The sequence below is a fragment of the Dinoroseobacter sp. S375 genome (assembly GCF_049800775.1).
Classification (GTDB): Bacteria; Pseudomonadota; Alphaproteobacteria; order Rhodobacterales; family Rhodobacteraceae; genus Dinoroseobacter.
The window spans coordinates 56,385-112,256 of record NZ_JBNAFR010000002.1 but is presented as its reverse complement, the minus strand read 5'-3'; the positions used below and the strand labels follow the sequence as shown (position 1 = coordinate 112,256).

55 protein-coding genes (2 of these 55 running past the window's edge) are annotated in these 55,872 nt (G+C 67.0%); 15 read left to right on the top strand and 40 right to left on the bottom strand.

The window, feature by feature from the left end; all coding sequences use genetic code 11:
- From dctP (ACP150_RS05410) to ACP150_RS05385, 6 genes are all read right to left on the bottom strand, one after another.
- Positions 1 to 457: the start of a TRAP transporter substrate-binding protein DctP gene (gene dctP / locus ACP150_RS05410; protein WP_424965534.1), read on the bottom strand. It extends 602 nt beyond the left edge of the window; 457 of the gene's 1,059 nt are visible here — the first part of the coding sequence; it begins with the start codon at positions 455 to 457; the stop codon falls past the left edge of the window.
- 63 nt (positions 458 to 520) lie between these two features.
- The gene (locus tag ACP150_RS05405) at positions 521 to 1,810 is read right to left on the bottom strand and encodes a TRAP transporter large permease (protein WP_424965533.1); all 1,290 of its coding nucleotides are present in this window, start codon (positions 1,808 to 1,810) and stop codon (positions 521 to 523) included.
- A gap of 1 nt (position 1,811) precedes the next feature.
- Positions 1,812 to 2,402 carry a TRAP transporter small permease gene (locus ACP150_RS05400; RefSeq protein WP_424965531.1) on the bottom strand — a complete coding sequence of 197 codons (591 nt, stop codon included), beginning with the start codon at positions 2,400 to 2,402 and terminating at the stop codon, positions 1,812 to 1,814.
- Positions 2,403 to 2,477: 75 nt separating this feature from the next.
- The gene (locus ACP150_RS05395) at positions 2,478 to 3,011 is read right to left on the bottom strand and encodes a flavin reductase family protein (RefSeq protein WP_424965530.1); all 534 of its coding nucleotides are present in this window, start codon (positions 3,009 to 3,011) and stop codon (positions 2,478 to 2,480) included.
- A 1-nt stretch (position 3,012) separates the two neighbouring features.
- Positions 3,013 to 3,903: an aldo/keto reductase gene (locus ACP150_RS05390; RefSeq protein WP_424965528.1), complete on the bottom strand. Its 891-nt coding sequence runs from the start codon at positions 3,901 to 3,903 to the stop codon at positions 3,013 to 3,015.
- On the bottom strand, positions 3,903 to 5,057 hold the full coding sequence (locus tag ACP150_RS05385; RefSeq protein WP_424965527.1) for an LLM class flavin-dependent oxidoreductase: 1,155 nt from the start codon (positions 5,055 to 5,057) through the stop codon (positions 3,903 to 3,905). Before ACP150_RS05385 ends, ACP150_RS05390 begins: the two co-directional genes overlap by 1 nt.
- A 90-nt stretch (positions 5,058 to 5,147) precedes the next feature.
- Here ACP150_RS05385 and ACP150_RS05380 point away from each other — a divergent pair, with 90 nt between their 5' ends.
- Together ACP150_RS05380 and ACP150_RS05375 are read left to right on the top strand one after the other, a co-directional pair.
- Positions 5,148 to 5,888, top strand: coding sequence for a GntR family transcriptional regulator (locus tag ACP150_RS05380; protein WP_424965526.1), 741 nt, complete (start codon positions 5,148 to 5,150; stop codon positions 5,886 to 5,888).
- On the top strand, positions 5,881 to 7,002 hold the full coding sequence (locus tag ACP150_RS05375; RefSeq protein ID WP_424965525.1) for a Gfo/Idh/MocA family protein: 1,122 nt from the start codon (positions 5,881 to 5,883) through the stop codon (positions 7,000 to 7,002). Before ACP150_RS05380 ends, ACP150_RS05375 begins: the two co-directional genes overlap by 8 nt.
- Before the next feature lie 51 nt (positions 7,003 to 7,053).
- On the opposite strand, the gene gph is transcribed toward ACP150_RS05375, so the two are convergent.
- Together gph and ACP150_RS05365 are read right to left on the bottom strand one after the other, a co-directional pair.
- A complete protein-coding gene (gph, locus tag ACP150_RS05370; RefSeq protein ID WP_424965523.1) occupies positions 7,054 to 7,707 on the bottom strand; it encodes a phosphoglycolate phosphatase in 654 nt (217 codons plus the stop codon).
- A 79-nt stretch (positions 7,708 to 7,786) separates the two neighbouring features.
- Positions 7,787 to 9,727 (bottom strand): acyl CoA:acetate/3-ketoacid CoA transferase, encoded by a 1,941-nt coding sequence (locus ACP150_RS05365; protein ID WP_424965522.1) that lies wholly within the window; start codon positions 9,725 to 9,727, stop codon positions 7,787 to 7,789.
- 123 nt (positions 9,728 to 9,850) lie between these two features.
- Between ACP150_RS05365 and ACP150_RS05360 the strand changes: the two genes are divergently transcribed.
- Positions 9,851 to 10,738 (top strand): lysophospholipid acyltransferase family protein, encoded by an 888-nt coding sequence (locus tag ACP150_RS05360; RefSeq protein ID WP_424965521.1) that lies wholly within the window; start codon positions 9,851 to 9,853, stop codon positions 10,736 to 10,738.
- Between the two features lie 76 nt (positions 10,739 to 10,814).
- Entirely contained in the window at positions 10,815 to 11,024 is a 210-nt protein-coding gene (locus ACP150_RS05355; RefSeq protein ID WP_424965520.1) for a hypothetical protein, read from the top strand.
- Positions 11,025 to 11,042: 18 nt separating this feature from the next.
- Here ACP150_RS05355 and ACP150_RS05350 read toward each other — a convergent pair whose 3' ends face one another.
- Genes ACP150_RS05350 through ACP150_RS05335 form a run of 4 tightly spaced genes read right to left on the bottom strand, consistent with a single transcriptional unit; the run spans position 11,043 to position 15,227 of the window.
- Positions 11,043 to 11,963, bottom strand: a complete 921-nt coding sequence (locus tag ACP150_RS05350; protein ID WP_424965519.1) for a hypothetical protein — start codon at positions 11,961 to 11,963, stop codon at positions 11,043 to 11,045.
- 44 nt (positions 11,964 to 12,007) lie between these two features.
- A complete protein-coding gene (locus ACP150_RS05345) occupies positions 12,008 to 12,679 on the bottom strand; it encodes an acetyltransferase (protein ID WP_424965518.1) in 672 nt (223 codons plus the stop codon).
- Entirely contained in the window at positions 12,676 to 14,085 is a 1,410-nt protein-coding gene (locus ACP150_RS05340; protein WP_424965517.1) for a glycosyltransferase family 61 protein, read from the bottom strand. The genes ACP150_RS05345 and ACP150_RS05340 overlap by 4 nt, the downstream gene beginning before the upstream one ends.
- A 2-nt stretch (positions 14,086 to 14,087) precedes the next feature.
- A complete protein-coding gene (locus ACP150_RS05335) occupies positions 14,088 to 15,227 on the bottom strand; it encodes a DegT/DnrJ/EryC1/StrS family aminotransferase (RefSeq protein WP_424965516.1) in 1,140 nt (379 codons plus the stop codon).
- A gap of 194 nt (positions 15,228 to 15,421) precedes the next feature.
- Here ACP150_RS05335 and ACP150_RS05330 point away from each other — a divergent pair, with 194 nt between their 5' ends.
- The 3 genes from ACP150_RS05330 to ACP150_RS05320 are packed head-to-tail and all read left to right on the top strand — an operon-like array spanning position 15,422 to position 17,642.
- The gene (locus tag ACP150_RS05330; protein WP_424965515.1) at positions 15,422 to 16,357 is read left to right on the top strand and encodes a glycosyltransferase family 2 protein; all 936 of its coding nucleotides are present in this window, start codon (positions 15,422 to 15,424) and stop codon (positions 16,355 to 16,357) included.
- Positions 16,357 to 17,004: a WbqC family protein gene (locus tag ACP150_RS05325; RefSeq protein ID WP_424965514.1), complete on the top strand. Its 648-nt coding sequence runs from the start codon at positions 16,357 to 16,359 to the stop codon at positions 17,002 to 17,004. Before ACP150_RS05330 ends, ACP150_RS05325 begins: the two co-directional genes overlap by 1 nt.
- The gene (locus ACP150_RS05320; protein ID WP_424965513.1) at positions 17,004 to 17,642 is read left to right on the top strand and encodes a class I SAM-dependent methyltransferase; all 639 of its coding nucleotides are present in this window, start codon (positions 17,004 to 17,006) and stop codon (positions 17,640 to 17,642) included. The genes ACP150_RS05325 and ACP150_RS05320 overlap by 1 nt, the downstream gene beginning before the upstream one ends.
- On the opposite strand, the gene hypE is transcribed toward ACP150_RS05320, so the two are convergent.
- The 27 genes from hypE to ACP150_RS05185 form a co-directional block, all read right to left on the bottom strand.
- On the bottom strand, positions 17,643 to 18,674 hold the full coding sequence (gene hypE, locus ACP150_RS05315; RefSeq protein ID WP_424965511.1) for a hydrogenase expression/formation protein HypE: 1,032 nt from the start codon (positions 18,672 to 18,674) through the stop codon (positions 17,643 to 17,645).
- 69 nt (positions 18,675 to 18,743) lie between these two features.
- The gene (gene hypD, locus ACP150_RS05310; protein WP_424965510.1) at positions 18,744 to 19,892 is read right to left on the bottom strand and encodes a hydrogenase formation protein HypD; all 1,149 of its coding nucleotides are present in this window, start codon (positions 19,890 to 19,892) and stop codon (positions 18,744 to 18,746) included.
- Positions 19,889 to 20,188 carry a HypC/HybG/HupF family hydrogenase formation chaperone gene (locus ACP150_RS05305; RefSeq protein WP_424965509.1) on the bottom strand — a complete coding sequence of 100 codons (300 nt, stop codon included), beginning with the start codon at positions 20,186 to 20,188 and terminating at the stop codon, positions 19,889 to 19,891. The genes hypD and ACP150_RS05305 overlap by 4 nt, the downstream gene beginning before the upstream one ends.
- Before the next feature lie 12 nt (positions 20,189 to 20,200).
- A complete protein-coding gene (locus ACP150_RS05300; RefSeq protein ID WP_424965508.1) occupies positions 20,201 to 21,685 on the bottom strand; it encodes a sigma-54-dependent transcriptional regulator in 1,485 nt (494 codons plus the stop codon).
- Entirely contained in the window at positions 21,682 to 22,518 is an 837-nt protein-coding gene (gene hypB, locus ACP150_RS05295; RefSeq protein ID WP_424965507.1) for a hydrogenase nickel incorporation protein HypB, read from the bottom strand. Before hypB ends, ACP150_RS05300 begins: the two co-directional genes overlap by 4 nt.
- A 1-nt stretch (position 22,519) precedes the next feature.
- Positions 22,520 to 22,861: a hydrogenase maturation nickel metallochaperone HypA gene (gene hypA, locus ACP150_RS05290; protein WP_424965506.1), complete on the bottom strand. Its 342-nt coding sequence runs from the start codon at positions 22,859 to 22,861 to the stop codon at positions 22,520 to 22,522.
- A complete protein-coding gene (locus ACP150_RS05285) occupies positions 22,854 to 23,771 on the bottom strand; it encodes a hypothetical protein (protein WP_424965505.1) in 918 nt (305 codons plus the stop codon). Before ACP150_RS05285 ends, hypA begins: the two co-directional genes overlap by 8 nt.
- Positions 23,772 to 23,775: 4 nt before the next feature.
- Positions 23,776 to 24,651 carry a [NiFe]-hydrogenase assembly chaperone HybE gene (locus ACP150_RS05280; RefSeq protein WP_424965504.1) on the bottom strand — a complete coding sequence of 292 codons (876 nt, stop codon included), beginning with the start codon at positions 24,649 to 24,651 and terminating at the stop codon, positions 23,776 to 23,778.
- Positions 24,648 to 25,490, bottom strand: coding sequence for a hydrogenase expression/formation C-terminal domain-containing protein (locus tag ACP150_RS05275; RefSeq protein WP_424965503.1), 843 nt, complete (start codon positions 25,488 to 25,490; stop codon positions 24,648 to 24,650). The genes ACP150_RS05280 and ACP150_RS05275 overlap by 4 nt, the downstream gene beginning before the upstream one ends.
- 10 nt (positions 25,491 to 25,500) lie before the next feature.
- Positions 25,501 to 25,875 (bottom strand): hydrogenase accessory protein, encoded by a 375-nt coding sequence (locus ACP150_RS05270; RefSeq protein ID WP_424965502.1) that lies wholly within the window; start codon positions 25,873 to 25,875, stop codon positions 25,501 to 25,503.
- Positions 25,876 to 25,880: 5 nt separating this feature from the next.
- A complete protein-coding gene (locus ACP150_RS05265; protein WP_424965501.1) occupies positions 25,881 to 26,201 on the bottom strand; it encodes a HypC/HybG/HupF family hydrogenase formation chaperone in 321 nt (106 codons plus the stop codon).
- A gap of 4 nt (positions 26,202 to 26,205) precedes the next feature.
- On the bottom strand, positions 26,206 to 26,814 hold the full coding sequence (locus ACP150_RS05260) for a HyaD/HybD family hydrogenase maturation endopeptidase (RefSeq protein ID WP_424965500.1): 609 nt from the start codon (positions 26,812 to 26,814) through the stop codon (positions 26,206 to 26,208).
- Positions 26,815 to 27,085: 271 nt separating this feature from the next.
- The gene (cybH, locus tag ACP150_RS05255; protein WP_424965499.1) at positions 27,086 to 27,868 is read right to left on the bottom strand and encodes a Ni/Fe-hydrogenase, b-type cytochrome subunit; all 783 of its coding nucleotides are present in this window, start codon (positions 27,866 to 27,868) and stop codon (positions 27,086 to 27,088) included.
- Between the two features lie 10 nt (positions 27,869 to 27,878).
- Entirely contained in the window at positions 27,879 to 28,070 is a 192-nt protein-coding gene (locus ACP150_RS05250; protein WP_424965498.1) for a HupE/UreJ family protein, read from the bottom strand.
- A 14-nt stretch (positions 28,071 to 28,084) separates the two neighbouring features.
- Positions 28,085 to 29,878, bottom strand: coding sequence for a nickel-dependent hydrogenase large subunit (locus tag ACP150_RS05245; RefSeq protein WP_424965497.1), 1,794 nt, complete (start codon positions 29,876 to 29,878; stop codon positions 28,085 to 28,087).
- Positions 29,879 to 29,881: 3 nt separating this feature from the next.
- Positions 29,882 to 30,973 carry a hydrogenase small subunit gene (locus ACP150_RS05240; RefSeq protein ID WP_424965496.1) on the bottom strand — a complete coding sequence of 364 codons (1,092 nt, stop codon included), beginning with the start codon at positions 30,971 to 30,973 and terminating at the stop codon, positions 29,882 to 29,884.
- A 231-nt stretch (positions 30,974 to 31,204) separates the two neighbouring features.
- Positions 31,205 to 33,469: a carbamoyltransferase HypF gene (gene hypF, locus ACP150_RS05235; protein ID WP_424965495.1), complete on the bottom strand. Its 2,265-nt coding sequence runs from the start codon at positions 33,467 to 33,469 to the stop codon at positions 31,205 to 31,207.
- A gap of 1 nt (position 33,470) precedes the next feature.
- The gene (locus ACP150_RS05230) at positions 33,471 to 34,904 is read right to left on the bottom strand and encodes a nickel-dependent hydrogenase large subunit (protein WP_424965494.1); all 1,434 of its coding nucleotides are present in this window, start codon (positions 34,902 to 34,904) and stop codon (positions 33,471 to 33,473) included.
- Positions 34,901 to 35,908, bottom strand: coding sequence for a HupU protein (locus ACP150_RS05225; protein ID WP_424965493.1), 1,008 nt, complete (start codon positions 35,906 to 35,908; stop codon positions 34,901 to 34,903). The genes ACP150_RS05230 and ACP150_RS05225 overlap by 4 nt, the downstream gene beginning before the upstream one ends.
- On the bottom strand, positions 35,905 to 37,233 hold the full coding sequence (locus ACP150_RS05220; protein ID WP_424966020.1) for a sensor histidine kinase: 1,329 nt from the start codon (positions 37,231 to 37,233) through the stop codon (positions 35,905 to 35,907). Before ACP150_RS05220 ends, ACP150_RS05225 begins: the two co-directional genes overlap by 4 nt.
- Positions 37,234 to 37,305: 72 nt before the next feature.
- Positions 37,306 to 38,823 (bottom strand): AMP-binding protein, encoded by a 1,518-nt coding sequence (locus ACP150_RS05215; RefSeq protein WP_424965492.1) that lies wholly within the window; start codon positions 38,821 to 38,823, stop codon positions 37,306 to 37,308.
- 62 nt (positions 38,824 to 38,885) lie between these two features.
- Entirely contained in the window at positions 38,886 to 40,199 is a 1,314-nt protein-coding gene (locus ACP150_RS05210; RefSeq protein WP_424965491.1) for a TRAP transporter large permease, read from the bottom strand.
- A gap of 12 nt (positions 40,200 to 40,211) precedes the next feature.
- Entirely contained in the window at positions 40,212 to 40,718 is a 507-nt protein-coding gene (locus ACP150_RS05205; protein ID WP_424965490.1) for a TRAP transporter small permease, read from the bottom strand.
- 53 nt (positions 40,719 to 40,771) lie between these two features.
- Positions 40,772 to 41,782 carry a TRAP transporter substrate-binding protein DctP gene (dctP, locus tag ACP150_RS05200; protein WP_424965489.1) on the bottom strand — a complete coding sequence of 337 codons (1,011 nt, stop codon included), beginning with the start codon at positions 41,780 to 41,782 and terminating at the stop codon, positions 40,772 to 40,774.
- A gap of 93 nt (positions 41,783 to 41,875) precedes the next feature.
- A complete protein-coding gene (gene leuD / locus ACP150_RS05195) occupies positions 41,876 to 42,529 on the bottom strand; it encodes a 3-isopropylmalate dehydratase small subunit (RefSeq protein ID WP_424965488.1) in 654 nt (217 codons plus the stop codon).
- Complete coding sequence (gene leuC, locus ACP150_RS05190; protein ID WP_424965487.1) at positions 42,526 to 43,923, bottom strand: 3-isopropylmalate dehydratase large subunit; 1,398 nt, start codon at positions 43,921 to 43,923, stop codon at positions 42,526 to 42,528. Before leuC ends, leuD begins: the two co-directional genes overlap by 4 nt.
- Entirely contained in the window at positions 43,920 to 44,732 is an 813-nt protein-coding gene (locus ACP150_RS05185; RefSeq protein ID WP_424965486.1) for a GntR family transcriptional regulator, read from the bottom strand. The genes leuC and ACP150_RS05185 overlap by 4 nt, the downstream gene beginning before the upstream one ends.
- A 166-nt stretch (positions 44,733 to 44,898) precedes the next feature.
- On the opposite strand from ACP150_RS05185, the gene ACP150_RS05180 reads away from it, so the two are divergent.
- The 6 genes from ACP150_RS05180 to ACP150_RS05155 are packed head-to-tail and all read left to right on the top strand — an operon-like array spanning position 44,899 to position 52,099.
- On the top strand, positions 44,899 to 45,486 hold the full coding sequence (locus ACP150_RS05180; RefSeq protein WP_424965485.1) for a nuclear transport factor 2 family protein: 588 nt from the start codon (positions 44,899 to 44,901) through the stop codon (positions 45,484 to 45,486).
- Positions 45,483 to 47,189 (top strand): hydantoinase B/oxoprolinase family protein, encoded by a 1,707-nt coding sequence (locus tag ACP150_RS05175; protein WP_424965484.1) that lies wholly within the window; start codon positions 45,483 to 45,485, stop codon positions 47,187 to 47,189. The genes ACP150_RS05180 and ACP150_RS05175 overlap by 4 nt, the downstream gene beginning before the upstream one ends.
- The gene (locus ACP150_RS05170) at positions 47,186 to 49,261 is read left to right on the top strand and encodes a hydantoinase/oxoprolinase family protein (RefSeq protein ID WP_424965483.1); all 2,076 of its coding nucleotides are present in this window, start codon (positions 47,186 to 47,188) and stop codon (positions 49,259 to 49,261) included. Before ACP150_RS05175 ends, ACP150_RS05170 begins: the two co-directional genes overlap by 4 nt.
- Positions 49,261 to 49,872 carry a cysteine hydrolase family protein gene (locus tag ACP150_RS05165; protein ID WP_424965482.1) on the top strand — a complete coding sequence of 204 codons (612 nt, stop codon included), beginning with the start codon at positions 49,261 to 49,263 and terminating at the stop codon, positions 49,870 to 49,872. Before ACP150_RS05170 ends, ACP150_RS05165 begins: the two co-directional genes overlap by 1 nt.
- On the top strand, positions 49,869 to 50,735 hold the full coding sequence (locus tag ACP150_RS05160; RefSeq protein WP_424965481.1) for an isocitrate lyase/PEP mutase family protein: 867 nt from the start codon (positions 49,869 to 49,871) through the stop codon (positions 50,733 to 50,735). Before ACP150_RS05165 ends, ACP150_RS05160 begins: the two co-directional genes overlap by 4 nt.
- Entirely contained in the window at positions 50,732 to 52,099 is a 1,368-nt protein-coding gene (locus tag ACP150_RS05155) for an FAD-dependent oxidoreductase (RefSeq protein ID WP_424965480.1), read from the top strand. The genes ACP150_RS05160 and ACP150_RS05155 overlap by 4 nt, the downstream gene beginning before the upstream one ends.
- Here ACP150_RS05155 and ACP150_RS05150 read toward each other — a convergent pair.
- On the bottom strand, positions 52,096 to 52,863 hold the full coding sequence (locus tag ACP150_RS05150; RefSeq protein ID WP_424966019.1) for an ABC transporter permease: 768 nt from the start codon (positions 52,861 to 52,863) through the stop codon (positions 52,096 to 52,098). The two genes, ACP150_RS05155 and ACP150_RS05150, sit on opposite strands and share 4 nt — an antisense overlap.
- Positions 52,864 to 52,987: 124 nt before the next feature.
- On the opposite strand from ACP150_RS05150, the gene ACP150_RS05145 reads away from it, so the two are divergent.
- Together ACP150_RS05145 and ACP150_RS05140 are read left to right on the top strand one after the other, a co-directional pair.
- Positions 52,988 to 55,078 (top strand): 4Fe-4S binding protein, encoded by a 2,091-nt coding sequence (locus tag ACP150_RS05145; RefSeq protein ID WP_424965479.1) that lies wholly within the window; start codon positions 52,988 to 52,990, stop codon positions 55,076 to 55,078.
- A protein-coding gene (locus ACP150_RS05140) for an FAD:protein FMN transferase (RefSeq protein ID WP_424965478.1) crosses the window boundary here: on the top strand, positions 55,075 to 55,872 show its 5' portion. The gene runs 114 nt beyond the window's last position; the window shows 798 of its 912 coding nt (coding positions 1-798); the start codon lies at positions 55,075 to 55,077; its stop codon lies off the right edge, out of view. Before ACP150_RS05145 ends, ACP150_RS05140 begins: the two co-directional genes overlap by 4 nt.

Genomic DNA, 55,872 nt, shown 5'->3' with positions numbered 1-55,872 from the left:
AGCCGCCGGTATTGCCCACGGTCATCAGGCGGATCGTATCGCCACTGTCTTCGAGAGCCATCTGGCGCAGCTTGCGGGTGAAATCGCCCGCCAGCACCGCCTCGGCAACCCGGTCATCGGCCATCAGGTAAGGCAGGTCGAGCACCTGCACGTAAGGGAAGATCCCGGAGGCTCCGCCCGAGGTCGAGATGTAGATATCGATCGAGCCATCGGCCACGCCCTGCAGGCATTCCGCGCCATTCGAGCAAAGCTGCGTGCCGATAAAGAGCTCGACCGCGATGGCGCCGTTCGACGCGCTCTCGACGAAGTTCTTGAAGACCACGAGGCCGTCATAATCCTCGTCGTTTTCGTTGGAATTCGCCGTGGCGCGCAGGGTGTAGTCCTGTGCGGTCGCCGCCAGCGGGGTGGCGATCAGCATCGCACCGGCCAGCAGAGCCTTCAGGGTGTTTTTGTACATTGTGTACCTCCTCAGTTGGTCGTGTTCTTTGCGGTTGTTATATCGTGTGTCTCTCCGGCGCCGTCATTCGACAAAGCCGGTCAGGCGGGGAATGGTCATGGAAATCGCGGGGACATAGGTGATTAGGAAGATCACGAAGATCTCCACCGCGAGGAAGGGCAGGATCGCCTTGGCGATCCGTTCCACCCGCTCGCCTGAGACCGAGCTTGCCACGAAGAGGACAAGCCCCATGGGCGGCGTTGCCAGCCCCACGGTCAGGTTCACGCTCATGATGATCGCGAAATGGATCGGGTCGACGCCCAGATCGACGAAGATCGGTCCAAGGATCGGCCCCAGGATGATGATCGCCGGCCCCGCATCGAGGAACATGCCCACCACGAACAGAAGCAGGTTGATCAGCAGCAGCAGGATCAACGGGTTGTTCGACAGCGAGAGCATGAAATCGGCCATGATCTGCGGCGCGTAGCTCAGGCTCACCACGGTCTTGAACGCCATCGCCGCCCCCACCAGCAGCAGAACCACCGCCGAGGTGATCCCCGCCCGGCCCAGAATATCCGGCAGCTCCGACACCTTGAGTGTACGCAGCACGAAGAACCCGATAAAGAGCGCATAGGCCACGGCCACGGCGGCGGCCTCGGTCGGGGTGAAGACGCCTACGAGGATCCCGCCCAGAATGATCACCGGCGTCATCAGCGGGAAGAAGGCCTTGAGGCTCGCTTGGCCCCGTTCGCCCCATGTGGTCTTGGCCGAGGCGATGGGGAAGTCGTACTTGTCCGCCATCACCTTGACCATGAGCATGAGGCCCACGCCCACCAGAATCCCCGGAACGATGCCCGCCAGGAACAGCGCCGCGACGCTCTCGCCCATCACATAGGCGTAGATGATCATGATGCCGGAGGGCGGAATGATCGGCCCGATCACCGAACTGGCCGCCGTGATCGCGGCGGCAAAGCGGCGGCTATAGCCCTGCTTTTCCATCGCCGGGATCAGCATGGAGCCCAGCGCCGAGGTATCGGCCACCGCCGAGCCCGACAGCCCAGCAAAGAGCATGGAGGACAGGATATTCACATGGGCCAGACCGCCCCGGAAATGGCCCATCAGCGCCTGGGCGAACTCGACCAGTCGCATGGTGATACCGCCGCGGTTCATCAGCTCGCCCGCGAGCATGAAGAACGGGATCGCCATCAGCGGGAAACTGTCCATCCCGTTATAGACGTTGCGATAGAGCAGCGTGATGTCGCGCTCCTGCCCGTTGAGCCAGAGCAGCAGACCGGGCGCGGCCAGCAGGCCGAACACCACCGGCAGGCCGATCATCAGGAAGAGCAGGAAAAGAGGCAGGAACCAGATCAGCATCTCACTCGGCCCCCGCCATCTCTGCGCCGGGGATGGCCGGCAGTTGGTCACCGCCCCCCAACAAGGATATGACAGCGCGCAGGATCAGCTCGATATTGGCGGAAATCATCATGATGATCCCCACCAGCAAAGACGCCATCATCCAGCTGCGCGGCACCCGGAACCACTCGGTGAAGCCGAGATCCAGCGGCACATAGAGGGAGGCGGTCGCGAATTTGCCACCGAACCCGGTGACCTCGGACCAGCCGATCTGCACCGAGATCACCAGCACCAGCAGCATCACGAATAGCAAGAGCAGCGAGAGCAGCGCGCCGACCTTCTGGGGCAACATCCGCACCACCATGTCGATCGCCACGAACCCGCCGCGTCGGAACGCCGTGGGTGCCATCAGCCCGGTCATCCACAGCATGGCGAAGCGCGCGGCCTCGTCCGGCCAGGGGAGCGCATTGTTCAGAACATAGCGGAAAAACACCTGGATCAGGATCGCGACCACCATGGCGGCCACGCAGATCACCCCGATCCCGCGGCCGAGCTTGAACACGGCCTCATTCACGATCCGGAACGGTGCAAGCACCGCCAGTAATGCGCTCATGGCGCGTCCTCCTCCCATTGGCGGGCGGGGATCATTTGGCGTCCCCGTCTCCGCGTCCCCTTCAGGCCCCAGGGCCTAGTGACCGACGAAGCGGCCGAACATGCCTTCGCTGAAGACAAGCGCCTCGCCATCGCGATAGCCAGCTTCCAGTACCTCTCCGACGACGATCATATGATCGCCCGCATCATGTGTCTGCACTGTTTTGCATTCGAACCGGGCCAGGCAATCGGCCAGCAGCGGCACGTCATGGGGGCACGGATCAAGCTCCAGCCCCGCAAAGGCGTCCGCCCGCTGCGCGAAGCCGCGCGCGACCTCCATCTGGCCCTGACCAAGAATGTGGATGGCAAAGCGGTCCGCCCCGGCAAAGGCGTCAAACCGGCTGGATTTCTTCGCCGGGCACCACATCAGAAGCGGCGGGTCGATCGACACGCTGGAAAAGCTGTTGGCAGTGATCCCCATGGGCCCGTTCGGCCCCTGCACGGTCACGACAGTGACCCCGGTCGGGAAACGCCCCATGGCGTTGCGAAACTCCCGGGCGGTCTCGGGACCGGGGGTGAAGGGCGCAAGGCGGGTCATGTCGGTCATATGCGGGGCTGCTCCATCGGCCATGTCAGGGAACCTCCGCCCCATTGGCCGCCTCATAGAGGGCAAACCATGTCTCGCGGTCCATCTTCACCTTCAAGGCATCGGAGAAGGTCGCGATGCGGTCAAGCTTGTTCGTCCCCATCACGGGCACAATTCCCGCCGGATGGGCCAGAAGCCAGGCCACGGCAACCGCCGCGCGATCCACGCCCTGCGCGTTCGCCACCTGATCGAGCGCGGTGCCCGCCGCGTGGTCGCCAGTCATCAGCGATCCGCCCCCCAAGGGCGACCAGGCCATGGGCGCCACGCCACGTTCCTGCAGGAAGGCGAGATCGCCATTGGTGAAAGCGTCATTCGTGCTCAGACTGATCTCGATCTGGTTGGTGACCAGCGGGGTCTCCATCGCCGATTGCAGCAACGTCCAGTCATGGAGCTTGAAGTTCGACACGCCCACGGCGCGCACCTTGCCCGAGGCCACAAGGCCGTCCAGCGCCGCGCCGGTCTCGCGGTGATCCATCATCGGGTCGGGACGGTGGACCAGCAGCAAGTCGATCTGCTCGATATTCATCAGCCGCAGGGAATGCGCGACCGAGGCTTCGATATGCGCCCGCGATGTGTCGTAATGCTTGACGCGCGCGCTGGCATAGCGGCCCACGGGCGCGACGATATCGCACTTCGTGACGATCTCGCATTTCTCGCGCAGACTTGGGGCTGCCTTTAGCGCCGCGCCCAGCAGCTCCTCAGCCTCGTAGCCGCCATAGATATCCGCCTGATCCAGCGTGGTGATGCCCTGCGCGAGGCAGGCTTCGATCTTGGCCTGAATATGGGCAGGCGAGGTGTCGCTATCCTCGTCCAGACGCCACATGCCATAGACGATGCGGCTCATGCTGAGATCTTCGGTAAGTTGGGTGCGGTCCATCAGCGGCGCTCTCCGGCGGCAAGGGGTGTGGCAGGGGGGCTGGCGGGGACGCGCCCGTAAGCCTCCGGCATGGAACAGGTTTTCAGCTCGGGCAGGACGAGGCGGCCAAAATGCTCGGCCTCCTCCAGATGGGGGTAGCCCGAGAAGATGAAGGCGCGGATGCCCATCTTCTTGTACTCTTCGATCTCCGACAGGACCTGATCGGCGGAGCCCACAAGGGCGGCCCCGCAGCCCGAGCGCGCGCGCCCGACCCCGGTCCAGAGATGGGGCTCCACATAGCCGTATTCATCGGCGATATCGCGGTTCTTGGCCTGATGGGACACGCCCAGCGAGCCCGAATCCAGCGCCCGCTCGCGGATCGCGCGGCCATACTCGTCGTCGAGCTTCGAGGTGATGTGCTCGGCATATTCCTTGGCTTCCGCCTCGGTGTCGCGCACGATCATATGGACGCGCAGCCCGTAATCGAGGGTGCGGCCCTTCTCGGCGGCGCGGGCATGAACGGCTTCCATCCGACCCTTGATGTTCTCCTTCGGCTCCGGCCACATCAGGTAGACATCGCAATGCTCGGCGCACAGATCGAGCGCATCGGGGCTGTAGCCGCCAAAGTACAGCAGCGGCCCGCCGGTTTGATAGGGGCGCGCCGGATCCGTGGTCAGGCCCGAGAAATTGTAGACCTCCCCCTCATGATTGATCTCGTCCCGGGTCCAGGCCTGCTTGAGGATCTCCACCACCTCGCGGGAGCGCTGATAGCGATAGGGGCTCGGCTCCTTCTGGCCCGGGAAATCCGAGCTGATGATGTTCACAGTCAGACGGCCCTGAAGCATGTGATCCAGCGTCGCGATGGTCCGCGCGAGCATGATCGGCTGCATCTCGCCGCAACGCACGGCGGCCAGCAGGTTGATCTTCTCGGTGATCGGCGCGCAGCCCGCCACGAAGCTCAGCGTGTCCTGACCCACCTGATAGGAGGACGGGCAGAGGATGTTGCGAAAGCCCAGCCGCTCCGCGGTTTTCACGATCTCGCTGCAATGGGCCCAGGAGGAGCGCAGATCGCCCTCCGGCACGCCCAGATAGCGATAATCGTCCGAACACAGGGCAGCGAACCAGGAAACCTCGGCAGCGTCGAGATCGGCAGAGGTGACAGGTACGACGGTCATGGAAAGCGTCTCCGGAAGGTGCGATTTTGATTGTGCGTAGCATCCGCCTTGATATAGATCAATCCTGTATCAATTTTATTCCGGTCCCCGATGCCCGCCCTCGCCGCCCTCCCGAAACACATGCAGATCAGCGAGATTCTGATCCGCGACATCACGGCTGGGCGGCTGGCTGAGGGCGCGCGTCTGCCGCCCGAGAGGGACCTGGCGGTGCAGATGGGGACCTCCGTCGGGACCCTGCGCAAAGCCTTGGCGCATTTGACGGAACAGGGTTTGCTGCACCGGATCCAGGGGTCTGGAAACTATGTGCGGCGTGGTGGGCCTGCGGCGGGGGTTTATGCGATGTTCCGGCTGGAGCGGCTGGGCGGGGGCGGGCTGCCCCGGGCCGAGATGCTCGATCGCGGGTTTCTCGCCAAGCCGCGCGACCTGCCGGAGTTTGGCCGCAGTCCTGACGCGACTCGCTTCCGGCGGCTACGCTATCTCGATGATCGGCCTATCGCTGCCGAGGAGATTTGGCTCGATGCCGGAGCCGGGCGCCTGGACGAAGGTCCGCTCTCGGAATCGCTCTATCGCAGCTACGCAACGCGGCTCGGGCTGACGATCACCCGGGCCGAGGACCGGGTGCGGCTCGCGCCTTTCCCGGACTGGACGCCCGCAGCACTGCCCGCGCCGGGCACGCTCGCGGGCTATGTGGAACGGTTCGCCTGGGGCGGGCCAGGCATGCCGGTGGAATACTCGCGCACATGGTTCGACGGAACCAGCGCGCATTACGTGCAACGCCTGAACGAAGCGGCCCAAGGGACGGGCCCAAAGACGGAAGACATCCATGAGTGACGTTATTCGGTACGGCCTGATCGGCTGTGGGATGATGGGACAAGAGCATCTGCGCAATCTCGCGCTGCTGCCAGGGGCAGAGGCGGTGGCACTGTTCGAGCCGGATCAGGGGATGGCGGATGCCGCCCTTGCGCTGGCGCCCGGAGCGGTGCGGGCATCGAGCCTGAGCGAGATGCTGGCGATGCCAGCGCTCGATGCGCTGGTGATCGCCAGCCCCAATTTCCGTCATATGGAGCAGGTGGCCGAGATCGCCGCGACCCGTCCGCTGCCGCTGCTGGTGGAAAAGCCGCTCTATACGGATCCGGCGGACCTGCCCCGGGTCAAAGCCCTTTTCGCGCGCTACCCCGCCCCGGTCTGGGTCGCGATGGAGTATCGCTACATGCCCCCCATTGCCGCCTTCCTCGATCGGCTCGAGGAGGTGACCGGTGGTGTCCAGATGCTCTCACTCCGCGAACACCGCTTTCCCTTCCTGCAAAAGGTGGGCGATTGGAACCGGTTCAACCGCTACACCGGCGGCACCTTTGTCGAGAAATGCTGCCACTTCTTCGACCTCATGCGCTTTGCGCTCAAATCCGAGCCGAGCCGCATCATGGCCAGCGCCGCCCCGGTGCTGAACCATCAGGGCGAGACTTATGGCGGGCAATCCCCGGACATCCTCGACGCGGGCTATGTGATCTGCGAATTCGAGAGCGGTGCACGCGCCATGCTGGAGCTTTGCATGTATGCCGAAGGCGCGCGCTACCAGGAGGAGCTGAGTGCCGTTGGCCCCGCAGGCAAGATCGAAGCCCGTGTGCCCGGTCCCGGCCGGTTCTGGCCCGCCGATCTCGGCCCCGCCCCGGTGCCACAGCTTGAGTTGAGCCCGCGCAATCCCCAGCGCCCGGAAGTGCTCGAGGTCCCGGTGGATCCGGAATTGCTCGAGGCAGGCGACCATAACGGCGCGACCTTCTACCAGCACCAGAAGTTCCTGGCACTGGTGCGTGGCGAGGCCGATGCGCCGGAGGTCAGCGCCTATGATGGCTGGCGCGCAGTGGAGATGGGCCTTGCCGCCCAACGTTCCATTGCCACGGGGCTGCCCGTGACCCTGACCCCGGACGCCGCAGAGATCAGCGCCTGAGCAGAGCGCGACCGCGCGGTCCACATGTGGACCGCGCCGACCCGCCCGACCTCAACCGTTCAGGACCAGCGGCCCCACCAGCGCAGGGCGCGTCACCTGATAGGTGGGCGCGAAATCCGGGATCGGGCGGCTTTGATAGCCGCCTTCCACGAAGGCAAAATCGATCCCGGCAGCCTGCGCCGTTGCATAGTCCGTACTGCTATCCCCGACAAAGAGCACATCCTCAGGCGCCACCCCCAGGCCAGCAATCGCGTGGTGCAGGGGCGCGGGATCCGGCTTCAGCACGGGCAGGGTATCCCCTCCGACCAGCACCGGAAAAAACGGCAACAGCCCCAGATGGTCGCAAAGCACCCGCGCCGGACCCTCGGGCTTGTTGGTGCACAGCGCCAGGGCCAGCCCTGCCGCGCGCAGATCGCTCAGCATCTCCATCACGCCCGGATAGATCGTCGTCTCGTGGTCCACCCCGGTCTCGTAGAGCTCGAGGAACCGCGCCAAACCGGCCTCCTCATCCGCGATCCCACCGGTTGCGCGCAGGCTGCGCTGCACAAGGATCCGTGCCCCCGAGCCGACGAAGCTCACCGCCTCGGGCAGGCTCAGCGTCCGGCGCCCGCGCTCTTCGAGCATCCCGTTGATCGCCCGCCGCATGTCCGGCGCGCTGTCGACCAGCGTGCCATCCAGATCAAACACCACCGCCTTGTACCGCATGTTCCGCCTCTTTCTCTGGTCCTGCCGACCTCGCGCGGACCCGCCGGAAACTCAAGCGAAAAAGCATCCGCGATCCGGATCAGAGCGCCGCATTCGCTCCGGACAGAAACGCCCGCGCCTCGGCCGCGGTCTCGAACACATGGGGGCGGACCTCGCGGGCAAAGGCATCGCCCAGCTTCATGCGCATGAAGGCCGATCCCGAATAGCGCGTGACAGTCCCGTAATACCGGTCCTCGAGCCCATGGACCATGGCAACCCAGGCCTCCTGAATGTCCTCATCGATCCGCGCACCATCGTAATTCACGATCACATCGACCCGGTGGCCCAGCGGCGCGCAAAGCGCCTCGACCCCCTCGCGCACCCGCGCCACATCGGCAGCCCCGCGCACGCGCATCTTCTCGAAATTCAGGAACAGCTGCTTGCGATCCGGCGAAAGCGCCATGCGATCCCCCAGATCCAGATGCAGCAGATCCACGCGCAGCTCCATCGGCGCCTCATGGAAAATCCGCCCATCCATCTGCGCCAGATCCGGCGCGATATGGGGGTGGAAGGCCATATGGGCGAGGATATCCCGCTCCAGATCCATGCCCGGCGCGATCTCGATCAGCTCCAGCCCATCCCCGCGCAGCCGGAACACCGCCCTCTCGGTGACATAGAGCACGGGCTTGCGCGCGGCAGCGGCCAGCGGACCGGAAAAGGTCACCTGCTCCACCGCATCCACGAACTTGGCCACCCGCCCCTCCGAGCGCAGCTCCAGCCCCGCATCGCTCACGGCCATGTCGAGCCCGACGGAGGTGAACGTTCCGGCAAATACCACGGCCCGGGCGTTCTGACTGATATTGATAAAGCCCCCCGCCCCGGCCAGCTTGGGGCCAAAACGCGAGACATTCACATTGCCCGACCGATCCACCTCGGCCATGCCGAGCACGGCGATGTCGAGCCCGCCCCCATCATAGAAATCGAACTGCGCACCCTGCGGAACGATCGCATCGGTGTTGATCGCCGCCCCGAAATCGAGCCCCGAAGCCGGTTGCCCGCCGATCACGCCCGGCTCGGCGGTCAGCGTGAGATGGGGCAGAAGCCGCTCTTCCCCGGCCACGGCGGCCACCCCTTCGGGCATCCCGATCCCGAGATTGACCACCCCGTTGATCGGCAACTCGAAAGCCGCGCGCCGGGCGATGACCTTGCGCACGGTCAGGGGCATCTCAGGCGCGGCGTCGGCCTCCACCCGGAACTGCCCAGAAAAGGCGTGGCTATAGGGCGTGGCAAAGGTCTGGTGGTGGTTCTCGGGCCGGGCGACGACAACGGCATCCACCAGCGCGCCGGGGATCACCACGTCGCGCGCATTGAGCCCGCCGCGCGCCACCATCTGTTCGACCTGCACGATCACCACGCCGCCGGAATTCTTGGCCGCCATGGCCTGGGCCAGATTGTCGATGACCAGCGCCTCGCGCTCCATCGAGATGTTGCCATCCGGATCCGCCGACGTCCCCCGCAACAGGGCCACTTGGATCGGCATCGCCTTGTAAAACAGATGCTCCTCGCCGCCGATCTCCATGACCGAGACGATGTCCTCGGGCGTGGCGTCGTTGATCTTGCCCCCCTGCAGGCGCGGATCCACGAAAGTGCCCAGGCCCACGCGGGTCAGGGTGCCGGGCCGCCCCGCAGCGATGTCACGATAGAGATGGCTGATCACGCCCTGCGGCAGGTTATAGGCGGCAATCTTGCCCGCCGTGGCGAGGGCCGCGACCTTGGGGATCAGCCCCCAATGCCCGCCCACGACCCGCGACAGCAGCCCCTCCTGCCCCAGACGGTTCAGGCCCCGCGTCTTGCCATCGCCCTGCCCCGCCGCAAAGAGCAGCGTCAGGTCCCGCGGCGTCGCGGTCTCGGCAAAGCGCGTCTCGAGCGCGGCCAGCAGCTCTTCGGGCACGCCGATCCCGACGAACCCGGATGTTGTGACGGTATCCCCATCGCGAATCAGATCCGCTGCCGCCGCAGCGGAGATGCGTTTGTTCGGCATAACACCCTCTCAGCTTCCCCGCTCCACAGTGTATCGCCGATCGCGGACAAGACCAGACCCCGCTTGCCGCCGATCCGGCCCGAGCGTCACGGCCCTGTTGCAAAGCTTTGCTCAAACACCCCCATGCAGGACAGGTTGGATCCCCTGATTGCCGAACGTGCGCCCTGGTTGTTCCGGACCGGTCCGGGCACGGCCGTGGCACGGCGCGCGCTGACCGGGATGCTCGGTTACCGGCGCACCGTGGCGCTCGGCACCCGGCTCGCCCCGAAACCCGCCGCCGAGATCATGGAGACCATGGGCCGGCTGCTCGCGCGGGATGTCCGGGTCCGCGGGCTGGAGGCGCTGCCCCTGCACGGGCCCGCGCTGGTCGTGGCGAACCATCCGACCGGGATCGCCGATGGGATCATCCTGCATCATGTATTGGCGCCTATGCGGCCCGACCTGTTCTTCTTCGCCAATTCCGACATCCTGCGGGTGCTGCCGCAGATGTCCGCGCTCATCGCGCCGGTGGAATGGCGGCGCGAGAAGCGCAGCATGACCAGAACGCGCGAGACCATGGCCTATACCCGCAACGCGCTCGAGGCCGGGCGGCTCGGCGTGATCTTTCCCTCGGGGCGGTTGGCCAAGCGGCGGGGGTTGCGGCTCTTCGAGCGTCCCTGGATGGCGTCGGCGGCGATGATCGCCCGGAAATTCGACGTTCCTGTCATCCCGGTCTATATCCGCGCGCGCAACTCGGCGCTCTTCTACCTCTTTGACCGGATCCATCCGACGTTGCGGGACATCACCCTGTTTCACGAGACCCTGAACAAGGCCCGCCAGCCCTTCGAGATCACCATGGGCGAGGCGATTTCCGCCGCCGCCCTGCCCGCCCGCAGCGAGGAGGGAAGCGATATGTTGCGGGACGCGACCCTGGCTTTGTCGGACTCTGCGGCAGGCTTGTCGCTTTGGCAGGCATCCCGGCGGCCCGGGTGGGTCCGAGCGCCGCAGGCGCTCATGTCCGGGTTGAATTGACTCGCCCCAAGACGCGCGCCTCTGATAAAATCCGACCGGGGAATGGAGAAGCTTTCTCTCGGAAAGGTGCTGTCACATGCAACAAGATATCCGGCCTGCGGCCACTGACATTCTGGCCCTTGGGGATGACGATATCGGGGAGTTTCTGCGGGACCTGATCGCGCAAAAACGCCTGAGCGATCTCGTCCATGGCCTGAACGAAGAGATCCTCGAAGGCACGGCCGAGATGGCACAGGCGGCGGCCCGCGCCCTGACCCGTCTGGGATTCGTGGACGAGCTTGCCTGAGACCCGCCGGGCCCTGCGCTAGAGACCGCGCGTGGCCCAGCCGAAGCCGGTCTGGCCGAAACCATTGCCGTTGTAGAGCATCACGTGCCCCTGCCCCAGCGGCAGGACCGTGGGATAGGCCTGCATGAACCCGTCCCAATCCTCCGCGCCGGGCGGGTTGGCAAAGACCAGCGGCTCGGCTGGCCCCGCGGGCACCCCCGCAGGGTCGAGCGGCAGGGACAGGATGCGATAGGCCGCGGCACTGTCCGTGCGAAATGCACTCCGCGCGCGGTAGGAGAAAAAGAGCCGCTCGGTGCCGTCGATCCGCGCCCGCCACGGGCGTGCCAGCCCGCCGCCCTCGGGCAGGGCCGATATGCCCGGCGCGACCATCACATCGTGAGGGGTCCAGCGCAGCCCGTCCTCCGACACCGCCCGTCGCAGCCCGTAATCCGCATCCGCCGGGCCATCCGGACGCGCGGTCCAGCCCGTGGCGCTCATGTACCAGGCAGAAAAGCCCTCAGGCTCAGCCTGGATATGGGCCAGCGAGACGAAATAGGGGTCTTTCGGGCCAACCGACAGGACCGGCCCCGTGCTGTGTCGTGTGAACTCTGCGCCGTCCGGGCTCGTGGCGAGACCGATGGCCAGCCCATAGGGCACATCCCGGCGCAGATGCATCCCCATGTAATAGAGATGCACGCGCCCATCCCGCCACAGGGCCATGCTCGGCCCCTGTCCGGCGCTGTCGAAACAGCCCGGCGCCCCGAGCGGCAGGATGGGGGTGTCCGCGCGCGCCAGCACCCGCATCTCGTCCAGCGGGTCCACATCGACCCAGAGTATGCGCGCCCGGTTCTCCTGATCGCGGACGGCGTAGTAAAGCCGCCAGTGCCGGTCGTCAAAGATCAGTGGCGTGGGGTTCTGCGCATGGCTGCGCCAGCCCGCCACGCCCGGCTCGGGGGGCATCTGGATCACCCCGCGCCGCTGCCACCGATCTGCACCGGGGCCGCTCACAGCAACCTGCGCATCCGGCTGCTCTTGAAGGGTTTGGTCTCGGGGGCGGGCCCGACGACAACGCCCTCATCGGGCACGTCCTGTGAGACCAGCGCGGCATTCAGCAAGGCCGCCGCCCGCCCGATCCTGAGCCCGTGGGTCACCGCTACCTGCCCCGCCAGATGACATTCGTCCCCGATCACCGTGGAGCCCGCGACGCCCACCTGCGACGAGATGAAGACATGATCGCCGATGGTGACATGGTGGCCGATGTGATTGCCGCTCCACAGGATGCAATTGTTCCCGATCTTGGCGAAGGGCTGGATGATGTTCCGCTCGAGGATCACGCAGTTCTCGCCGATGCTGTCCCCGTAATAGTGGCAGTCCGGATGCAGAAAGCGCGCGAAATCATAGCCCCGCGCCTTGCCTTCGAGGTAACGGTCCCGGCGGATCGTGTTCATCCGCTGATAGGTGAGCGGGCCGAGCAGCTGCACCTTGTCGGGCGGAAAATGCGCCTCGAGCTGAGACCAAGGCACGAGCGGTAGCCCGTCATGGGTCTCAGCCGTGCAATAGGCGTCGTCCAGCGTATAGCCAACGATGTTCAGATCGGGTGCCTCGGCCCGGATATACACGGCCACGACCGCCGCCATGTCGCCAGCACCGAACAGAACGATATCCGTCTGCGTCATGATCCACCCTCCTCGGCGGGGCCGTCCAGCCACCCCAGTGCCGTGTCGAAATCCGCGGCCGCGATCCAGTAATTCGACTGGTCCACCCAGCGATCGGTCCGTTTCGAAAACGCTCCGGCCAGAACCCGCATTTCGACCCCGGTCTGGGCATGGGCCTCGATCTGCATGGCCAGCCGCGACATGTCCGGGTGGCTGAGATACAAAAGCCGCGTCCCCGCCGCAGCCAGAAGCAGCCCCAGAGAGCCCGACCCGTTCTGCACCACGATCCGGTCCGCGCCATGGATCGCGGCCATCTGTTCGGCGAAACTGAGCTCTTCGGGAAAACAGGTGACATAGCCGCGTGCGGTGAGCCAGCCCGCCACCTCCTCCCAGTTGTCGATGGCCCGGTGACGCTCGGGCTTGCGCGCCCAGAAGAGCCGACGGCTCTGCCCGAGACCTGCGGGCAGGGCGGGCGGCGCGGCGTCAAAGCGCGCGGCGATCTCGGCGCTGCCCGCGCGGCACAGCACCGTCAGGGCCTCGATTGTCGGGTGGATCGCGGCAATGTCGAGCCCCTGATCCGTGGTCAGCAGGTGCGGTGCGTAGAACCAGTTCTGCACCGCATAGAGCCGGTCCACATGGACCCGGTGCCCGCGCGGGATCTCGACCAGTTCGATGGCCCCGTCCCCGGCGAAAAAGCGCAGGGATTGCCGATGCTGGCGCGGCATGTGCTGGTCGATCAGGACTGGCAGGGGGCCCGCCCCGGGGGCGAGCCGATCCCCGAGCCGGGCACGGGCGGCGAGAAACTGCGGAAGTTGCTCCATCATCCAATGGCCGAAGGACACCGTGTTGATGCCCAAGAGCGACAGCGCCTCCGGGATCCGGTGCGCCCGCTCCGCCGCGTCATCCTCGAGAAACATCACCTCACCCGGTCCGCAGCGCCGGAAAATCACCGGATCGAACGCCATCTCGACCGGCAGGGCGCTGGCCTCGTCCTCCTGCGCGTCAAAGAGCAGCCGCCCCTGGTGCAGCACCATGGCGGAGCGTGCGAAAATCGTCACCTCCCGGAGCCATCCCGACCGGATCCGCCGCGCGCGGTTGCGGATCTCGGGCACCGAGGCGGGGCCATAGATCACCGGTGCCCGGTTGTGCAGATCGCCCTGCCCGTCATGGGCAATGGTGAGCCCCTCGGCGGTCTCTTCGAGTGCTGCGCCCAGACTGCCAAGCGGCAGCCGCCGCAGGGATAACCCCGTCTCGACCCGCATCAGCTCTGCGTAGCAGGACAAGGCCTGATCCTCGGGCAGATGGGCGCAAAGCTCGGTCTTGATCTGCATCGCCGCGATCAGCGAAATGGGCTTGGCCGCCTCGGGGGGCGGCGCGCGCTTGACCAGCCGCGCCCAGACCGCCTCGGGCACCGGATCGGGCCGCATCCTCACCCCGCGGACCGCGAAATCGGCGGCGATACGGGCGCCACACACGTCGCGACATCCGCGATCAGCGATGGCGCAAGATCCGGCGCCATGGGCAGACCAAAGAGGCGCAGGCCCAGATCCTCCGTCACCGGCAGCGGATCGCGCGGGCAGGCGGCGAAATGGGCCATGTTGTGCAGCCCGTGCTCGTACCAGCGCCGCCAGCCGAAACTGGCCCCGGACAGAACCGCATGCAGATGCTCGGCACTGGCGCGATCCTCGGCCTCCAGCAGGGCATAGGCCGAGCTCACCTCAGGCGACACAAAGAGCCGCCCGGGCACATCGCGCGCGTCAAAGGCCACGCGGTAGCCGCGCGACACCTCTGCATAGGCCGCCGCGCGCCGCCCATACATGTCGAGCATCGCATGGCCGACAGCAGCGTGATACTCGCTCATCTTTCCGTTGAAGCCCGACATCCGGCATTCGCGCGAGTTCAGAAATCCGAAATTCGTCGCTTGCGAGATCAGCTCCCGCCCGGGCTGGGTATCCCAGACCACGGCCCCGCCCTCGCCGGTGGAAAAGGTCTTGGTCGCGTGAAAGCTCAGGCAGATCGGCAGGGACGAGGATCGGGCGAAAGGGGTGCTCAGCACGGCCTCGAACGCCGCCGCCGCATCGACCACGACCGGCACCCCGGACTGATCCCGAAACGCCTCGAACGCGGTCAGATCCGGCAGGCGCCCGTAAGGGGCCACCACCAGCACAACACCCGCCTGCGCCAGGGCTGGATGGTCGGCCAGCGCTGCGGGGTCGAGCGCCCAGCTCTGGGGGTCGACATCGACGAAATAGGGGGTGTAGCCGCACCGCTCGGCGGCAAGGGCCGTGGCTGCAAAGGTGTAGGACGGCAGCAGGGCCAGAGGCTTCTCCGCCGTGGCGCGCCCGGCGGTTGCCATGATCGACGCCTCCAGCGCGGCCGTGCCCGAGGCGGCGGTGGTCACCACATCCCGATCCGCGCCCAGCGCCTTGGACAGCCGCGTCTCGAGCCGCTGCACCAGCTCGCCGCGATTGGCGTACCAGCGATTGCGGTCCGGCACGTCGAGATAGCCCATGATCTCCTGCGCGGTCGGCAGGAGCGGGTCGCAGACTTTGCGCAGATCCGAGGTCATGGCACTCCGTTGATCTGTCCGACGGACGGGCGCCGAAATGGGCGCGCGTGGGACGTATGACGTAACCTGCCTCGAAACCCACCGATATTGCAAACAGATCACGTGCCCCGCGCGGCTTGAGTAACCTGGGTTGGGCCGTATGATCACGCAAGGCCCGACCATTGGCGTCGGAAAACTGGGGCTGCGCGCAATCCATGAAAATCAGTGTCGTCATCTGGGTCAAGGACGAAGCCGATGTCCTCGCGCTCGCCGTGCGGCAATTGCTGCGGGGGGGCGTGTATTCGGTGAACATCATGGATGACGGTTCCACCGATGGTACCGCGCAGGTCATCGCGGATCTCTGCGCCGCCCATGACCAGGTCCACCCGATCCCCCGCACGCAGATCCTGTCCGAGGCGCTGCAGCTGGACGGGCCGGTCTTTGGTCCGGTCGTCGCGCGGGACGGGTCGGACTGGCTGATGGTCACCGATCCGGATGAATTCTGGCTGCCGCGCAGTGGCGATCTGCGCCAGACCCGCGCGCTGGAAAACCATGACGTGGTCGTGGTCGAACGGTTTAACGCGGCCTTGCCTTTGGGGCCCGTGGCGCTGGACCCGCTCAGCACGGATGCAGGGCTGCGCGATCTTCCTCTGCTGGTGGCGCGCACCCCGCTGTCGCGTCAGGCCATGGCCGAGGATCCCGACCTGCGCTGGGTCACCCACCGGATCGGACCCAAGCTGATGGTGCGCCCCGAAACCGTGCAAAGCTATGGGCTGGGCATGCATCAGGTGGCCACTGCGGATGAAAGCCTGCTGCGCCGGGCCCGGGGGCAGGATATCGTGGTGGCCCATCTGCCCTTCACCACCTATGCGCGGTTCGAGCGCAAGGTGCAGAACATCGCCCATGTCTTCGACCGGTATGACGACGCCCATAGCGGCAACATCGCCTGGCACTGGCGGCGCTGGCTCGAGATCTACCGGGCGGGCGGGCTGCGTGCGGAGTTCGACCGGCAGTTCTACACGCCCGAAGACCTCGCCGCGATGACCGAGGCCGGCAGCGTCCGAACCGCCCACGGGATCTTCGAGGACCGGCGGGCCGAGGCCCTGGCCCGGCGCGCCGCACGCGCCGCCGCCGAGGCGGGCGGGTCCTGATGCGGGTCGCGGTGATGCAGCCCTATCTCTACCCCTACCCGCTCTATTTCCACCTGATCGCGTCGGTTGACCTCTTCGTGCTCTTCGACTGCGTTCAGTTTCCCCGGCGCGGGCGGATCCACCGCGCCCCCCTGCCGGACGGGGGCTGGCTCACCCTGCCGCTGGCGCGCCAGCCGCGGGACACCCGCATCGCGGACCTCGCCTTCGCTGACGACGCCCCCACGCTCTGGGCCGAGCGCTGCGCCGCCCTGCCCTGGCTCTCGGCCGAGATGGCAGAGACGCTCGCGGCCCCGTTCGCGCAAGGCGTGACCACCTATCTGGAGGGACAGCTCCGGCGCGCCTGCACCATGCTGGGGATCGAGACGCCCTTCCTGCGCAGCTCGACCCTCGCATTGCCCGCGGATCTGCGCGGTCAGGACCGGGTGATGGCCGCGGCCAGGGCGGTGGAGGCGACCACCTATGTGAACTTGCCCGGCGGACGCGACCTCTACAGCCCCGCCGCGTTCCGGGCCCAGGGGCTTGGGTTGGCCTTTCTCGAACCCTATGCGGGCACGCGGGTCTCGCTGCTCCATGCCCTGTCGACGGAACCCCATGACGCACTACGCGCCGAACGCGCCGCGCTGCCCCCGCCCGAGGAGGCCCCCTGATGATGGATCACAGCCCCGAGTCGCTGCAGCGCTACTACGACACCCGCCTCGCGGATCATGGCGATACCGCCCAGGGCGCAGGCTGGCCGAACGAGGCCGACCGGCAGACCCGGTTCCAGGTGATGCGCGCGCTGGCCCCGGAGGGCGGGATGCAGGACCTCTGCGATCTGGCCTGCGGCACGGGCGCGTTTCTCGATCACCTGACCGCAGCCGGCCAGCCACCCCGGCGCTATCTCGGCCTCGACATCTCCGACAGCGCGATCACCGCCGCGCAGGCCAAACATAACCCCGCGCAGTTCCAGCGCTACGACATCCTGCGCGACCCCGCGCCGGGGTCCTTTGACTATGTGGTCGCCAACGGGCTCTTCACCGTCAAGGACAGCCTCAGTCATGAGGAAATGTGGGCCTTCCTGCGCGCCACCACCACCGCCATGTGGGGCATGACCCGCGTCGGCATGGCCCTCAACGTTATGTCCGCCGTCGTCGACTGGCAGCGCGACGACCTCTTCCACGTGGAAAGCGACGCGCTGTTGCGCTGGCTCTACGGGCTGGCCGGGCGGCGGGTGATCCTGCGCGCGGATTACGACCTTTATGAATACACCGCCTATGTCTATCGCGCGCCGGTTTCGGAACGCTGATCAGCAGATGCGCGGCAACTGCTCGCCCACAAGCATATCGACGATCCGCGTGCCGCCGAACAGGGTCGTCATGACCACGCGCCCCGGATGCTCGGCCACCGCGCGCCCGACGATGCAGGCCGCGCGCCCGGCCTCGGTGGCTTGCATGGCGGCCAGTGCGGCGGCCGCCTCCGCCTCGGGGACAAAGACGACCAGCGTGCCCTCATTGGCGAGATAGAGCGGATCGAGCCCGAGGATCTCGCAAGTGCCGCGCACCTCGTCGCGCATGGGGATCGCCGTCTCCTCCAACACGACGCCCACGCCCGCCGCTTCGGCGATCTCGTTGAGCGCCGAGGCCAGACCGCCCCGCGTCGCGTCCCGTGCGGCCCGCGCATGGGGCGCGGCGGCCAGAACCGCCTCCATCAACCCGTTGAGCGACTGGCAATCCGAGGAAATCTCCGAACTCAGCGCCATATCTCCGCGCGCCGCGAGGATCGTCGCGCCATGGTCGCCCAGCACGCCGTTCACGATAGCCACATCCCCGGGGCGCACATGCCCCGCCGCCAGATCCCGTCCCGGCGGGATGACCCCGATCCCCGAGGTGGTCACGAAAATCTTGTCCGCCGAGCCGCGCCCAACCACCTTGGTATCGCCGGTCACGATGCGCACCCCGGCTGCCGCCGCCTCCCGCGCCATGGAGGCAACCACCCGCTGCACCAGCGCGATCTCCACCCCCTCTTCGAGGATGAACGCCGCCGAAAGCCACAGCGGCCGCGCCCCGCCCACGGCCAGATCATTCACCGTCCCGCAGACCGCGATCTTGCCGATATCTCCGCCGGGAAACTCCACCGGGTCGACCACGAAACTGTCCGTGGTGAAGGCCAGCTGCGCGCCGGGCTCGGCCAGCGCATCGGCGGTCAAGCGGGCCTGATCCTCCATCCCGTCGGGCTCGAAGACCGAGGTGAACACCACCTCGATCAGATCCCGCATCGCCTTGCCACCGCCCCCATGGGACAGGGTCACCGCCGTGTCGCGCAAGCTCTTGGCCGTCATCGCGCCCACCTTCTCATTGTTCGTCAAATACTCCGGGGGAGCGCGCATCGCGCGCGGGGGCAGAGCCCCCTACTCCGCCGCCACAGGGTCCAGCGCCCGGGCCCCGCCATACTGGTAATAGGCCGCACAGGCCCCTTCCGAGCTAACCATCAGCGCGCCCAAAGGCATCTCCGGCGTGCAGCCCCTGCCGAATTGCGGACATTGCACGGGCTTCATCCGCCCGGTCATCACCGCCCCGCATTCGCAGCCCTCGATCTCTTCGACCACGCGGCGCTCGGCGCCATAGCCGATCTCGAACTTCTCCTCCGCGTCAAACGCCGCATAGGCCGCGCGGATCCGCAGCCCGCTCGCATCGATCTCGCCCAACCCGCGCCACTCGAACGTCGGGCGCGGCTCGTAGACATCGGCAATCGCCGCAAGGCTCACCGGGTTGCCATGTTCGGGCACCACGCGGGCATACTGGTTCTCGATCTCGGCGCGCCCGTCGCGGATCTGCCCCAGCACCATGAGCACCGATTGCAACAGATCCAGCGGCTCGAACCCGGCCACCACCAGCGGTTTGCCATACTCCTCGGCGATGAAATCATAAGGATGGATCCCGATCACCATGCTCACATGGCCCGGCCCGACAAACCCGTCGAGCACCATGTGCGGATCATCGAGCAGCGCCTTGATCGGGGGCGGCACGGTGATGTGATTGCAGAACACGCTGAAATTCGTGAGCCCCTCGCGCGCCGCGGCCTGAATGCTCAGCGCTGTTGAGGGCGTCGTGGTCTCAAACCCGAGGCCAAAGAACACCACTTCCCGATCCGGGTTGCGGCGCGCCAGTTCCAGCGCGTCGAGCGGGGAATAGACCATACGGATATCCGCCCCATCGGCCTTGGCCTGCAGCAGCGACTTGCGCGTGCCCGGCACGCGCATGGCATCGCCGAAGGTCGTGAAGATCACCTCCGGACGCTCGGCCAGCTCGACACATTCATCGACCCGGCTCATGGGCAGCACGCAGACCGGGCAGCCCGGCCCGTGGATGAACTCGATCCCCGGCGGGGTCAGCTTGTCGAGCCCGTAGCGAAAGATCGCGTGGGTGTGCCCGCCGCAGATCTCCATGATGTGGACGGGTTTCTCGGCGGTCGCACCGATCTCGTCGCAGACCTTTTCAATTGCTGCGAGCACGCCCTTGGCCGCCTTGGGATCCCGGAATTCCTGAACATATTTCATCGCGCACCCTCCCCGGCGAGCATGGCATTGGAGGCCTGCATGGCCTCGATCTCTTCCTGGGCCTCACCCAGTTCGCGCAAGGCCTCCAGCGTCTTGGCGGCCTCGTCGGCGTCAATCGCGCTCATGGCGAAGCCCACATGGATCAGTGCCCAGGTCCCGATCAGCTCCTCCAGCGGTCGGTTGCCCGCGACGCAGGCCACATTGACCTCGCGCTTCACGCCCGACACATCGACCTGCGCCATCAGGCGCTCGGGGTCGGTGATGGCCGTTATCTGGCCCGGAATTCCTAGACACATTGGGTTTCCTCCTCAGTCCAGCTCGCGCGCGGTGGTCTCCGGCGCGGGCGTGATGCCGTAGCGGTCGAGCTTGGCGCGCAAGCCGACACGGCTCAGCCCCAGCTCCGCCGCCGCCCGGCTCTTGTTCCATTTCAACCGCGTGAGCGTCTCGCGTAGGATGCGCATCTCGATCAACTCGACCCGGTCCTTGAGCGAGCCGTCGGTCATCGCCGCGGGATCCGCCATCCGGTCATCCGACCCCTCGCCCGGAGCGGTCTGCAGGATATGGCGCGAGATCAGCTCGGCCCCCAGCACATCCTCCTGAGCAAAGATCAGCATCCGCGTGACCTCGTTTTCCAGCTCGCGCAGGTTCCCGGGCCAGTCGTAGTTTTCCAGGAACGACAGCGCGCCATCGGTGAAGCCGCGGACCTTCTTGCCATGCTGGCTGGCCGCTTCGAACAGCATATGGGTCGCAAGGATCGAGATGTCCCCGGGCCGCGCCCGCAGGGGCGGCATGGTCAGCTCGGTCGAGGCCAGCAGGTAGAACAGATCGCTCCGGAACCGGCCCTCGGCCATCATCGCGCGCAGATCCTTGTGGGTCCCGGCCAGAAGCCGCACGTTGGTGGTCTGCACCTCCGTCGCGCCCACGGGCTGGAACGCGCCCTCGCTCAGCACCCGGGTCAGCCTGAGCTGGAATTCCGGGCTGAGCGTGTCGATCCCGCCGAGATAGAGCGTTGCCTGATCGGCCTTGCGCAAAAGCCCGATCTTGTTGGCGTTGGAATGCTCCAGCGCGCCGCGCCTTGCGCCAAAAAGCTCGGCCTCCAGAAACGCATCCGGCAGGCCCGCGCAGTTGAACGCGTAGAAGGGGCGATCCGCCCGCAGGGAGGCGTAATGCATCGCCCGCGCCAGATCGGTCTTGCCTGTTCCCACCTCGCCCGTCAGCAGCACGGGCACATCGAAACTCGCGAATTGCCGCGCCTGGGCCACGGTTTCATTGGTCGGGGAGTTGGTCGCGCGGAGGATGGTCTCGAACCCCATCCCCTCGCGCAGAGCGGCGCGCTGTTTGTCCAGCTTGGTCTGTGCCGTGGTCCCGAGATAGCGCATCTCAAGGCTCATCCGCTCATTGTCACGGCTCAGAGAAAAAAGTTCGGCAGCATTCCGGGCCACCATCAAAAGTTGGTCGGGATGCCAGGGCTTGGGGACGAACTGATAGATCCCCGCCTCATTGATCGCCGCGACCATGGATTCGCCATCCGTATAGCCGGTGATGATGATCCGCACGGTTTCAGGCCAGCGCTCGCGCACATCCGACAGAAGCTCGACCCCCGTCTTCCCGGGCATCCGCTGGTCGCAGAAGATCACCTGGATCCACTCACGCTCGAGGATGTCCCAGGCCGTCTCCGCGTCGGGCGCGGTGAAGATCTCGAACTCATCCTCCAGCGCCATCCGCATGGAGGTCAGCGAATGCGCCTCGTCATCGACGAGCAGCACCGCTGGCAGGGGCGGTGCCTTGGTCATTCCGCCGCCGCCGCGGTCGCGGTCTTGGCGGCCAGCGCGCGGTGCAGCCAGGCGATCCACTCGTCCATGCCCTCGCCCGTGCGGGCCGAGACGCGCAGGATCTCGATCTCCGGGTTCACCCGGCGCAGGTTCGTCTCGATCAGGTCGAGATCGATATCGCAATAGGGGGCGAGGTCGATCTTGTTCAGGATCGCGAGCCTGGAGGCCGTGAACATATCCGGGTATTTCAGAGGCTTGTCCTCACCCTCGGTCACCGACAGGATCGCGACCTTGGCGTCCTCGCCCAGATCGAACGCCGCCGGGCAGACAAGGTTGCCGACATTTTCGATGAACAGCATCGCACCCGGGTCGAGCGCCAGATGCGCCAGCGCATGGCCCACCATATGCCCGTCCAGATGACAGCCCTTGCCCGTATTGACCTGCACCGCCCGGGCACCGGTCTCGCGGATCCGGTCTGCATCCGCACTCGTCTGCTGGTCGCCCTCGATCACCGCCAGCGGCTGATCGCCCAGCGCCTGGATCGTCTTGCAAAGCAGCGTCGTCTTGCCCGAACCAGGCGACGAGACAAGGTTCAGCGCCAGCGTGCTCAGCTCGGCGAGCTTCGCGCGGTTCCGGTCTGCATAGGCATCGTTCTTGGACAGGATGCTGGTTTCGATCTCGATCAGCCGCTCCTGGCTCATTCCCGGCACTTCCACCCCGGCAGGGCCCTCGCCGAAATGGATGTCGTGACCGTGGTGGTGGTGATGATGGTGGTGATCCTGTCCATGGGCATGGCTGTGCCCGCCCGCCTCGATCTTGGCCCCATCGCCGTCGCATCCGCATACCGTGCACATCTCAAGCCACCTCCATATCCTTGATCCGCATCTCATCCCCACCCTGGGGCATCATCTTGCCGCTGCCGCAATCCGGACAGGGGTCCAGGCGGTCATTGATCTCTTTTTCGCTCATGCAGTCATAACAAAGTGCGACCCCCGGCAGGTCGATCAGCTCCAGCGCCGCGTTTTCGGCGGGCGAGCCGCGCATGACCACTTCGAAGGCAAAGCGCAGGGCCTCCTTCTCGACACCGGCAAAGCGCCCGATCTCGAGCCGCAGCCGCGTCACCCGGTCAAAGCTGTGGGTCCGGGCCTGATCCTCGACAATGCCGCGGATCCCTTCGCAGAGGGACATCTCATGCATGGGCGGGCTCCGGTTGTTCGGCCACGGGGGCGCAAGGGTCGAGGATCGCCAGCAGCAGGCCGACCCGCGCCCGTGTCGGGGTGTTCAGGCGCGCGAGGGCCTGATGCATCGGGCCCTCAGCGGCGGTGCCGTGATCCGTGGGGGTCGCACGGGCAAACTCCGTGACCCGACCTTGCGCATCGCAACGGGCGCGACAGAAATAGGTGCCGCGCGCGGCGGCAACCTCGGCGGTGCCATCGGCGCGGCGGCGCGCGCGGGGCTGCCAGCCCTGGGCCAGCGCCTCGGCCTCCAGCGCCCGGGCCGTCGTACGCCAGAGGGGGCCACGGCCATAGAACCCTTCGATGTCACTCAGCAGCGGATGATCGCCCCGCCGCCCGGCCGCCGAGTTCTCACACGCGGCGCCGTTGAATGGATCGCCGGTGCCGGCCAGGGGCAGCGGCGCGCAGACCGCATCGCCCGGGCCGAACTGCGCTTCGATCCGGCGCAGCACCGCAAGCCCCGGCGCATCCGCATTGCGCAAGAGGTCGAGAAAGCTCGTCAGGGTATGGGGCAGCGGGTCCGGGCCAAACAGCGCCGCGCGCAGGCCCTCCCCCGCCAGGTGCAGCAACTCGGGGCGGGCAGAGAGCCCCAGATGGCCGGGCCAGCGCAGGGCAAAGACCAGCACATGCTCGCGCAGGATCTCGGCATGGAGCGCCTGCGTCTCGCCCGGCAGGGGCGGCAAGTCCAGCGCCAGCCGCGCCGCCACGCGCTGGGTCACGGCGCAGACATTGAAGATCCGGGGCAGCAGCACGGCGGCCTCCTCGGCGGGCCGCCCGGACAGGTAGGCCCCGATCGGCATCGCAGCCCCGGAGATCAGGCGCGGGGGGGCGCCTGTCTCGGTCCAGTGCAACTGCAGCCCGGTGCCCGCCATGATCTCAGCTCTCGCCCCCGGCCAAACCGCCGGAAATCACCGCCCGGCGCGATGGGGCCTCGGCGAGGATCGCGGCCTTGGCGGCCTCGGTCTCGGCCACGGCACGGGCCTTGGCCTCCTCCTCGGTCTCTGCATCCGCCGCCGCTTCGGCCTCGGCCACCGCATCAAGCTCGGCCTGCCGGGTCGCGCGGATCTCGGCGGCGCGGTCGGTCTCGGCCCGGTTGTTCTCGTCAAAAAGCGCAACCATCACCGCCCGGGCCGTATCCAGCGCCTGCATTTGGCTGTTGAACGCCTCCATCGGCGAGAAGAGCGAGCAGGCCTTGTAGCCCCCCACGGTCTCGCGCGTGTTGTGCAGGAACTCATAGGTGCCCGAGGGGAAATCGTGGTTCTCCTTGTCGCCGGGGGTCAGGTCGACCCAATCCTGCTCGCGCCCGGGCAGCAGGACGAGGTTCATGAACCAGGGCGACACCAGCACGCCGAGATAGCCCGTCCCATGGCCGCGGAAGCCCACGGCCTCCACGTGGAGCGCCTTGTTGATGATCGGCACGTCGCGCATCTTGGCATGATAGATCTCGGTGAAATCCGCCACGAGGGCGCGCACGGCCTCCTCCATATGGGCGGAGGTCTCGGCGGCGACCGAACCCGGATCGTCCAGCACCAGAAACTGCTCCCTGGGCGCGTCGCAATTGGGGCAGGACCAATCCTCGGGCAGCGCACTGAAAGGTGTGCCCGGCAGGACCTGACGATGCTCGTCGCCCTCGGCCGGATCATAGGGGGTCCAGCAGATCTTGCACTCCATCACCGCCTGGGCGCTGATCTTGGCATCCGCCCCCATATAGGAGCCTTCGAACCCGGGGGTCATGCCCTGCGCCGTGCTCATCGGATCGCCTCCAGCACTTCGCGCAGGCGCTCGGCACTGTCGATCAGGTCCTCGGAGGCGGCCAGCGCAACCTCGGGCATGGCACCCACTTCGTAGGTATCCAGAATGCGCGTATCCATCGAATTGAAGAACTGCACATGCCAGACATGGGGCGTGGCCGTGGCCGTCACCCGGCAATTGCCATAGCCCCGGCTGAGCACATCAACCGAGCCCGTCCCGAGCGTCGCGGCCAGCCAGTCGAGATCGGCCTCCGTATGGGGCAGCAGGGTCAGGTTCACCACATGGGTCTCGACCCCCGGCCCGAAGGCAGCGGACTTGTCGCGCAGCTCGGCCAGAAGCGCCGGGGCATTCACCACCTGCGCGGTCAGCGGCGCATCGGTGCCAAGCGCCGGGGCCACCGGGTCAAAGGCCCGGTCCCGCGCGGCTTGCGGCACGGGCGCGATCTCGATCAGATCGACCTCCGCGCCCTTGATCTGCCAGACACCGGCAAAGACGCTTTCCTGTACGGCCAGCGCGGGCACCCCGCGCAGCTTCATCGACACCTCGCCATCGCCCATGGTCTCGGCCATCAGCGCCCGGTTCGGCCCGTCCAGCGGCCGCAGGTCGAACTGCTCGGGCGCACCGCCACGCCCGACCCGGTCAGCGGCATCCGCCATCTCGGCCAGCATCCGCAGGGCGGTGCCGACATCCGCTTCGATCTCGTCGATCTCGGGCAGATGGGTGGAATAGGTCCGCATCCCCGAGGGCAGCGGCATGTATTCGAGCTCAGGCCCCTCGCTGGGATCGGGTTGCGAGCCGGGGCCAAACCCGGTGGGCGGCAGGTGAAAGTTCTGTGCCATGGCGCCCTCCTCAGGCGGTCTCAAGTTGCAGGATGCGGGTGACGCGGGCCATGTAATCGTCCCAGTCGCGCACCTTGGGGATCGCGCCGATCATGGCGCCATCGCGGAAAAAGATCAGGCTCGGCGTCTTGAACACGCCCGCCGCCTTGAGGATGTCCTGCTCCACCGCCGGGGTGGCGATGGCCACGTCGAACCGGTTCTGAAAGGCCTGCCGGATCTCGGGCAGGATCACCGCCACATCCGTGCTCTCGAGGTTGCGTGCGGGATCGCCGGGGGCAAAGACGCAATGCGCCCCGGGTGCGGCAAGCAGCGCCTCGAAGGCAGCGAGATCCTCCAGCCGTGCCCAGCCCAGCTCGTCGGTCAATCGTGTGATCAAAAAGGCCATGGGGATTATCCTGTGGTTTTGCCAGCGGCTGCCGCCGCGGCGAGATGGGGGGGAAGTTGCGGGCCGCGCGCCTCGAGATCGGCGAAGGCATCGCCCAGCCCGTCTCCGGCCATGAGCGATCTCAGACCACCCAGCGCCGCCGAGATCTTGGCCGCCTCATCCGCGTCGAGCACTTCGCGCGATGCCCCGAGAAAGGTCAGCAGCCAGACGCCGGGGATCGCGTCGGGGGTGAGCGAGATATCGATCAGCTCTTCGCGCTGGCCATCGCTGCATTGGGCGGCAATCCCGTCGATCGAGATCACCTGCATGGGGACGCCGAGGCACATGGGCTCAGGCTCCCGCCGGGAAGAACCGGGCATCGCCCGTGCGGCAGGCCTCCTCCTCGGAGGGGCGACCGGCCTCATAGGCATCACGCAGGATCGCCGGATCCGCCAGCAGGTCTGCAGCACTCTGTCCGGGTTCCGCCGTGACCCCGTGGCGCGCCAGGTAGTCCAGCGCGATCTCGATGGCCGGGGCGATCCGCTCGGCCACCAGCGGGCGCAGACCCCCGCCGTAATCCTCCAGCTCGACCGGCTGCACCCCGATCAGGCAGAGCTTCTCGGGGCACTGATCCATCAGTTGCGCCGTTGCGATCACATCCTGAAATCCGGTCTGGTGCAGGCTCATCTTCTTGGCACCCATGAACCGGGGCACCTCGTCATCCTCGACCACCTTGATGGTGCCGGGCTCCAGCCCGTAATCCACCGCGTCAAAGACCAAAAGCACATCCGCCTCTTCGAGAAACGGCAACAGGTAGAGCCCCTGCGTCCCGCCATCGAGCAATGTGACATGGTCAGGAAATTTCCACCGGCGGGCCAGCTCCTCTACGGCGCGCACGCCAAAGCCTTCATCCGCCCAAAGCACATTTCCGATCCCGAGGATCAGCACACGCTGTGTCATTCTGTCAGTTCCTCCCGCAGATCGGTTTGTTTGTTTCCGATTTCTACCGCGAATGCTCAAAGCGTTGTCAGTTGCGCGGAAGTTGTCAGGCAGACTTTCTGCCGCACCACCTCAAACCCTTGATTTCAGGATACTATTGCATGCAATTCCTGTGTTTTTCCGGAATTAGCATGCAAAGTTTCTTTCCACTTTGTGGATCAGACGGATGCTTTGATGCCACAACAGAAAAGGGCGCCCCGAAGGACGCCCTCTGGGGGGATATGATTCCACCTTACTCGGGGCGGTCATCCTTGAAGGTCCGATGCCCGGAAATCATCGTCGAAACCATGGATTGGCGTGACATGATATCCTCGCGGATCGCCGCGTAGATATGGATGATCGCGAAGACCACGATCGCCCACATCCCCAGATGGTGCAGCGTATGCATCGTCTGACTGCCGCCGACCCAGACCAGGAGCGGCGCGAAGATGCTCTCAAGCGTCGAGCCCGCGCCGATCCCCTCGGCGTAGAGCGCAAAGCCCGTGACGATCATGAAGCTCAGCCCCACGGTCATGAAGAAGAACATCGCCACTTGCGCCAATGGGTTATGGCCCACGTATTTTTTCGGCTCCTTTTCGAGGAACATGTACCAGCGCAGCTCGAACAGGATCTCGGCCCACCAGTGCCGGTTGAAGATCGGCAGGTAGAACATCTGCCGCGCATGGTGGTTGCCCACCATCGCCCAGTAGATCCGCCCGAAAAAGCCGATGGTCATGATCATGGCCGCCGCGAAATGGGCAAAGCGAATATAGCCGAAGACGAACTGGTCCGTGGCCTCGCCAATGATCATCGTGGGCGGCGGGGAGCCGATGAAATAGCCCGTCACGCAGAGCACGACGATGGCCAGCGCATTGATCCAGTGCCAGAGCCGGACAGGGGCCTGGTACACATAGACCGAGGTGCGGCGGCGGATGCTGTCGATATCCTCTGCCGTGGCATCCCCGGTCAGCCGTGAGGAGGGCAGCGGCTCCACCTCGGCGTTGGGCTTGTGGATGGTGCGGGTGCTGGTGTTCATGGCAGCCCCCTCATTCCGACTTGCGGCCAAGCCGCGCCCGCAAGGCCGGCAGGGCCAGCCCGAACGCATAGCCCAGCGCGGCCACGACCAGCAGGTGGTCGACCGATGTGAGCCAATGGATCACGCCGGCCTCGGCCTCGGGGTGGCCGGGATGGGCAAGTGCCGCCCCGGCCGTCAGCAGGTAAATCGCTGCGGTTTTCATGATCACGCCCTCCCTCAGCGTACTTTGACAGTGGTCAGCTCATCCCCGTCCGGCGACATCACATGGGTCGAACAGGCAAGGCAGGGGTCGAAGCTGTGCAGCGTGCGCAGGATCTCTACCGGCTCCTCGGGCCGCTCCATGGGGGTGTTCATCAGGCTGGCCTCGAAGGCGCCGATATTGCCGTCCTTGTCCCGGGGCGAGCCGTTCCAGGTGGTCGGAACCACGCATTGGTAGTTCTCGATCCGGCCATCCTTGACCTGCACCCAGTGGCCGAGCGCGCCGCGCGGGGCCTCGGTCATGCCGACGCCCTTGGCCTCTTTCGGCCAGTTCGACGGATCCCACTTCTCGATATTCGCGGTGCTCTCGTCGCCGTTCTTGATATTGGTGACGAGCTTGTCGAAGAAGTATTTCTGCAAGCGCCCGCAATACTCGGATTCCAGCGCCCGCGCCGCGGTCCGCCCCAGGGTCGAGAAGAGCGCCTCCACCGGCAGATCCATCGTCCGCAACAGGCCCGTGACCTGCTCCGAGATGTCCTCGTGGCCCTTGGCATACCCGATGATGTAGCGCGAGAGCGGTCCGACCTCCATCGCGTGACCCCGCCAGCGCGGCGCCTTGATCCACGAGTATTTCGCGGCCTCGTCGATCTCCTTGATGTTGGTCTTGGTGCCCTTGAGGTTCGGGCCCAGCTCGAACTTCGCCTCGGTCACCCCGTCCCACGGATGCAGGCCCTTGCCAGGCTCGCCATAGTCATACCAGGAGTGGTCGACGAATTCCTGAACCTGCTCAGGATCGCGCACATCCACGTCATGGACCGTGCTCAGATCCCCGTTGATGATCGCTCCGCGCGGCAGGTGCAGCTGATCCGCGTCGAAATTGTTGGCATGCTCGGGGATATCCCCATAGGCCAGCACCGCTTGCGAGCTCAGACCACCGCCATAGAGCCAGGACTTGTAGAACCCGCCAATTGCGATCACGTCCGGGATATACACGTTCTTGTTGAACTCGATGCACTTGTCAATGATGGAGCTGACCATGTTCAGCCGCTCCATGTTGATCGCCCCGGTCGCGCCATCGCCATGGACGTTGATCGGGCACGGCACCCCGCCCACCAGCCAGTTCGGATGGGGGTTCTTGCCGCCAAAGATCGCGTGGACCTTGACGATTTCCTTCTGGAGATCCAGCGCCTCCAGGTAGTGGGTGGTCGCCATCAGGTCCGCTTCGGGCGGCAGTTTATAGGCCGGGTTGTCCCAATAGCCGTTCTTGAACAGACCCAGCTGCCCGCTTTCCACGAATTTCTTCAGGCGGTTCTGCACATCGCGGAAATAGCCCGGCGAGGACATGGGATGGCTCGGCGAGACCATCTGCTGCAACTCCGAGGTCGCCTTGGGATCGGCCCGCAGGGCATTGACCGGGTTCACCCAGTCCAGCGCGTGCAGATGATAGAAATGCACCACGTGGTCATGGATCTGCAGGTTGAGCTGCATGATGTTGCGGATCGAGTTGGCATTGTCCGGGATGGTGATCCCCAGCGCATCCTCGACCGCGCGCACGCTCGTCAGCGCGTGGGTCCCGGTGCAGACCCCGCAGATCCGCTCGGTAAACGCCCAGGCATCGCGCGGGTCGCGCCCCTTGAGGATCACCTCGAGCCCCCGCCACATGGTCCCGGTCGAGACCGCGTTGCGGATCACCCCCTCGTCATCCACATTCACTTCGCAGCGCATATGGCCTTCGATCCGGGTGACCGGATCGACGACGATCCGCTTGCCCGAGTTGTCCAGCGTGTAGCCGTTTGGTGTTTGAATGGTCATCTATCAGACCTCCTCGGACGCATCGGATTGCGTTTTCTTCTGGGCCGCCTTCAGGGCCGAGACCGCAGCATGGAGCGCGACGCCCCCGCCCACGACACCGGCGGCCGCAAGGCCCACCTGATCGGCGTTCTTCTCGATCCCGAATTGCTTGATGTCGGTGAGCCGGTCGTAGAACGACCCCTGATCCCAGAACCCGTCCTCGGAACAGCCGATGCAGCCATGGCCGGATTGGATCGGGAAGGATGTTCCCTCGTTCCAGCGCACGGTCGAGCAGGCATTGTAGGTGGTCGGACCCTTGCAGCCCATCTTGTAGAGACAATAGCCCTTGCGCGCATTGTCATCGTCCCACTCCTCGACGAACTGACCGGCGTCGAAATGGGGGCGGCGATAGCACTTGTCGTGGATCCGCTGGGAATAGAACATCTTCGGACGGCCCTGCCGGTCGAGCTCGGGCATCCGCTCGAAGGTGAGCATATAGGTGATCACCCCGGTCATGACCTCGGCGATCGGCGGGCAGCCGGGCACCTTGATGATCGGCTTGTCGGTGATGACCTTGTGTACCGGCGTGGCCTGGGTCGGGTTCGGCTTGGCCGCCTGGACACAGCCATAGGACGCACAGGCCCCCCAGCTGATGATCGCCTTGGCGTCCTTGGCCGCGTATTTCAGCTTCTCGACAAAGGGTTTGCCGCCCGAGATGCAGAACATTCCGTCCTCGTTCAGGGGCGGGTTGCCCTCCACCGCGAGGATGTAGTTGCCCTTGTATTTCTCGATCGTGTCCGCCATCGCCGCCTCGGCCGCGTGGCCTGCCGCCGCCATGAGCGTGTCGTCGTAATCGAGGCTGATCATCGACAGGACGACATCCTTGGCCAGCGGATGAGCCGAGCGGATGAAGCTCTCGGAACAGCAGGTGCATTCCAGCCCATGCACCCAGATCACCGGGGTGCGCGGCTTGGTTTCCATCGCATGGGCGATCTTCGGCACGAAGGACGGCCCGAGCCCGAGGGCCGCCGCCGTCAACGAGCAATATTTCATGAAACTGCGCCGGGTGATCCCCTGTCGCCGCATCACGTCATAAAAGGTTTCGATCTCACTCACCGGGGGTCCTCCATTCACTGTCCCTACGCTCCGGGATCCTTGTGAACGGACCTCTGGACGCGCTTTGGCTCAGTAGGCGCCGGAATGGAAATAAGGGGCAAACGGCTGGGCCGGTATTTGTGTGCGACGGAATACCGTATTAATTTCAGTTATTTAACCGGTTTTCCACCAAGGCAACACCCGAAAAGCCGGTGATCGGGTTTCCAGTTTCCAGCGAGGGGTGGGAAGTTTCTATCCGCCGGGCAACAGCCGCGCCGACGCCACCGCCGCCTGCCCCAACGCGAGTCCCCCGTCATTGGCAGGCACCTTGGCATGGCTCAGAACAGGCCCGTCGCCAAGCGCCGCGCGGGTCAGCTCGCACAGGAGCGCATTCTGAAAGCACCCGCCCGACAGGACCACCGCCGATGCCCGCCCGGAGGCAAGACAGGCCCGCGCCGGGGCGGCAAACGCCTCCGCCATCCAAAGATGTGCGCCATAGGCCAGCGCCGCCCGGTCCATCCCGGCGTCGCACCCGGCCACCAGCCCTCGGATCAGCGCGCCGGGGTCGAGCGCCCCCTCGGCCCTGCCCGCCGCAAGGGCCCACTCCGCCGGCGCCGCCCCGCGCGCCTTGTTCGCCAAGGCCTCCAATCGCATGGCCGCCTCGCCCTCGTAGCTTTGCTCATCCGGGCAGATCCCGAGGATTGCCGCCACCGCATCAAAGAGCCGCCCGGCGCTGGAGGAGAGCGGCGCATTCACCCCGGCCTCCGCCGCCTGCCGCAGCAAGGTTCGCGGCCTCTCGGCGAAGGCCTGATCCGCCCAATCGCCCAGACCCGCCGCATCAAGCCGCATCAGCGCATTGCGCCAGGGCTCAGCCTGCGCCCGGTCCCCCCCGACCAGCGGCACGGGGCTCAGCCACGCCAACCGCTCGAAGCTGGCATAGTCCCCCACCAAGACTTCGCCGCCCCAGACCGTGCCATCGGGCCCAAGCCCCAACCCGTCCAGGATGATCCCGACGACCGGTCCGGCCTCCAGCGGCCAGCCGTTCTCCGCCATGCAGGCCGCCATATGGGCGTGATGATGCTGCACCTCGATCAGCGGCACGCCGAGCGCCGCCGCCCGTGCCGCCCCATGGCGCGAGGCGTGAAACTCCGGGTGCAGGTCGCAGGCCACCGCCGCAGGCGCATGGTCAAACAGGGCCGCGTAATCCGCATCCGCCTGATCGAAGGCCTCAATGGTCAGCAGATTGTCCATCTCGCCCAAATGATGCCCGAGCAGCGCCTCGCCCCCCTTGGTCAGGCAAATCGCGCCCTTCATCTGCCCGCCATAGGCCACCGCGGGCGGCGCATCGCGCAGCCCCTCGGGCAAGGGCAGCGTACCCGGCACCTGCCCCCGCGCCCGGCGCAGGACCATGGGCCCCGTTGGCATGACCCGCATCACGCTGTCATCAAGCCGCCGCCGGATCTCCCGGTCATGCATCAGGAAGGCGTCCGCAAAACCGCCGAGCTTCTCCCGCGCTTCCGTATTGCCGATCACCTGCGGCTCGCCCGAGGGATTGCCCGAGGTCAGGACCAGCGGTCCGTCAAACGCATCGAGCAACAGGTGATGCAAGGGCGTGCTCGGCAACATCCAACCCAAAGTATCCATCCCCGGCGCGACCGCCTCCGGCAAGGCCTCGCCCCGCGCGGGCAGCAGCAGAATCGGCGCGGCCGGGCTCCGCAACAGCGCGATCTCTTCCGCGCCCATCGCAGCATGGCGCCCGATCATCTCCGGCGTTCCCATCAGGGCAAAGGGTTTGGCCGGTCGTCGTTTGCGCTGCCGCAAGCGGGTAACGGCCGCGCCGTTGCGCGCATCCACGGCGAGATGAAAGCCCCCGAGCCCCTTGATGGCGACAACCTCACCCGCCCCGAGCGACCGCGCGGCCATGTCAATGGCCGCGCCACCGACCTCCCCCGCGCCACGCTCGAACCACAGACGCGGCCCGCAATCCGGGCACGCGATCGGTTGCGCGTGAAACCGGCGATCCTCCGGGGCCTCGTATTCCGCCCGGCACGCATCACACATCGGAAACGCCGTCATGGCGGTCTGGGCCCGGTCATAGGGGAGCGCGTCGATGATCGTCAGCCGTGGCCCGCAATGGGTGCAATTGGCAAAGGGATAGCCATAGCGCCGCTCGGTCGGGTCCCGGATCTCAGCCAGACAGGCATCGCAGGCGGCCGCATCCGGAGTGATCCGCGTCTGGTTCCCGGCCCCGGCGCTCGCGGCAATCGAGAACCCCTCGGGTGGTGCCCCGTCCAACGGGCCGATCTCGACCGCGCCGACCTGCGCCAGCGGCGGGGCCTTGGCGGTGATTTCAGCGGCAAACCCCTCCAGATCTGCGCCCCAGACATGGATCAGCACGCCTTCAGGGTCGTTCAGAACCTCGCCCCGCAACCCCCGCGCCCGGGCGAGCTGCCAGATGAACGGGCGAAACCCGACCCCCTGCACCTGCCCGCGCACGCGGATCCGGCGGCCCTCCATGTCAGTGGACCGTGCAAACCATGCAGGGATCGAAACTGCGCACGATATGCTGCACGGCGATCGGGGTCTCTTCCCCCGGCCCCACGGGTGCCCCGGCCAGCGCAGCCTCGACGGCGCCGGGCTGGCCCAGCCGGTCGCGGGGGCTGAAATTCCACGTTGTGGGCGCGATGATCTGATAGCCCGCGATCTTGCCCCTCTCGATCCGCAACCAATGGCCCAGCGCGCCGCGCGCCGCCTCCACGAGGCCGACGCCCTCCCCGTCGCGCGGGGTCTCGCCCTGCAGCATGAACGCCGCCTCGGGCTGCAGCGTCCGGGTCCACTCCTCCAGCAGGAGCTGCGTCCGCGCCACCTCCAGCAGGCGTCCGGCCACCCGGCTGAGCACCGTACTGCCCCCCGCCGACACCAGCGCGCGGGCCAGGGGATGCCCGTCCACCACTTGCCGCGCAAAGGCCCCGGTTTCGGCCACTTGCCCGGCCAGCCGCGGCGCCTTGCACCAGCTATAGGCGGGCGCGGCCATATCCTCATCCGGTCGGGTCTGCCCGGCTTCGGGATGGGCATCCTCCCCCAGCATCCAGGCGTGGCTCAGATCCTCGACCACTTCTGCCGGATCAAAGGGGCGCAGCGCACCGTCCCAGACCCCTTGGGCAAAGGCCGGGCCCGCAGCCCCCGCATAGGCCCCGAAGGACAGATAGCGCCCGGGCCCGGTGCCCATCTCGCCCAGCCCCAGATCCCGCGCGATCCGCAGGAAGAGCCCGGCATCCCCATCGTCCCAATCCAGCAGGTCCGAGACCGAGCCGAGACCGGCAAAGGCCTCGACCGGAGCGCCAAAAAGATCCCGCTCCAGAAACCGCCGGAACCCCGCAAGGCTCAGCGCGATCCGCGCCTTGTCCCGCGCGGTCGGGGCCTTGGTGACGCCGCCGGGTTGGATGGCCAGCGTATGGGGCCATTTGCCTGCCAACAGCCCGAGAATATGCATCAGCTCGGCCCGCGCCGAGAGGGTGGCATGGGCCATGGAGCCCTTGGTGGCCAGAAACCGCTCAGTCACTGTGCCGTGCCAGACCCGTCCCGCGTAATCGGGGCGCGCGAAATCCGGCATGAAGAACAGCGCGAAATGGGTGATATGATCGGCGAGGTTCTCGACCGCATGGATGATCTGGGTCGCCCGCGCGCCGTTCTCGGTGGGGCTGACCCCCTGCGCTGCGGCCAGCGCCCGGGCCGCCGCTGCCGACTGGCTGATCGAACAGATCCCGCAGATCCGCGGCGTCAGGGTCAGGGCATCCTGCGGCGCCTTGCCCAGAAGCATCATCTCGAACCCGCGAAAGAGCGGCGAGTTCGCATAGGCCGCCTGTACCCGGTCGCCGGAGATCTCGAGCCGCAGCTCCAGATCCCCTTCCACCCGGTTGAACGGCCCGACCAGAAGTTCCCGTTCCGTCATGCGCCGGGGGGCTTTCGCAAGGTCGGCGGCACCCGTACCCGGTCCGAGGTTGCGTTCTCGCCCACCCGGGGCGGGGTCGCGGCCTTGCTGAGCGAGGCGAGCGCCATGAACCAGGCCTTGGGCATATCCGTGGGCAGACCGACGGGGATCCCGGCGAGTTTCGGGGTCTCGGTGAAGGGGTGGCGCGGCTCCTCGAATTCGGGGGCCGTGCAGTTCACGCACGGGTATCCGCCGCGCGTGCAGCTGCCCGATCCGTTCCAGGGGCGGATATTGCAGTCACCGACCGCCTGGGTGCCGACGCAGCCCAGATGCTCCATCATGCAGCCCATCTCCGACAGGGCGCGGGCGCTGGCCTTGTATTCGTAATACTCGTTCTTCGGACAGGCATGGTGCACCAGATGATCGGCGTAGAAGCGGGGCCGCGCGTAGACGTCGAGTGCCTCGGGCGTCAGGTCCCCACCCGCCAGCATCAGCAGCGTCTCGGTCACCCAGTCGGGATGGGTCGGGCAGCCCGCGATATTGACCACCGGCAGCCCCTCGGCGCCGCGAAATTCCGGCGGCAGCACGCCGCCCGGATGGGTGCCCTCATATTGCAGGCCCACCGCATCCGTCGGGTTGCCCCCGGCCGAGGTCACGCCGCCAAAGGCCGCGCAGCTGCCCACGGCCAGCACATGGCCCGCATGGGGCGCGAGGCTCTCGACCCAGTCCAGCATGGACCGCCCGGTCCCCGACAGCATCTGGTAGCGCCCGGTCCCCTTCGGGCCCTTCGCCACCGCCCCCTCGACACAGAGGATATCGAGCGGGATCTCTCCGGCTTCGATCCCGGCCAGCAGGGCACGCACCTCGGCCCCGGTCTCGGCACTCAGCGCCGGATGCCAGAGCAGGTCGATCCCCGCCCCCTCCAGCGCGTGCAGAACCCCTGGTGCCTCGGCACATAGGAGCGACATGGTGCAGCCTCCGCAGCCCGCGGATTGCAGCCAGAGCATACTCCGCCGCCGGGTCATGGAATCGTCACCACCGGCAGTTCCAGCCGCATGCAGGTCCCCTCATCGGTCGGCACATGCAGCAGCCGCCCGCCATGCTCATCGGCGATCTTGTGGGAAATCGCGAGACCCAGCCCCGTCCCCTGCCCCACGGGTTTCGTGGTGTAGAACGGATCGAAGATATGGGGCGCGACATCCACCGGAATGCCCGGCCCCGTATCGGTGACATCGAGGGTCAGAAAATCCCCGGTCTGACGTATGTCCAAATGCAGCGAGGCATCCTCCTGATCGGCCATGGAATCCACCGCATTCTGCACCAGATTCATGACCACTTGCTGAATATGTCCCGGCTTGCCCGCGACCGGGGCCGCATCGAGCCCCATGAAGGTGATCCGCAGCTCACCCTTTGCCCCGCGCGCGACCCAGCTTGCCGCCGTGCGCGCCGCCTCGGCCAGATCGAACTCCTCGGTCTCGCCGGACCCTTCCGCCGAGAGCCGCCGCAGATCGGCCACGATATCGCGCACCCGCTCGGCCCCGTCCCGGGCCCCGTCGATGGCCTCGCGCAGATTGCGGATCTCGCGGTCGAGCTTGAGCTCCTCGCGCAGCGAGACCAGCTCCTCGCGGTCCGCGCCCTCCTGCACCCGCTCGAAATAGGTCTCGAACTTGGTGGCGTAGCGCTCCATCGCATGGGCGTTGGCATAGACAAAGCTGATCGGGTTGTTCAGCTCATGGGCCACCCCGGCCAGCAGGCGACCGAGCGAGGCGAGCTTTTCGTTGCGCACCAGCTGGGCCTGGGTCTGTTGCAGGGCGTCATGGCTCTTGGCGAGCTCGGCATAGGCCTGGCGCAGCTCGCCCACGGGCCGCCCTGTCAGTACCGCGCCCGTCGCGCGCCCGCGATCATCGAGCCGGGGGGCAATGCTGAATTCCAGCGTCGCCGCGCCCTCGGTCCGGTCGAGATCCGCCTCGAAATCCACCCGCGCCTTGGCCGAGATCACCGCCTGCAGGGCATCGGCCAGCCGGGGCCTGTCCGCTTCGGCGAAAAGCGCGGCGATGGGCTTTTCAAGAATGTCGTCACGATCCCGCTCGGCGAGCCGCAAGAGCGACGCGCTGCATTCCTGCAGATCCCCGGTCCGCGACACCACCAGCAGCACATCCGAGACCGAGGCCATGACCGAGCCCATGAAGCGGCGCAGATCCTCCAGCTCGCGGTTGCGCGCCTCCAGCGCGGTCTGGTTCTCGATCAGCGCCGAATAGGTGTCATCCACCGCCCGCAGCACCTCGGACCAGGCGGACTCGTCGATCCCGGACACGGTGCTCGCCGGTTGCGGCGTGGAGGGCGGCTCGATGCGCATGGCTCAAAGCCTAGTCCCAATCGCCGGTTTAGGCGAGGGGATGATCTGGCGCAGGGCCGCGACCGGTCAATCCGCCGTCAACCGCGCTCGCAGATCGGTCTTGAGGACCTTGCCGTAATTGTTCTTCGGCAGCTCGGCGATGGCGATATAGGCCTTGGGCCGCTTGAACCGCGCAATCTGATCGAGGCAGAGCGCGTCGAGCTCGGCCTCGGCCAGTGCGGCACCCGGCGCGGGAACGACAAAGGCCACAACCTCCTCGCCCCACTCCGGATGGGGCCGCCCCACGACCGATACCTCGGCGACGCCGCCATGGGTCAAAAGCACCTCCTCGACCTCGCGCGGATAGACATTCGAGCCGCCCGAAATGATCATGTCCTTGGACCGATCCACCATGGTCAGATAGCCGTCCTCGTCGAGCCGCCCCATATCCCCGGTCCAGAGCCATCCGTCGCGGATCGTCTCTGCCGTGGCCTCGGCCCGGTTCCAGTAACCCAGCATCAGCCCCGCACCGCGCACGGCGATCTCGCCGGTCTCGCCCACGGGCACCGGCGCGCCGCTCTCATCGAGGATCGCGACCTCGCTGATTGTCTGGGCCGTGCCGACCGAGGCCAGCCGCGCCTGCCAGTTCGGGTGGCTGCGGTCTGAAACATCGGCCCGACTGAGCGCGGTGATCCCCATGGGGCACTCGCCCTGCCCGTAAACCTGCACGAAGCGGTCGCCCAGAACGTCGACCGCCTCCATGATATCGGCCACATACATCGGCCCGCCCGCATAGACGACGGTCTTGATCCCGTCCCCCGTGGCGCCCGTCGCCTTGGCCACATCGATCATCCGGCGCACCATGGTCGGGGCGGCAAACATGCTGATCGCACGCATCTCGGCGGCCAGCGCAAAGATCTCCGCTGGCTCGAACCCGCCGCTTTCGGGCACCACATGGCGCGCGCCGCGCAGCACATGCATGAAGTTATAGATCCCGGCCCCATGGCTCATGGGCGCGGCATAGAGGATCGCATCCTCGGCGCTGACCTCGTCCACATCCACGAAGTAGCTGAGCGTCATGGCGGTGATGGTGGCCGTGCTCATCATCACGCCCTTGGGCTTGCCCGTGGTGCCGGAGGTGTAAAAGAGCCAGGCGAGATCCTCACGCGCCATCTCCACCGGCTCGGGCATGGGAGACGTGGCGAGCATCGCGGCGAAATCGGCAGTGCTACTGATCACGCAAGGGCAATCCGGCGCAACCTCGGCCAGCCCCTCGGCCAGATCCGCCGTGGCGAAGCACAAAGCGGCCTGCGCGTCGGACAGGATCCACTCCGCCTCGCGCGGATGAAGCTTGGAGTTGATCGGGATCGCTGCGGCCCCGCTCCACCAGATCCCGTAGAGCACGCGCAGATAGTCGGTGGAGTTCTTCATGAACACCCCCACCCGGTCGCCCTTGCCGATCCCGCGGGCCGCCAGCGCCGCGCCGATCCGCGCCGCTTGGTCCGCAAACCCCGCGTAATCGGTCTCGAGCGTGGTGCCGGTATAGAGGGCCGGAGCCTGCGGGCTGCGGGTGGCCGTCCGGGCCAGCCAAAGGGCGAAGTTCATGAAATCACGTCCTCAAAATACGAAATCAACGGCGCAGGCTAGTCCGCGCGGTGCTCCGCTGTCTAGCCGCCGCGTCCGGGCAACCATGTGGCCAGCGGCGGGAAGAGGATCAGCAGCGCCACCACCGCCAGAGAGCACAGGATGAACGGGATCGCCGCCAGATAGATCTCGCGCATGGTCGTGCTCGGCGGGGCCACCCCCTTCATCACGAAGAGCAGCAGCCCGAAGGGCGGCGTGGTAAAGCTGATCTCCAGAGCCAGCAGCATGATCAGCCCGAACCACACCAGATCAAAACCGAGACTGTCCGCGAGCGGAAAGAAGATCGGCACGGTCAGCAGCATGATCGAGATCTGCTCCATGAACATGCCCAGCACCAGCAGGACCCCGAACATCGCCAGCAGCATCCAGATCGGGTCGAGCTCGAACCCCGTCGCCCAGCCGATCAACCCGCGCGAGGCACCGGAGAAGGCCAGAAGCTGGCTGAAGGTCGCCGAGCCGAAGACGATCATATAGGCCATGAGCGTGACCTTGAGCGCCCCCACCACCGAGGCCTTCAGGGCCTTGAAGGTCAGGCAGCGAAACAGGGCCGCCAGCACGATCACCCCCAGCGCGCCAAAGGCCGCCGCCTCCGACGGGGTGACGATGCCGAAGATCATCATGCTGACGATCACCACCATGACCCCGACCATGGGCACCACGTCCCGGACCAGCAGGCCGAGCTTGGCCAGCGCCGGGATCGGGGTCACGTCATAGGCCGGGGCCGCACTCGGGTCGCGCCGGGTCTGGATGTAGATCGTTGCGATGTAGAACCCGGCGAGGATCAGCCCCGGAAACACCCCCGCGATCAGCAACGCGCCCACATCGATCTGCGCCAGCGTCGCCAGCAGAACCGCGAGGGCAGAGGGTGGAATGATGATCGCAAGCCCGCCCGTGCCGAGGATCGGCCCGATGCTCATATGGGATTTGTAGCCTCGCGCCTGCATCTCCGGCACCATCAGGCTGCCCAGCAACGCGGTGGAGCCCATCGACGAGCCCGACAGGGTCGAAAACCCGGTCCCGCCCAGCACGGTGACATAGCTCAACCGCCCCGGCAGACGCCCCAGCAGCCGGTCGATGGCATTGAACATCCGTCCGCCAAGGCCGGTGTGGAAAAAGATCTCTCCCATCAGCAGAAAGAGCGGGATCGGCACCAGCGCGAATTTCGTCAGCGCGCCGAGCCCGTTGTTCAGCAGCTGCACGACCCCCCTGTCGCCACCCATGAACACCCAGGCCCCGAGGATATTCGCCGCCAGAAAGGCCAGCGCCACGGGCATGCCCAGCGCCATGAGCGCCACGATCGCGCCCAGCAGAAGGGCCAGCGCCTCAAACCATTCCATCGGGCCCGTCCCTCACTCGTGGATCCCCGCTTCGCCCGAATGCAGGATCTCGCGCCCGACCACGAAACGGCTGAACTCGAGCGCCATGAAGCCAAAGGCGATGGGGAAGGAAATCGTCAGCATCCAGCGCGGAAAGAAATAAGCCCGGACGTCGTAGTCATTGCGCTCCAGATTGCGCAGGCAAAGCTCCACACCCTTCCAGGCGAGGATCACGCAGACCAGCACACACAGAAGCGCAACCGCCCGGCTCACCACCTGCCGCAGCCCCTCGGGCAGGGCGGCGGTGACCAGCTCGATATGCACATGGCCCTTCTCGCGCACGAGCCAGGGCGCGCCCAGCATGGTGAGGTAAAGCAGGCTGTATTCGGCCGATGTGAACAGCCAGGCAAAGGGCTGCAGCCCCGCATTGCGCATGGCCACCGACACGATCACGGAGACCATCAGCCAGACAAGCCCGAGCCCGGCGAGGGCGGCCATCCCGACGATCAATCCGTCATAGAGTTTCCTGAGAACGCGCATGGGGCGGGGCGGGTCCGCGCCGACGGGCTTGTCCCGTCGGCGCCTGTCTCAGATCAGTCCTGCGCCTGATCGTAGAAGAGCGAGATCAGCGTGTCGTAATTGCCGTCCCCGGACGGATGCTCGGCCATCAGCCCCTTCATCCGCTCCCAGGTCTTCTCGCGCGCCGCCGCGAGATAGCGCGCCTTGGCATCCCCCTCGAGGCTCACGACCTGCATGCCACCCTCTTCCAGGGCCTTGAAATCCTCGTCGCGCTTGGCCGTCAGGGCGGCGACACTGTCCTTCTCATGCTGGATCGCCACATCCTGCAGGATGGTGCGCGCCTCCTCGCTGAGGCTCTCCCACTTTTCGAGATTCACGATCACCCCGAGATCCGTCGAGAAGAAGCTCGGCTCGATCCGGTAGTTCAGGAACTCGTTCCATTTCAGGTCGATCAGACCGATCTGGGTCCAGCCCGTGGCATCCACCACGCCCCGCTCCAGCGCGGCATAGACATCCGTGGTCGGCAGGTCGATCACCTGCGCGCCGAGATACTCGGTGAAGAACGCGTTGTAGACCGCATTGCCGCGCAGCTTGATGCCCGCCACGCTCAGATCGCCGTCATCCTCGAACTGCGGCTCATCCACGGTCCAGAGGTTGTAGCTGACCCCGCTGTCGAACCAGCCGAGATACTTGAGCCCCATCTTCTCCTGATGGATCTGGTCGATCAGCTCGGTGCCGCCATTCATTCGCGTCTCGACCGCCGTGAGGTTCGAGGCCACCATCGCGTCCTTCTCCGGCAGCGCACCGCCATAGAAAGAGCCGGGCGTGTAGACCATGTCCACGATCCCGTCGCGCACCGCGTCAGGCTGCTGGAACATGCCAATCGCCTCGGGGCCGCCCCGGACCTCGATCTGCACGACGCCCTCGCCCGCCGCATTCACCTTGTCGACGAATTCGAGAAAGCTCTTGGTGTAGATCAGCGTGGTCGGAAAGGCATGCACCGCGGTCAGCGTATCCATGGACCATGCGGCCCCGCCCAGACCAAGGCTCCCGGCCAGCACGGTGCCCAATACCGTATGTTTCATCACTTCGCTCCTTCATGTTCGGACCGCGCGGCGGCGACCCAGTTCCCTGTTGTGGCACCTGTCAGGGGCGATGCCGATGCCCCTCCGCCGCGCTCAGACGCGGTCTGTTCTTGTCCCTTGCACGATCCCCGGCGGGCGCAGCCGCGCCCAGGGCCGCGCCTGTGCATCCCGGTCCCGAAACGCGGTGATATCGGCGCTATAGGCCCGGGTCAGATCGATATCGTCCCAGCCTTCCATCAGCTTCTGCCGCCAGACCGGGTCCAGCGCGAAAGGGATCCGGCAGGCCGAACCGATGATCTCGCAACTCTCCAGATCCACGCTCACCCGGCGCGGCGCCTCGGCCAGCGCGTCGAGCATCGACGCACTCGTCGTCTCGCAGACCTGAGCCGGGCAAAGCCCGTTATTGACCGCATTGGCCGCAAAGATATCGCCAAAGCTCGGGGCCACGACGACCCGGATCCCGTAATCCACAAGGGCATAAACCGCCGCCTCCCGCGAGGAGCCGCAGCCGAAATTCCGCCCCGCCACCAGCACGCTCGCCCCGGCGCTCTCGGCGCGGTTGAGTGCAAAGTCCGGACGGGCCGCGCCCTGCGCGTCACAGCGCAGATCATGCAGCAGGAACCGGCCATAGCCCTGATCCCGCGGCGTCGCCATGAAACGCGCCGGGATGATCTGGTCCGTGTCGATGCCATCCATGGGCAGGCCCACGGCCAACCCCTCATGGTGCTGCCAGCCGCGCGCGCTCATGCGACCGCCCTCCCGGCCAGCAGGGGGCGCACATCGGTGATCTCTCCGGTGACGGCGGCGGCGGCCACCATGGCCGGCGACATCAGATGGGTGCGCGCCCCGGGGCCCTGACGGCCCTTGAAGTTGCGGTTCGTGGTCGAGGCGCAGCGCGCGCCCGGCGGGACGAGATCGCCATTCATGCCGACGCACATGGCGCAGCCCGCCCCGGTCCAGTCGAGCCCGGCCTCGGTGAAGATCCGGTCGAGCCCCTCGGCCTCGGCCTGCGCCTTGACCCGGGCCGAGCCGGGCGAGACCTGCCCCGGCACCTTGGCCGCGCGCCCCGCAAGCACCGCCGCCGCCGCCCGCAGATCCTCGATCCGGCCATTGGTGCAGGACCCGATAAAGACCTGGTCCACCGCCACGCCCGCAATCGGGCGGCCTGCCTCTAAGCCCATGTAAGTTAATGCAGAATTAACCTCTGAACCTTCCCCGCGGGGAAGGTGGCCGGTCACCGGAATCGCCTGATCGGGCCGGGTGCCCCAGGTCACGACCGGGGCGATCTGCGCGCAATCAAGACTCTCTTCGCGGTCGAATGCCGCCTCCGGGTCGCTCTGCAGGCTGGCCCAATCCGCGCAAGCCCGATCCCAGGCCGCGCCCTGCGGCGCATGGGGTCGGCCCGCGAGATAGGAAAAGGTCGTCTCATCCGGCGCGATCAGGCCCAGCTTGGCCCCGCCCTCGATCGACAGGTTGCACAGGGTCATCCGCCCCTCCATCGAGAGGCCCCGCACCGCCGCGCCGGTATACTCGATCGCGTGGCCCCGTGCGGCATCCGCCCCGAACCGGGCGATCCAGGCCAGCGCCATGTCCTTGGCCCCCACGCCGGGCCCCAGCGCCCCGTCGAAACGCAGGCGCAGGGTTTTGGGCCGGGCCTGCCAGACGGTCTGGGTGGCCAGCACATGGGCGACCTCGGTCGCGCCGATCCCGAATGCCAGCGCGCCGAACGCCCCATGGGTCGAGGTATGGCTGTCGCCGCAATTGATCGTGAGCCCCGGCAGGGTCAGCCCCTGCTCCGGCCCAATCACATGGACGATCCCCTGATCCGGGTCCATCAGGTCAAAGAGGCGGATCCCGTGGCGCGCCGCATTCTCCCGCAGCCGGGCGATCATGCTGCGGATCTCGGGCGTGGTCCCGCCCTCGGCGCGGTTGCGCGTGGGGGCGTAGTGATCGACCACGGCGAAGCTCTGCTCCGGCACCGCCACGGGCAGGCCGCGCGCTGCGAGCTTGGCAAAGGCGTGGTGCGACCCCTCATGCAGCAGATGCCGATCCACCCATAAAAGCGAGGTGCCATCCTCGCGCTGCAGCACCTCATGGGCACGCCAGAGCTTGTCCAGCAGGGTTTGCGGCGCGGCGCTCATGCGGCGCCCTCGGTCGGGTTGGGCGGCTCGCTCAGCACCGGCTCCCAATGGCGGTTGTCCTCTGCGCCCACCCGGCAGAGGGTCATGTCCAGCCGGTAGAGATCCGGCCGGTAGAGCGCCGAGAGATACTCGACCCCTTGCCCTTCCACATCATGGACGACCCGGGTCAGCGCGGTCAGGGCCGAGCCCACGGCCACGTCCAGCGCATCGGCCACTTCGGGCGTCGCAAGGGTCGCGGTCACCGATTGATGGGCCGAGGCGATGCGGACCCCGCTGCGCTCCAGCAGGCGAAAGAGCGGCGTGGTGGCGAGATCCGCCTCGGAATAGTTCGTCGCGATCCGCGCGGGCACATGGGTGGTGAGATGCGAGAACGGTACCCCGCCCAGCAGACGGACCCGGGTGGCGGTCTGCACCTGCTCGGACGGATCCAGCGCCAGCGCCTCGACCACCGCCCCCGGTGCTGCGCCGTAGGAAAACGCCAGCAGGCGCGCCTCGGTCCGCTGCCCCATCTCGACCAGTTGCGGCATGAGCGAGGCCAGATTGCCCGTCAGGACCGAGCCCGCCGCCCCCGGTGCGCGGACCACGCTGCCCGCGCCCGCGCGCTTGTCGATCAGCCCGTCCTCGGCCAGCGCCTCGAGCGCGCGGCGGATCGTGACACGGCTGACCCCGAAGCGCGCCGCGAGCTTCTGCTCGCCCGGCAAGAGATCGCCGGGACGCATGGCATCCTGCACGAGCATGTCGCGCAACTGCAGGTAGACCCGCCGTGCCTTGCCCCCCTCGGGCAGATGTGTGCCGCTGCCGCCATCCATGGTGCGATGCCCTCTCTTCCCCGGTGCGACCTAGTCCGGTTCTCCGCCTGCGCAAGATTTTGGATCACGAACCCTACCCTTTTTGGTCTATCGCCATAGCTTCACCTGTATCAAAAAGCAGACAGGTCACTGAGAGATCAGGTCTGCAGCGGGGGGACGACAGCAGATGCCGGTGATCGAACTGCACCTGATCGAGGGCTATGACATCGACACGAAGACCCGGTTGGGACGCGCTCTGACCGATGCGGTGCGCGGGGTGATCCCGGCCGATCCCGACGCGGTGACGGTGCTCACCCACGAGGTCAGCGCCGCGGGCTACATGCGCGGCGGGCAGCCCCGGACCCCGGCCCCTGCCCTGCCCGACCCGGTCACAATCGTGCGCCACTTCCTGCGGGCCATGGAAGCCCGCGATCTGGACCGCGCCGCCAGCTACCTCGCCGAGGGGTTCGAGATGACCTTCCCCGGCAATGTGCGCATGACCCGGCTCGACGAACTCATCACCTGGTCCAAGCCGCGCTATACCCGCGTGGTCAAGACCTATACCGGCTTCGACACGGCGATGACCGAGGGCAATCCGGTGGTCTTCTGCCGGGGTACCCTCGCCGGGGAGTGGCCCGATGGCGCGCCCTTTGACGGCATCCGTTTCGTCGACCGGTTCACCTTGCGGGCGGGCAAGCTCTGGCGGCAGGAGGTCTGGAACGACATGGGCGAGGTTCGCGGGGGCGAGGTTCGGGGAAGCGAGGTCCAGTCATGAGCACGCCGGCGACCCCCGAGATCGACCCGATCACCCTCGCCGTGCTGGCCGGGCGGATGGAGCAGATCGCCGACGAGATGGACGCGACGCTCTTTCGCGCCGCCTTCAACCCGATCATTGCCGAGGCCCATGACGCCTCCCACGGGATCTACCATGCCGAGACCGGCGACACGCTGGTGCAGGGCAAATCCGGCCTGCCGATCTTCGTCGGTGTGATGGCCTTTGCGGTCAAGGCGGTGATCGAAAAGGCGGCCCGGGATGGCGATCTGGCCGAGGGCGATGTCTATATCTTCAACGACGCCCATATCGGCGGCACCCATCTGAGCGATATGCGGCTGGTGCGCCCGGTGTTTCGCGATGGCGCGCTGTTGTGTTTCCTCGCCTCGGTCGGCCATTGGCATGACGTGGGCGGCGCGGTGCCGGGCAATTACAACCCCTCGGCGACGGAGGTCTTTCAGGAGGCGTTTGTCCTGCCGCCGGTCAAGCTGGTGCGCGCGGGCGTGCTCCAGACCGATATCGTCGATATCCTGATGCGCAACACGCGCCTGCCCGCCTCGGCACAGGGGGATCTGAACGGCCAGCTCGGCGCGCTGGATCTGGGGGTCAAGCGGCTCGACGCGCTCTTGTCGGATTACGGGGTGGAGACGGTGCAAGGCGCGCTCACCGCGCTGACCGACCGGGCAGAGGCCCTGATGCGGGCCGAGATCAGCGCCCTGCCCGATGGCCGCTGGGAGGCGGTGGATTACCTCGACAATGACGGGATCGACCCGGAGCCCTTGGCCATCAAGGTCGCGCTGGAGGTGTCGGGCGACCGGCTGAGCCTCGATTTCACCGGCAGCGCGGGGGTGGTGAAGGGGCCGGTCAATATCGCCCTGCCGACGACGATCGCCACGGCCTATGTGGCGATGAAGCATATCTTCCCGAGCCTGCCTGCCAATGCCGGTGTGATGCGCCCGATCAACGTGACCGTGCCCGAGAGCTCGATCCTTTCGGCGGAGTTTCCCGCCCCCACGGGTGGCTATACCGAGACCATCCTGCGGATGATCGACGTGATCTTCTCGGCCGCGGCGCAGGCCATTCCGGACCGCGTGGTGGCCAATGCCTATGGCACGATCAACGCGCTCTCGATTGCCGGGCGGCGGGCCAATGGCGGGCGCTGGGTGATGTTCTCGTTCTATGGCGGCGGCCATGGCGGCAGCCCCGAGAGCGACGGGCTCAACCACGGGAACGCGCCGATCTCGACCGCGACAATCCCGCCTGCGGAGATCCTCGAGGCGGCCTATCCGGTGATGTTCCGCCAATGGGCCCTGCGCCCAGACAGTGCGGGACCCGGTGCCCATCGCGGCGGGCTGGGCGCGACTTACGAGATCGAGCTGCTGGAGGAGGAGGCCGAAGCGTTTCTGTTCGGCGAGCGCGGGCGCTTCGCCCCCAAGGGCGTGGCCGGCGGGGATGACGGGGCGCTCAACCGGTTCACCTATGAGCAGGCGGATGGCTGGCACAGGCCGCCGCTCGCCTCCAAGGCGGTGGGGATGCGCCTGAACAAGGGCCAGCGCGTGCGGCTCGACACGCCCGGGGGCGGCGGCTACGGCGCGGCGGCCATCCGCCCGCCCGAGGTCGTGGCCCGGGATGTGCGGCTGGGCTATCTCAGCCCCGAGACCGCCACAGCCCAATACGGCCCCGCCTGGCAGGAGGTCACAGCATGAGCGTGTTGATCGGCGTCGATGTGGGCGGGACCTTCACGGATGTCTTCGTGCTCGACGAGGCGACGGGCCGCGCCCGGGTGGCCAAGGTGCCGACCTCGCGCCCGGACCAGTCTGGGGGGTTTCTGGACGGGATCGGCGTGCATGTGCCCGATCTGGGCGCGATCGGTGCGGTGGTCCATGGCACCACCGCCGGGACCAACGCCCTGCTGGAGCGCAAGGGGGCCAGGACCGGGGTGATCACCACCCAAGGCTTCCGCGATGTGCTGGAGATGCGGCGCCGGGACCGGCGCGACACCTGGGGGCTGCGCGGCGAGTTTCACCCGGTCGTGCCCCGGGATCTGCGCCGCGAGGTGCCCGAGCGCGTGCTGGCCGACGGGACGCTGCATACGCAGGTCGATCTGGACGCGGTCCGGGAAGCCGCCGAGAGCCTGCTGGCCGAGGGCTGCGCGGCCATCGCGGTGCTTTTTGTGAACAGCTATGCGAACCCGGCCAACGAGGCGGCAGCCCTGGCAGCGGTGCGGGCGGTCTGGCCCACGCCCCATGTGAGCGGGTCGTCCGAGATCCTGCCCGAGATCCGCGAATTCGAGCGGTTCTCGACCACCGCCCTGAATGCCTATCTGCAGCCCGAAGTGGCGGGCTATCTCGACCGGCTCGAGGCGGCTTTGGGACGCGGCGGGTTCGGGGGCGAATTCCTGATCGTGCAATCCAATGGCGGCGTTATGAGCGTCGAGACCGCCTGCGCGCGGCCCGTGCGCACGGCCCTGTCGGGGCCTGCGGCGGGGGTGACGGCGGCGGCCTATATTGCCGAGACGGCGGGCTATCCGGACGTGATCACCGGGGATATGGGCGGCACGAGTTTCGATGTGTCGCTGGTGACCGGCGGCAGCCCCGCGCTCAGCCCGCAGACGGCGATCGATTTCGGCATGGTGATCCGCACGCCGATGATCGAGATCGCCACTATCGGCGCGGGGGGCGGGTCAATCGCCTGGGTGGACAAGGGCGGGCTGTTGCAGATCGGGCCCGAGAGCGCGGGGTCAACCCCCGGTCCCGTGGCCTATGGTCAGGGCAACACGCGGCCCACGGTGACGGATGCCAATGTGGTGCTGGGGCGGATCGATCCGGCCAATCCCATTGGCGGCAGCCTCGACCGGCTGGATGTGGATGCCGCGCGCAAGGCCATCGCGACCCATGTGGGCGCGCCTTTGGGTCTCGATGATCTGGCGGCGGCGGAGGCGATCCTGACCGTGGCGAATGCCCGGATGGCGGGGGCGATCCGGCTGGTGAGCATCGAGCGCGGGCATGACCCCAAGGGGTTTGCCTTCATGCCCTTTGGCGGGGGCGGCGCGCTCCATGCGGGGGCGATGCTGCGCGAGGTGGGGCTCGCCCGGGCGATCATCCCGCGCTACCCGGGGGTGACCTCGGCCATGGGCTGCGTGATCGCGGATATGCGGCAGGATTTCGTGCAGACCCTGAACATGATGCTCGAGGATCTGACACCCGAGATCCTGGCCCCGATCCTGACCGACCATGTGACGGCGGGGCATGCGACGCTCGACGCCGCGCGCAGCCCCTTTGCCGCCCGGGTGGTCGAGGTCAGTTTCGACATGGCCTATCTCGGCCAGACCCATACGGTCGCCGTGCCCGTGCCCCTGCCTGCGCAGGACGCGGGGGCGATCACGCCCCCGGATGCCGAGGCCATCGCTGCGGCCTTTGATGCCACCTATCGCGCGGCCTTCGGGCGGTTGCTGGAGGGCGGGCAGCGGCGCGTGCTGAACCTGCGCAGCTCCGTCACCGGGCAGCGCCCGAAATTCAACCTCGAGACCCTCGCCCCCGAGGATGGCACAAGCGCCGAGGCCGCGCGCCATGGCAGCCGCCCGGTGCATTTCGGCGCGGGCTGGCAGGATACAGCACTCTATCACCGGCTCGCCCTGCCCGTGGGCAGCGTGATCCCGGGCCCCGCCATTCTCGAACAACCCGACACAACAATCCTGATCGAGCCGGGCTTTGAGGGGCGCGTCGACCCCTATGGCAATCTCATCCTGTCGATCACCCAACGCGAAGGGAGATCCTGATGGCCCAGCCTCTTACCACCCTGACCCCGCAGCGCACGGCGCTGCTGACCATCGATCTGCAGAACGACTTCCTGCACCCGGAGGGGGCCTATGGCCGCGCGGGCCAGACCGGCGAGGCGCTCACGGCCCTGCCGGCACGGATCGCCCCGCTGCGCGACAAGCTCTGCGCCGCCGGGGGGATCTATATCTCGGCCCAGTTCACGCTGGTGCCCGGGCGCGATGGAGAACCCCTGATCGCGCCCCATCTCAAGGCGCTGCGCCCCTTTCTCGGGCGCGGGGATTTCTGCCCCGGCGCCTGGGGGCATGGGCTGGTCGACACGCTCGCACCCGCCGATTTCACCATCGAGAAGGTGGCCTATTCCGCGCTCTATCAGACCCGGCTGGAATACATCCTCCGCGCGCTTGAGATCGACCGGCTGATTATCGGCGGGATCGTCACGAACGGCGGCGTGGCGTCCACCGTGCGGGACGCGCATCTGCGCAATCTCGACACGGTTCTGCTGTCGGATGGCTGCGCGGCCTTCGACCCGGCGGTCCATGAGGCCACGCTCATCTCTCTGGGCACGGTCACGCATATCGCCAGCTGCGCGGATGTGGAGGCGCTGCTATGAGCCTGCGCGCGCGCCTTGCCGATCCGTCGATCCTCGTGGCGCCGGGGGTCTATGACGCCCTTACGGCGGCGCTGGCCGCCGAGGCCGGGTTCGAGGCGCTCTACCTTTCAGGAGCGGCGGTGTCCTATACCCGGCTCGGGCGCCCCGATATCGGCCTGACCTCGGTGACCGAGATGGCCTCGACCATGGCGCTGGTCCGGGACCGGGTCGACATCCCGGTGATCATCGATGCGGATACGGGCTTTGGCAACGCGCTGAACGCCCAGCGCACCATGCGGCTTTACGAGCGGGCCGGGGCGAGCGCGCTGCAGATCGAGGATCAGACCTATCCCAAGCGCTGCGGGCATCTGGCGGACAAGGTCCTGGTGCCCGTGGCGGAAATGGCGGGCAAGGTGCGGGCCATGGCCGATGCGCGCCTGTCGGACGAAACGCTGATCGTAGCGCGCACGGACGCCATCGCGGTCGAGGGGCTGGAGGCCGCGCTCGACCGGGCGGAGGCCTATCTGGAGGCCGGGGCGGATGTGCTCTTTATCGAGGCACCGCGCTCGGACACCCATATGACGGCGATTGCCGGACGCTTTGCCGGGCGCGTGCCGCTTCTGGCCAATATGGTGGAGGGCGGAGACACCCCCCTGAAATCCGCGATTGAACTTGAAACGCTGGGCTTCGGGGTCGTCATTTTCCCCGGCGGCATTGTCCGGGCCCTCGCCCATACGGCGGAGGCCTATTACCGCAACCTCGCCGCCACCGGCTCCAACGCGGCCTTTCAGGAGCGGATGTTCGATTTCCGCGCGCTGAACGCCCGGCTCGGCACGTCCGAGATCCTCGCCGCGGGCAAGACCTATGAGGGGGACCCGTCATGAGCGTGATGGCCCCGCCAGAGGATGGATTTCCCCTGCAGTTCGACACGGTCATCGTGGGCGGCGGTGCCGGTGGCATGGTCGCCGCCCTGACCAGCGCGGAGAAGGGGCGGAGCTGTCTGATCCTTGAGCGGGACGCGGTGCAGGCGGGCTCCACGGCGCTGTCGGCGGGGCTGATCCCGGCGGCGGGCACCTCGATGCAGGCTGCGGCCGGGATCCGGGACAGCCCCAGCGCCTTTGCCACCGACATCCAGACCAAGGCGCGCGGCGAGGCCGACGGCGCCGTGGTCCAGCAGCTCTGCGTGCAATCGGGGCCGACCATCGAATGGCTGACCGAGACCCATGGCATGCCCTTCTCGGTGGTCACGGATTTCGACTATCCCGGCCATTCCGCGCGCCGGATGCACGGGCTGCCGAGCCGCGCGGGACAGGAGCTGGTGGACCGCCTGCGCGAGGCCTGCGCCGCGGTGCCCGAGATCGAGACCCTGACCGGCGCGCAGGTCACGACACTCTTTGCCGAGACCGGCGGGCGCGTCACCGGTGTCGCCTATCGCCGCCCGGACGGGAGCAGCGACCGGGTCGGTTGCGACCGGCTGATCCTGGCCTGCAACGGGTTTGGCGGCAATCCCGAGATGGTGGCCGCGCAGACCCCCGAGATCCGCGAGGCGCTCTATTTCGGACATGATGGCAATCAGGGGGACGCGCTGGTCTGGGGCGCGGGTCTCGGGGCGGCGACCCGGCATCTCGACGCGTTTCAGGGCCATGGCAATGTCGCCCATCCCCACGGGATCCTCGTGACCTGGGCGGTGATGGCCGAGGGCGGGATACAGGTCAATCGCGAGGGCAAGCGGTTCTGGAACGAAAGCCAGGGCTATTCCGAGGCCGCCCGCGAGGTGCTGCGCCAGCCGGGTGGCGAGGCCTATGCCATTTTCGACAGCCGGATCGCCAGCATCGCCCGCCAGTTCGAGGATTTCCGCGCTGCCGAGACCGCCGGGGCCATCGTCACCGCCGACACGCCCGAGGCCCTGGCCGCGCGGCTGGGCTTGCCGGGACCGGCGCTGGTCGAGACCATGCTGCGGCTTGAGAGCATGAAGGCCTGCAGCTTTGGCCGGATCTTCGACCCCACCAAGCGGCTGCGCCCGCCCTATCACGGGGTGCGGGTCACGGGCGCGCTGTTTCACACGCAGGGCGGGCTCGATATCACCCCGGACGGGCAGGTCAAACGGGCGGCGGGCGGCGTGCTGCCCAATCTCTACGCCGTGGGCGGGGCGGCCTGCGGGGTCTCGGGCTCGGGCGATGCGGGGTATCTGTCGGGCAATGGCCTGCTCAGCGCCGTGGTTCTAGGCCGTCTGGCCGGCGCGGCCTAGGGCGTGGCCACCCGGCGCCAGCGGCGGGCGCGCGCCTCCCAAGGCTGCACGAGCGCGTATTCCAGCGCCAGCATGATCGCCACGAAGCTCAGGGCATAGGCCAGCACATAGCCGGTCTCGAAGAGCTGGAAATAGAGGTGGATCTGAAAGCCCACACCGTTGGAGCGGCCCAGAAACTCCACCACCAGCACGATCTTCCAGATCACGGCGAGCCCGTTGCGCACGGCGGTCGAGATGAAGGGCGCGAGTTGCGGGATCAGCACGTGGCGCATCCGCCCCCAGGCCGAAAAGCGATACACCCGCGCCATCTCGGCCACATTGGGATCGAGCGCGCGCACGCCCTCGCGCATGGTCACGATCACCATGGCGGTCTTGTTCAGGGCGACGGCAACGATGGCGGCGGTCTCGTTCAGACCGATCCAGAGATAGCAGAGCACGATCACCACCAGCGCGGGCAGATTCAGAAAGAACACCACCCAGGGATCAAGCCAGCGGTCGAGCCAGGGCAGCTTGCCCAGCACCACCCCGATCACCGAGCCGAGACCCATGGCCAGCCCAAAGGCCGCCGCCACGCGGATCAGGGTCTGGCTGGTATGAAAGGCCAGCTCGCCCGAGGCCCATTCGGCCGCGATGATCCTCCAAACGGTCAGGGGCGAGGGCAGCACCGCCGGGTCGGCCAGCGCCAGCGCCCCCAATTGCCACGCCACCCCGAGCGCGATCAGCGACAGGAGCGTGGTGCGGAACTTGGTGAGGCCAGCCTGCATGTCCATGGCGCAACTCTGGCAGGTTCGCGGTCTCAGGCAAAGCCTCTTCACCCTCCCGTGAGGGCCCGCGTTTTGCGACCTTGGTCCAATTCGCGGCATCGGAGCCCGCGCCTAGTGTCCGGGGATGCGCGCCCTCATCCTCCGCATCCTGCTGCTGTGCCTTCTGGTGATCAGCGCCCCCGCGCGGGCCGAGCCCCTGGATAGGGATGCCATGGCCGCGCGCATCCTGCCGCCCTTCACCCTGGGCGAGCCCCTGAACGACAAGGGGGTCTGGTCGCTTCTGAATGCCGGGGGCGCGCTGGCGGGCTATGCCTTCGAGACCGAGCCCATGGCCCCCCTGCCCGGCTTTTCCGGCAGCGCGATCAACCTGCTGGTGCTCCTCGATCTGGAGGGGCGGTTCGAGCATGTGCTGCTGGTGTCCCATAACGAGCCGATCTTCGTCTCGGGGCTGGGCGAGGCGGCGTTCCACAAGTTTTTCGAGCAGTATCGCGGGCATTCGATCTCCGACAGCCTCGTGGTCGGCACGCCCTATGGCGGCGGCGGCGCGGGGGGCGGGCTTGTCTATCTCGACGGGGTGACCAAAGCCACGGCCAGCGTGCGGATCGCGCACGAGTCGATCCTCGCCGCCACGCTGCAGGTCGCCCGCGAGAAGATGCAGGGCGTGGCCACGGGCCCGCCCGCCTATCCCGACCCCGACCATCAGGAGGATCTGGATTTCGCAAGCCTGCAGGCAGAGGGGCTGATCCGCCGCACGACCGTCAACAACGCCGACGTTCAGGCGCAGTTCGCAGGCTCCCTCTGGGAAGACGACGATCCAGAGGCGCTGGAGGACCCCGACGCGCCCTATCTCGACCTCTGGATCGCGGATCTCGGCCCGCCCGCGGTGGCGCGCGCGCTGCTGTCGGAGGATGGCTTCGCCGAGCTGCAGGATTTCCTCGAAATCTCGGGCTCGGATGAGCCGATCCTCGTGATCGAGACCGCGCGGCACGGGCTGGTTTCACCCGATTTCGTGCGCAACACCTCCCCGGCCTGGCTGTCGATCACCCAGGACGGGCTGCCGGTGGCCCTGCGCGACAGCGACATCTTCGTCGAGCTGCATCCGGACCTGCCCGAGGCACTGCAGGACGGGGTCGCGATGGTGCTGCGGACCGACCGGCGGTTGGGCTTTGATCCGACGCGGGACTGGACCCTCGGGGTCGAGGCGGTGCGCAGCCACGGGATGCTCCAGCCCCAGATCGGCAGCGTCACCCTGACCACGACCTATGCCTCGGACCCGCGCTTCTTCCTGCGCCCCGAGATCACGACCCCGCTCGCCCCTTGGCAGGAGGCCTTGCTGAACCGGCAGACCGACCTGATCCTGCTGGCGGTCTTCCTGACCGGGCTCGTGGCCCTTTTGGCGGCGCGGATGAACTGGCTCGCAGGACTGGCAGAGTTCACGCCGGTGCGGCTCGGGATCCTCGCGGTGGTGACGGGGTTCATCGGCTGGTGGGGGCAAGGGCAGCTGTCGATCGTGACAGTGCTCGCAACCCTGCGCACCGCGTGGGAGGGGGCGAGCTTCGCCTATCTGCTCTATGATCCGTTCTCGTTGATGATCTGGGCGGTCGCGATCCTCGGCTTTGTCGCCTGGGGGCGCGGGCTCTTTTGCGGCTGGCTCTGCCCCTTTGGGGCGTTGCAGGAATTCGCCCACCATCTGGGCCGTCTGCTGCGCCTGCCACAGATCGAGCCCTCGGCGGCTTGGGACAAACGGCTCAAGAGCGTGAAATACATCCTGCTGGCCGGGTTGGTCGCGACCGTCTTCATCGCGCCCGCACAAATCGACACCGTGGCCGAGATCGAGCCCTTCAAGACCGCGATCACCGTCTTCTTTATCCGCGAGTGGTACTATGTGGCCTATGCCGCGCTCTGGCTCGTGCTGGGGATGGTGCTGTTCAAGGGATTCTGCCGCTATGTCTGCCCGCTGGGGGCGGTCATGGCCATTGGCGGGCTGATCCGCGGGCGGGACTGGATCGCGCGGCGCGAGGCCTGCGGCTCGCCCTGCCAGCTGTGCAAGGTGAAATGCAAATACGGCGCGATCGAGCCCTCGGGCAAGGTCGCCTATTCCGAGTGCTTCCAGTGCCTCGACTGCGTGACCATCCATGACAGCCCGAGCCAATGCGTGCCCCTGATCCTGGCCGCCCGCCGCGAGGAGCGCAGTTACGGAGTGGCCGCGAAATGACCCTGAGCCGTCGCCGTTTCCTGACCATTTCCGCCGGGGCGCTGGGGCTTGGGGCCTTTGGGGCCGCGGGCGCGCGGGCCGGGGCGGGCTTCACCCATTGGGAGGGGCAGGCCCTTGGCGCGGCCTGCAAGATCACCCTGCGCGCGCCGCCGCAGAGGGCGCAGCCTGCGCTGGATGCGGCGCTGGCTGATCTGCGCGCGGTCGAGCGGCTCTTCAACCTCTATGATCCGGGCTCGGCGCTCTCGCGGCTCAATGCGGCGGGGCATCTGGCCCGACCCGATCCGCGCTTCACCGAGCTCGTGGATCTCGCGGATCAGATGCATGATGCGACCGAGGGACGGTTCGATCCGAGCATCCAGCCGCTCTGGTCTGCGCTGGCCCGGGGCGGAGATGCCCGTGCAGCCCGGGCGCGCGTCGGCTGGGACCGGGTGCGCTGGCAAGACGGGGCGCTGCGGCTGGCCCCGGGTCAGGCGCTGAGCTTTAACGGGATTGCTCAGGGCTATGCCACGGATCTCGTCTCGGACACGCTGAGCGCCCATGGTTTCGGCGACCTTCTGGTCAATATCGGGGAGTTTCGCGGCACGGGAGGTCCGTGGCGGATCGGGTTGCAGGACCCGGATCAGGGTCTGCTGGGAACGCGGGTGCTGCGCAGCGGCGCCATCGCGACCTCAAGCCCGCGCGCCCTGCATCTGGCGCGGGGTGCGACCCATATCCTCGACCCGCTTGGCGCCACGGGGCCGCAATGGTCCACCGTCTCGGTGGAGGCCGGGACCGCGGCAGTGGCCGATGCGCTC

Coding starts and splice junctions, on each gene's coding strand:
- hypF (WP_424965495.1), bottom strand. CDS start 33,469: ATGGAGGGCCGCCGGATCCGCGTGCGCGGGCAGGTGCAGGGGGTCGGG.
- ACP150_RS05330 (WP_424965515.1), top strand. CDS start 15,422: ATGAAAATCAGTGTCGTCATCTGGGTCAAGGACGAAGCCGATGTCCTC.
- ACP150_RS05215 (WP_424965492.1), bottom strand. CDS start 38,823: ATGAACTTCGCCCTTTGGCTGGCCCGGACGGCCACCCGCAGCCCGCAG.
- ACP150_RS05260 (WP_424965500.1), bottom strand. CDS start 26,814: ATGACACAGCGTGTGCTGATCCTCGGGATCGGAAATGTGCTTTGGGCG.
- ACP150_RS05280 (WP_424965504.1), bottom strand. CDS start 24,651: ATGAGCACGGCGCAGGGCATGACCCCCGGGTTCGAAGGCTCCTATATG.
- ACP150_RS05305 (WP_424965509.1), bottom strand. CDS start 20,188: ATGTGTCTAGGAATTCCGGGCCAGATAACGGCCATCACCGACCCCGAG.
- hypB (WP_424965507.1), bottom strand. CDS start 22,518: ATGTGCACGGTATGCGGATGCGACGGCGATGGGGCCAAGATCGAGGCG.
- ACP150_RS05145 (WP_424965479.1), top strand. CDS start 52,988: ATGCGCGCCCTCATCCTCCGCATCCTGCTGCTGTGCCTTCTGGTGATC.
- ACP150_RS05375 (WP_424965525.1), top strand. CDS start 5,881: ATGAGTGACGTTATTCGGTACGGCCTGATCGGCTGTGGGATGATGGGA.
- ACP150_RS05285 (WP_424965505.1), bottom strand. CDS start 23,771: ATGGCGGGCACCGGGCTGCAGTTGCACTGGACCGAGACAGGCGCCCCC.
- ACP150_RS05170 (WP_424965483.1), top strand. CDS start 47,186: ATGAGCGTGTTGATCGGCGTCGATGTGGGCGGGACCTTCACGGATGTC.
- ACP150_RS05405 (WP_424965533.1), bottom strand. CDS start 1,810: ATGCTGATCTGGTTCCTGCCTCTTTTCCTGCTCTTCCTGATGATCGGC.
- leuD (WP_424965488.1), bottom strand. CDS start 42,529: ATGAGCGCGCGCGGCTGGCAGCACCATGAGGGGTTGGCCGTGGGCCTG.
- ACP150_RS05300 (WP_424965508.1), bottom strand. CDS start 21,685: ATGACCAAGGCACCGCCCCTGCCAGCGGTGCTGCTCGTCGATGACGAG.
- gph (WP_424965523.1), bottom strand. CDS start 7,707: ATGCGGTACAAGGCGGTGGTGTTTGATCTGGATGGCACGCTGGTCGAC.
- ACP150_RS05355 (WP_424965520.1), top strand. CDS start 10,815: ATGCAACAAGATATCCGGCCTGCGGCCACTGACATTCTGGCCCTTGGG.
- ACP150_RS05175 (WP_424965484.1), top strand. CDS start 45,483: ATGAGCACGCCGGCGACCCCCGAGATCGACCCGATCACCCTCGCCGTG.
- ACP150_RS05340 (WP_424965517.1), bottom strand. CDS start 14,085: ATGCGGCCCGATCCGGTGCCCGAGGCGGTCTGGGCGCGGCTGGTCAAG.
- ACP150_RS05380 (WP_424965526.1), top strand. CDS start 5,148: ATGCCCGCCCTCGCCGCCCTCCCGAAACACATGCAGATCAGCGAGATT.
- ACP150_RS05390 (WP_424965528.1), bottom strand. CDS start 3,903: ATGGACCGCACCCAACTTACCGAAGATCTCAGCATGAGCCGCATCGTC.
- ACP150_RS05400 (WP_424965531.1), bottom strand. CDS start 2,402: ATGAGCGCATTACTGGCGGTGCTTGCACCGTTCCGGATCGTGAATGAG.
- ACP150_RS05225 (WP_424965493.1), bottom strand. CDS start 35,908: ATGACCCGGCGGCGGAGTATGCTCTGGCTGCAATCCGCGGGCTGCGGA.
- ACP150_RS05230 (WP_424965494.1), bottom strand. CDS start 34,904: ATGACGGAACGGGAACTTCTGGTCGGGCCGTTCAACCGGGTGGAAGGG.
- ACP150_RS05245 (WP_424965497.1), bottom strand. CDS start 29,878: ATGACCATTCAAACACCAAACGGCTACACGCTGGACAACTCGGGCAAG.
- ACP150_RS05325 (WP_424965514.1), top strand. CDS start 16,357: ATGCGGGTCGCGGTGATGCAGCCCTATCTCTACCCCTACCCGCTCTAT.
- ACP150_RS05150 (WP_424966019.1), bottom strand. CDS start 52,863: ATGCAGGCTGGCCTCACCAAGTTCCGCACCACGCTCCTGTCGCTGATC.
- ACP150_RS05365 (WP_424965522.1), bottom strand. CDS start 9,727: ATGCCGAACAAACGCATCTCCGCTGCGGCGGCAGCGGATCTGATTCGC.
- dctP (WP_424965489.1), bottom strand. CDS start 41,782: ATGAAACATACGGTATTGGGCACCGTGCTGGCCGGGAGCCTTGGTCTG.
- hypD (WP_424965510.1), bottom strand. CDS start 19,892: ATGAAATATGTTCAGGAATTCCGGGATCCCAAGGCGGCCAAGGGCGTG.
- hypA (WP_424965506.1), bottom strand. CDS start 22,861: ATGCATGAGATGTCCCTCTGCGAAGGGATCCGCGGCATTGTCGAGGAT.
- ACP150_RS05360 (WP_424965521.1), top strand. CDS start 9,851: ATGCAGGACAGGTTGGATCCCCTGATTGCCGAACGTGCGCCCTGGTTG.
- ACP150_RS05210 (WP_424965491.1), bottom strand. CDS start 40,199: ATGGAATGGTTTGAGGCGCTGGCCCTTCTGCTGGGCGCGATCGTGGCG.
- ACP150_RS05250 (WP_424965498.1), bottom strand. CDS start 28,070: ATGAAAACCGCAGCGATTTACCTGCTGACGGCCGGGGCGGCACTTGCC.
- ACP150_RS05165 (WP_424965482.1), top strand. CDS start 49,261: ATGGCCCAGCCTCTTACCACCCTGACCCCGCAGCGCACGGCGCTGCTG.
- ACP150_RS05270 (WP_424965502.1), bottom strand. CDS start 25,875: ATGGCCTTTTTGATCACACGATTGACCGACGAGCTGGGCTGGGCACGG.
- cybH (WP_424965499.1), bottom strand. CDS start 27,868: ATGAACACCAGCACCCGCACCATCCACAAGCCCAACGCCGAGGTGGAG.
- hypE (WP_424965511.1), bottom strand. CDS start 18,674: ATGACGGCCAAGAGCTTGCGCGACACGGCGGTGACCCTGTCCCATGGG.
- ACP150_RS05350 (WP_424965519.1), bottom strand. CDS start 11,963: ATGCCCCCCGAGCCGGGCGTGGCGGGCTGGCGCAGCCATGCGCAGAAC.
- ACP150_RS05180 (WP_424965485.1), top strand. CDS start 44,899: ATGCCGGTGATCGAACTGCACCTGATCGAGGGCTATGACATCGACACG.
- ACP150_RS05275 (WP_424965503.1), bottom strand. CDS start 25,490: ATGGCACAGAACTTTCACCTGCCGCCCACCGGGTTTGGCCCCGGCTCG.
- leuC (WP_424965487.1), bottom strand. CDS start 43,923: ATGAGCGCCGCGCCGCAAACCCTGCTGGACAAGCTCTGGCGTGCCCAT.
- ACP150_RS05345 (WP_424965518.1), bottom strand. CDS start 12,679: ATGACGCAGACGGATATCGTTCTGTTCGGTGCTGGCGACATGGCGGCG.
- ACP150_RS05385 (WP_424965527.1), bottom strand. CDS start 5,057: ATGACCGTCGTACCTGTCACCTCTGCCGATCTCGACGCTGCCGAGGTT.
- ACP150_RS05395 (WP_424965530.1), bottom strand. CDS start 3,011: ATGGCCGATGGAGCAGCCCCGCATATGACCGACATGACCCGCCTTGCG.
- ACP150_RS05185 (WP_424965486.1), bottom strand. CDS start 44,732: ATGGATGGCGGCAGCGGCACACATCTGCCCGAGGGGGGCAAGGCACGG.
- ACP150_RS05320 (WP_424965513.1), top strand. CDS start 17,004: ATGATGGATCACAGCCCCGAGTCGCTGCAGCGCTACTACGACACCCGC.
- ACP150_RS05160 (WP_424965481.1), top strand. CDS start 49,869: ATGAGCCTGCGCGCGCGCCTTGCCGATCCGTCGATCCTCGTGGCGCCG.
- ACP150_RS05155 (WP_424965480.1), top strand. CDS start 50,732: ATGAGCGTGATGGCCCCGCCAGAGGATGGATTTCCCCTGCAGTTCGAC.
- ACP150_RS05205 (WP_424965490.1), bottom strand. CDS start 40,718: ATGCGCGTTCTCAGGAAACTCTATGACGGATTGATCGTCGGGATGGCC.
- ACP150_RS05265 (WP_424965501.1), bottom strand. CDS start 26,201: ATGTGCCTCGGCGTCCCCATGCAGGTGATCTCGATCGACGGGATTGCC.
- ACP150_RS05335 (WP_424965516.1), bottom strand. CDS start 15,227: ATGACCTCGGATCTGCGCAAAGTCTGCGACCCGCTCCTGCCGACCGCG.